At 68.8% G+C, this 57,671-nt stretch carries 53 protein-coding genes (1 of these 53 running past the window's edge); 25 read left to right on the top strand and 28 right to left on the bottom strand.

The features are described from left to right. The 4 genes from WC971_07640 to WC971_07625 all read right to left on the bottom strand — a co-directional run. A protein-coding gene (locus tag WC971_07640) for a TrkA family potassium uptake protein (GenBank protein ID MFA5844686.1) crosses the window boundary here: on the bottom strand, positions 1-480 show its 5' portion. Its footprint begins 162 nt before the window's first position; 480 of the gene's 642 nt are visible here — the first part of the coding sequence; the start codon lies at positions 478-480; its stop codon lies beyond the left edge, outside the window. A gap of 190 nt (positions 481-670) precedes the next feature. Next, the gene (locus WC971_07635) at positions 671-817 is read right to left on the bottom strand and encodes a DUF5679 domain-containing protein (protein ID MFA5844685.1); all 147 of its coding nucleotides are present in this window, start codon (positions 815-817) and stop codon (positions 671-673) included. A gap of 116 nt (positions 818-933) precedes the next feature. After that, positions 934-1,599 (bottom strand): DUF1461 domain-containing protein, encoded by a 666-nt coding sequence (locus tag WC971_07630; protein ID MFA5844684.1) that lies wholly within the window; start codon positions 1,597-1,599, stop codon positions 934-936. Continuing rightward, on the bottom strand, positions 1,586-2,821 hold the full coding sequence (locus WC971_07625) for a GGDEF domain-containing protein (GenBank protein ID MFA5844683.1): 1,236 nt from the start codon (positions 2,819-2,821) through the stop codon (positions 1,586-1,588). The genes WC971_07630 and WC971_07625 overlap by 14 nt, the downstream gene beginning before the upstream one ends. Positions 2,822-2,886: 65 nt before the next feature. Between WC971_07625 and ccsA the strand changes: the two genes are divergently transcribed. Then, positions 2,887-3,858: a cytochrome c biogenesis protein CcsA gene (gene ccsA, locus WC971_07620; protein ID MFA5844682.1), complete on the top strand. Its 972-nt coding sequence runs from the start codon at positions 2,887-2,889 to the stop codon at positions 3,856-3,858. Between the two features lie 16 nt (positions 3,859-3,874). Continuing rightward, positions 3,875-4,501: a hypothetical protein gene (locus WC971_07615; protein ID MFA5844681.1), complete on the top strand. Its 627-nt coding sequence runs from the start codon at positions 3,875-3,877 to the stop codon at positions 4,499-4,501. On the opposite strand, the gene WC971_07610 is transcribed toward WC971_07615, so the two are convergent. The 4 genes from WC971_07610 to WC971_07595 form a co-directional block, all read right to left on the bottom strand. Further along, positions 4,485-6,125 (bottom strand): hypothetical protein, encoded by a 1,641-nt coding sequence (locus WC971_07610; protein MFA5844680.1) that lies wholly within the window; start codon positions 6,123-6,125, stop codon positions 4,485-4,487. The two genes, WC971_07615 and WC971_07610, sit on opposite strands and share 17 nt — an antisense overlap. Before the next feature lie 89 nt (positions 6,126-6,214). Next, positions 6,215-6,517, bottom strand: coding sequence for a hypothetical protein (locus WC971_07605; protein MFA5844679.1), 303 nt, complete (start codon positions 6,515-6,517; stop codon positions 6,215-6,217). Next, a complete protein-coding gene (locus WC971_07600) occupies positions 6,510-6,899 on the bottom strand; it encodes a 4Fe-4S binding protein (GenBank protein MFA5844678.1) in 390 nt (129 codons plus the stop codon). Before WC971_07600 ends, WC971_07605 begins: the two co-directional genes overlap by 8 nt. Beyond that, the gene (locus tag WC971_07595) at positions 6,896-7,333 is read right to left on the bottom strand and encodes a nitrous oxide-stimulated promoter family protein (GenBank protein ID MFA5844677.1); all 438 of its coding nucleotides are present in this window, start codon (positions 7,331-7,333) and stop codon (positions 6,896-6,898) included. Before WC971_07595 ends, WC971_07600 begins: the two co-directional genes overlap by 4 nt. 138 nt (positions 7,334-7,471) lie before the next feature. On the opposite strand from WC971_07595, the gene WC971_07590 reads away from it, so the two are divergent. Next, a complete protein-coding gene (locus WC971_07590; protein ID MFA5844676.1) occupies positions 7,472-8,185 on the top strand; it encodes a Crp/Fnr family transcriptional regulator in 714 nt (237 codons plus the stop codon). On the opposite strand, the gene WC971_07585 is transcribed toward WC971_07590, so the two are convergent. Genes WC971_07585 through WC971_07575 form a run of 3 tightly spaced genes read right to left on the bottom strand, consistent with a single transcriptional unit; the run spans position 8,170 to position 11,494 of the window. Continuing rightward, on the bottom strand, positions 8,170-8,910 hold the full coding sequence (locus WC971_07585; GenBank protein ID MFA5844675.1) for a hypothetical protein: 741 nt from the start codon (positions 8,908-8,910) through the stop codon (positions 8,170-8,172). The genes WC971_07590 and WC971_07585 overlap by 16 nt on opposite strands. Continuing rightward, on the bottom strand, positions 8,907-9,941 hold the full coding sequence (locus WC971_07580; protein ID MFA5844674.1) for a hypothetical protein: 1,035 nt from the start codon (positions 9,939-9,941) through the stop codon (positions 8,907-8,909). Before WC971_07580 ends, WC971_07585 begins: the two co-directional genes overlap by 4 nt. A 32-nt stretch (positions 9,942-9,973) precedes the next feature. Further along, positions 9,974-11,494 carry an ATP-binding protein gene (locus WC971_07575; protein ID MFA5844673.1) on the bottom strand — a complete coding sequence of 507 codons (1,521 nt, stop codon included), beginning with the start codon at positions 11,492-11,494 and terminating at the stop codon, positions 9,974-9,976. A 269-nt stretch (positions 11,495-11,763) separates the two neighbouring features. On the opposite strand from WC971_07575, the gene WC971_07570 reads away from it, so the two are divergent. Together WC971_07570 and WC971_07565 are read left to right on the top strand one after the other, a co-directional pair. Further along, positions 11,764-12,738: a WYL domain-containing protein gene (locus WC971_07570; protein MFA5844672.1), complete on the top strand. Its 975-nt coding sequence runs from the start codon at positions 11,764-11,766 to the stop codon at positions 12,736-12,738. Beyond that, positions 12,731-13,669, top strand: a complete 939-nt coding sequence (locus tag WC971_07565; GenBank protein ID MFA5844671.1) for a WYL domain-containing protein — start codon at positions 12,731-12,733, stop codon at positions 13,667-13,669. The genes WC971_07570 and WC971_07565 overlap by 8 nt, the downstream gene beginning before the upstream one ends. Positions 13,670-13,672: 3 nt before the next feature. Here the strand turns inward: WC971_07565 and WC971_07560 are convergent, their stop codons facing one another. The 4 genes from WC971_07560 to WC971_07545 form a co-directional block, all read right to left on the bottom strand. Continuing rightward, positions 13,673-16,570 (bottom strand): helicase C-terminal domain-containing protein, encoded by a 2,898-nt coding sequence (locus WC971_07560; protein MFA5844670.1) that lies wholly within the window; start codon positions 16,568-16,570, stop codon positions 13,673-13,675. A gap of 70 nt (positions 16,571-16,640) precedes the next feature. Beyond that, on the bottom strand, positions 16,641-17,183 hold the full coding sequence (locus tag WC971_07555; protein ID MFA5844669.1) for a hypothetical protein: 543 nt from the start codon (positions 17,181-17,183) through the stop codon (positions 16,641-16,643). A gap of 237 nt (positions 17,184-17,420) precedes the next feature. Beyond that, positions 17,421-19,271 (bottom strand): ferrous iron transport protein B, encoded by a 1,851-nt coding sequence (gene feoB / locus WC971_07550; GenBank protein ID MFA5844668.1) that lies wholly within the window; start codon positions 19,269-19,271, stop codon positions 17,421-17,423. A 1-nt stretch (position 19,272) separates the two neighbouring features. Then, positions 19,273-19,551, bottom strand: a complete 279-nt coding sequence (locus tag WC971_07545; GenBank protein MFA5844667.1) for a ferrous iron transport protein A — start codon at positions 19,549-19,551, stop codon at positions 19,273-19,275. A gap of 331 nt (positions 19,552-19,882) precedes the next feature. Between WC971_07545 and WC971_07540 the strand changes: the two genes are divergently transcribed. Next, a complete protein-coding gene (locus WC971_07540) occupies positions 19,883-22,636 on the top strand; it encodes a cation-translocating P-type ATPase (GenBank protein ID MFA5844666.1) in 2,754 nt (917 codons plus the stop codon). Positions 22,637-22,645: 9 nt separating this feature from the next. Beyond that, a complete protein-coding gene (locus WC971_07535; protein MFA5844665.1) occupies positions 22,646-24,145 on the top strand; it encodes a PAS domain-containing sensor histidine kinase in 1,500 nt (499 codons plus the stop codon). Between the two features lie 7 nt (positions 24,146-24,152). Here WC971_07535 and WC971_07530 read toward each other — a convergent pair whose 3' ends face one another. Together WC971_07530 and WC971_07525 are read right to left on the bottom strand one after the other, a co-directional pair. After that, positions 24,153-25,076: a D-alanine--D-alanine ligase gene (locus WC971_07530; GenBank protein MFA5844664.1), complete on the bottom strand. Its 924-nt coding sequence runs from the start codon at positions 25,074-25,076 to the stop codon at positions 24,153-24,155. Continuing rightward, the gene (locus WC971_07525; GenBank protein MFA5844663.1) at positions 25,073-25,642 is read right to left on the bottom strand and encodes a hypothetical protein; all 570 of its coding nucleotides are present in this window, start codon (positions 25,640-25,642) and stop codon (positions 25,073-25,075) included. Before WC971_07525 ends, WC971_07530 begins: the two co-directional genes overlap by 4 nt. A gap of 305 nt (positions 25,643-25,947) precedes the next feature. On the opposite strand from WC971_07525, the gene WC971_07520 reads away from it, so the two are divergent. The 3 genes from WC971_07520 (at position 25,948) to rlmN (ending at position 28,716) form a co-directional block, all read left to right on the top strand. Next, positions 25,948-27,054 (top strand): trypsin-like peptidase domain-containing protein, encoded by a 1,107-nt coding sequence (locus tag WC971_07520; protein ID MFA5844662.1) that lies wholly within the window; start codon positions 25,948-25,950, stop codon positions 27,052-27,054. Between the two features lie 101 nt (positions 27,055-27,155). After that, the gene (locus WC971_07515) at positions 27,156-27,662 is read left to right on the top strand and encodes a ferritin family protein (GenBank protein ID MFA5844661.1); all 507 of its coding nucleotides are present in this window, start codon (positions 27,156-27,158) and stop codon (positions 27,660-27,662) included. A 1-nt stretch (position 27,663) separates the two neighbouring features. Next, on the top strand, positions 27,664-28,716 hold the full coding sequence (gene rlmN / locus WC971_07510; protein ID MFA5844660.1) for a 23S rRNA (adenine(2503)-C(2))-methyltransferase RlmN: 1,053 nt from the start codon (positions 27,664-27,666) through the stop codon (positions 28,714-28,716). Here the strand turns inward: rlmN and WC971_07505 are convergent. The 11 genes from WC971_07505 to rpmH form a co-directional block, all read right to left on the bottom strand. Next, the gene (locus WC971_07505) at positions 28,682-32,059 is read right to left on the bottom strand and encodes a UvrD-helicase domain-containing protein (protein ID MFA5844659.1); all 3,378 of its coding nucleotides are present in this window, start codon (positions 32,057-32,059) and stop codon (positions 28,682-28,684) included. The two genes, rlmN and WC971_07505, sit on opposite strands and share 35 nt — an antisense overlap. After that, a complete protein-coding gene (locus WC971_07500; protein ID MFA5844658.1) occupies positions 32,056-34,878 on the bottom strand; it encodes a PD-(D/E)XK nuclease family protein in 2,823 nt (940 codons plus the stop codon). Before WC971_07500 ends, WC971_07505 begins: the two co-directional genes overlap by 4 nt. 69 nt (positions 34,879-34,947) lie before the next feature. Continuing rightward, a complete protein-coding gene (locus WC971_07495; protein MFA5844657.1) occupies positions 34,948-35,247 on the bottom strand; it encodes a YtxH domain-containing protein in 300 nt (99 codons plus the stop codon). After that, the gene (locus WC971_07490; protein ID MFA5844656.1) at positions 35,244-36,113 is read right to left on the bottom strand and encodes a ParB/RepB/Spo0J family partition protein; all 870 of its coding nucleotides are present in this window, start codon (positions 36,111-36,113) and stop codon (positions 35,244-35,246) included. Before WC971_07490 ends, WC971_07495 begins: the two co-directional genes overlap by 4 nt. Continuing rightward, the gene (locus WC971_07485; GenBank protein ID MFA5844655.1) at positions 36,106-36,918 is read right to left on the bottom strand and encodes an AAA family ATPase; all 813 of its coding nucleotides are present in this window, start codon (positions 36,916-36,918) and stop codon (positions 36,106-36,108) included. The genes WC971_07490 and WC971_07485 overlap by 8 nt, the downstream gene beginning before the upstream one ends. A 77-nt stretch (positions 36,919-36,995) precedes the next feature. Beyond that, positions 36,996-37,709 carry a 16S rRNA (guanine(527)-N(7))-methyltransferase RsmG gene (rsmG, locus tag WC971_07480; GenBank protein MFA5844654.1) on the bottom strand — a complete coding sequence of 238 codons (714 nt, stop codon included), beginning with the start codon at positions 37,707-37,709 and terminating at the stop codon, positions 36,996-36,998. A 284-nt stretch (positions 37,710-37,993) separates the two neighbouring features. Beyond that, on the bottom strand, positions 37,994-38,752 hold the full coding sequence (jag, locus tag WC971_07475) for an RNA-binding cell elongation regulator Jag/EloR (GenBank protein ID MFA5844653.1): 759 nt from the start codon (positions 38,750-38,752) through the stop codon (positions 37,994-37,996). Further along, positions 38,745-39,407 (bottom strand): YidC/Oxa1 family membrane protein insertase, encoded by a 663-nt coding sequence (locus WC971_07470; GenBank protein ID MFA5844652.1) that lies wholly within the window; start codon positions 39,405-39,407, stop codon positions 38,745-38,747. Before WC971_07470 ends, jag begins: the two co-directional genes overlap by 8 nt. 35 nt (positions 39,408-39,442) lie before the next feature. Beyond that, positions 39,443-39,685: a membrane protein insertion efficiency factor YidD gene (yidD, locus tag WC971_07465; GenBank protein ID MFA5844651.1), complete on the bottom strand. Its 243-nt coding sequence runs from the start codon at positions 39,683-39,685 to the stop codon at positions 39,443-39,445. Further along, positions 39,682-40,014: a ribonuclease P protein component gene (locus WC971_07460; GenBank protein MFA5844650.1), complete on the bottom strand. Its 333-nt coding sequence runs from the start codon at positions 40,012-40,014 to the stop codon at positions 39,682-39,684. The genes yidD and WC971_07460 overlap by 4 nt, the downstream gene beginning before the upstream one ends. A 34-nt stretch (positions 40,015-40,048) precedes the next feature. After that, on the bottom strand, positions 40,049-40,195 hold the full coding sequence (rpmH, locus tag WC971_07455) for a 50S ribosomal protein L34 (GenBank protein ID MFA5844649.1): 147 nt from the start codon (positions 40,193-40,195) through the stop codon (positions 40,049-40,051). A gap of 896 nt (positions 40,196-41,091) precedes the next feature. Between rpmH and WC971_07450 the strand changes: the two genes are divergently transcribed. The 15 genes from WC971_07450 to WC971_07380 form a co-directional block, all read left to right on the top strand. Continuing rightward, entirely contained in the window at positions 41,092-41,775 is a 684-nt protein-coding gene (locus WC971_07450) for an ATP-binding protein (GenBank protein MFA5844648.1), read from the top strand. After that, positions 41,772-43,169 (top strand): chromosomal replication initiator protein DnaA, encoded by a 1,398-nt coding sequence (dnaA, locus tag WC971_07445; protein ID MFA5844647.1) that lies wholly within the window; start codon positions 41,772-41,774, stop codon positions 43,167-43,169. The genes WC971_07450 and dnaA overlap by 4 nt, the downstream gene beginning before the upstream one ends. Before the next feature lie 238 nt (positions 43,170-43,407). After that, positions 43,408-44,511 carry a DNA polymerase III subunit beta gene (gene dnaN / locus WC971_07440; protein ID MFA5844646.1) on the top strand — a complete coding sequence of 368 codons (1,104 nt, stop codon included), beginning with the start codon at positions 43,408-43,410 and terminating at the stop codon, positions 44,509-44,511. 5 nt (positions 44,512-44,516) lie between these two features. Beyond that, positions 44,517-45,617 carry a DNA replication/repair protein RecF gene (locus tag WC971_07435; GenBank protein MFA5844645.1) on the top strand — a complete coding sequence of 367 codons (1,101 nt, stop codon included), beginning with the start codon at positions 44,517-44,519 and terminating at the stop codon, positions 45,615-45,617. Between the two features lie 11 nt (positions 45,618-45,628). Next, a complete protein-coding gene (locus WC971_07430; protein MFA5844644.1) occupies positions 45,629-46,144 on the top strand; it encodes a DUF721 domain-containing protein in 516 nt (171 codons plus the stop codon). Positions 46,145-46,266: 122 nt separating this feature from the next. After that, the gene (gyrB, locus tag WC971_07425) at positions 46,267-48,174 is read left to right on the top strand and encodes a DNA topoisomerase (ATP-hydrolyzing) subunit B (protein ID MFA5844643.1); all 1,908 of its coding nucleotides are present in this window, start codon (positions 46,267-46,269) and stop codon (positions 48,172-48,174) included. Between the two features lie 36 nt (positions 48,175-48,210). Then, positions 48,211-48,660 (top strand): hypothetical protein, encoded by a 450-nt coding sequence (locus WC971_07420; GenBank protein MFA5844642.1) that lies wholly within the window; start codon positions 48,211-48,213, stop codon positions 48,658-48,660. A gap of 28 nt (positions 48,661-48,688) precedes the next feature. Beyond that, the gene (gene gyrA, locus WC971_07415) at positions 48,689-51,286 is read left to right on the top strand and encodes a DNA gyrase subunit A (GenBank protein ID MFA5844641.1); all 2,598 of its coding nucleotides are present in this window, start codon (positions 48,689-48,691) and stop codon (positions 51,284-51,286) included. A 72-nt stretch (positions 51,287-51,358) separates the two neighbouring features. Continuing rightward, on the top strand, positions 51,359-51,586 hold the full coding sequence (locus WC971_07410; protein ID MFA5844640.1) for an AbrB/MazE/SpoVT family DNA-binding domain-containing protein: 228 nt from the start codon (positions 51,359-51,361) through the stop codon (positions 51,584-51,586). Positions 51,587-51,589: 3 nt separating this feature from the next. Then, entirely contained in the window at positions 51,590-51,967 is a 378-nt protein-coding gene (locus tag WC971_07405; GenBank protein ID MFA5844639.1) for a type II toxin-antitoxin system death-on-curing family toxin, read from the top strand. A 62-nt stretch (positions 51,968-52,029) separates the two neighbouring features. Continuing rightward, positions 52,030-52,386 carry a hypothetical protein gene (locus WC971_07400; protein ID MFA5844638.1) on the top strand — a complete coding sequence of 119 codons (357 nt, stop codon included), beginning with the start codon at positions 52,030-52,032 and terminating at the stop codon, positions 52,384-52,386. A gap of 123 nt (positions 52,387-52,509) precedes the next feature. Beyond that, positions 52,510-53,817, top strand: coding sequence for a sulfite exporter TauE/SafE family protein (locus tag WC971_07395; protein MFA5844637.1), 1,308 nt, complete (start codon positions 52,510-52,512; stop codon positions 53,815-53,817). A gap of 44 nt (positions 53,818-53,861) precedes the next feature. Beyond that, complete coding sequence (locus tag WC971_07390) at positions 53,862-54,425, top strand: cupredoxin domain-containing protein (protein ID MFA5844636.1); 564 nt, start codon at positions 53,862-53,864, stop codon at positions 54,423-54,425. A gap of 14 nt (positions 54,426-54,439) precedes the next feature. After that, complete coding sequence (locus tag WC971_07385) at positions 54,440-55,033, top strand: cupredoxin domain-containing protein (GenBank protein ID MFA5844635.1); 594 nt, start codon at positions 54,440-54,442, stop codon at positions 55,031-55,033. 14 nt (positions 55,034-55,047) lie between these two features. Beyond that, a partial coding sequence (locus WC971_07380) for a heavy metal translocating P-type ATPase (protein ID MFA5844634.1) occupies positions 55,048-57,671 on the top strand: 2,624 nt, incomplete at its 3' end.

The following is a 57,671-nucleotide window of genomic DNA, read 5'->3' as shown; positions in this document are numbered from 1 at the left end:
CACGCGCTTGCCCTCGGTCGCGGGACCGGCGCGGAACTCGATCATCTCGATGTCGCCCATCTGCGTCAGGTGGTGACCGTGGCCCGAGAGGATCTTGTCGAGGAGCGTGCTCGCGACCAGCGTCGTGCCGCAGACGTAGTCGAGGTCGAGCTGCTGGTACGTGCGCTCGCGTACGGGATTGTAGAGCCTGGCTACGACCTGGCGGACGCCGAATATCTTCCGGGCGACCTCCGCGGCCATGAGGTTCGTGTTGTCGAGGTCCGTGACGGCGGCGAAACAGTCTGCTTCGCGCACGCCCGCTTCCTCCAGCACGTCCTCGTCGAATCCGAGACCCCTGACCGTCACGCCGTTGAAGGTGGAGCCCAGACGCCGGAACGCGTCGGCCTCCTTGTCGATCACGGTGACGTTATGGCCCTCGACGGAGAGCATCGTGGCGAGCTGCGAGCCGACCCTGCCGCACCCGACTACGATCACGTTCATACGCGAAGAGCCCTCCTCATGCCGCGTCGCACCGGCGCGCTGCCCGCGGGAGACCGCGGCGGGCCGTCGGCAAACATTTCAGCAACCTACGCCTGCCCCGTTGGGGTGTCAAGGACGAGACGCGGGCGCCGGGCCGTGAAGGCCGCGACGCCCGCGGTGCTCGTTCCATGGGAACGAAGCGCTCTCGACGCTACTTGCCGATCTTGAACATCTTCGTCCCGCACGTCGGGCACAGGCCCTGGGTCGCAGGACGACCGTTCTTCATCGTGATCTCCTTCGCGTCCTTGATCTCGCGCTTCGCCTTGCACTTCACGCAGTAGCCTTCCTTGGCTGCCATAGGTGTTTCACCTCCCGCCGTGAGACCCCTCTTGCAGCGGGCACTCCGCCCGCAGCGTTCCTCGCATAGTATGTGACCAAGTTCCTGCCCTCTGGCAAGCGTGGAACGGACGTTCGTCATCCGCGGTCGCCGGGCACGAGCCGAGCGACGGCCCAGAGGAGCGCCGCCCCGGTCAGCGCGAGCGCCCCCCACGCGGCCCCCAAGACGACCCAGAACCGCTCGGGGAAGACCTCGATGAGCAGCGAATCCGCGGGGAAAGTCCAGGTACCGGCGGCGAAGAACAGCCCGTGGAGCGCCGCGAAGAGACGTTCGAAGTCGGCCGCTCCCGCCAATGCGGCGACGGCGACCGTCCCAGCCGTGAGCGCGGCGGCGGCGCGCAGTGCGCGCCGGGCCCGGCCCCGCCGCCTCCGCGCGAAGGCGGCGGCGAGCCACACCGCGACGACGGCCGCGGCCGTCCCGGCCGCCGTACGGGCGCCGACCAGCACGGCGCGCACGTCGCGCAGATGCGAGGTCGCGGCGGCGTCGAAGGCGGATCGGTCCCCGACCGTCAGGGGCAGGGCGGGGGCCGCCGGATCGGTGACGAAGAGGCGCACCTTCTCGGCGACGGCCAGCGTCTGCTCCTCGCCCAGACCGGTGAGGGCCGCACTCCCGACGCGAGGAACGAGCAGCGCGGTGAAAACGGGCGCCGTGAGAGCGGCTAGGGAGAGCCCGATGACCGCGACGAGGCAGGCGATCGCGACGAGGCAGGTCTCCACCGTCAGCGGCCCCTCACTCCGGCGCATCCGCGTCCTCGGGCTCGGCGATATCGCGCGCGAAGACGACGCTGTTGCCTTCTCCCGCACTCGCCACGGCGAGAGCGGCATCGGCGGCGCCGAGTAGGGCGTCGGCGGTCTCGCCGTCCTCGGGATAGGCGGCAACGCCGAGGCTGACGGTCACGCAGCTGTCATCGACGCGCAGGACCGACACGGCCTCCCGGGCGCGTTCCGCCAGATGACCCACACCCGGCGCCGAACCTGCGACGATCGGCTCCGGCACGATGACCACGTACTCCTCGCCGCCGAACCTGCAGACCGCACTCGGTTCGTACGTGCCCTCCGGGCTCGTGCGGAACACCTCACGCAGGAGTCCGCCGATCTCGCGGAGCATCCGGTTCCCGCGCTCGTGGCCGAAGAGGCGGTTGTAGTCGCCGAACCCGTCGACGTCCACGAGCACCACCGACAGGTGCCGGCCTTCCCGAGCGGCTCGGGCGACCTCCGAACGGAGAAGCCGGTAGCAGAAGACCCGGTTGTAGAGCCCCGTCGTCTCGTCGGTGACGGACGTCTCCACCAGGGTCCGCTCGCGCTCGTGGAGCGCGAGCGTCATCAGCGAGCTGACCGTCGCCGTGCCGCCGAGCATCGCGACCTCCCACAGGTACCGGACGAGTACGAACGTCCCGTTGTCGTGGAGACCGTTCTCGACGAAGGGCATCCCCACGTGGGGCAGCCAGCCCAGGAACTCGGCGCCCAGCACCGAACCGTAGACGCCGGCGCACGCTGCGGCGATCACCCACACGCTGCGCTTCCGCGGCATTATCAGCGCGGCCTCGAGGATGAACAGGAGGAACATCGCGTCGAACCACGAGTAGACGCCGCCGCTGTAGTAGACGAGCACGCCCACCACGAGGACGTCGAAGAGCAACTGCGCGTGGTTGAGGACCGCGATGTTGCCGAGCTGCTTGTAGGTCAGCTGGTAGTACGTGTTGTAGAAAAGGACGAAGACCAGCGCCGCGGCGGGTATCCGCATGTTCATCCACAGCGCGGAGTAGGGGATGGACGACTCCGCGTAGACGAGAGCGGCCACGACCGAGAACAGGACGAGGGCGCCGACGAGCGCCCACCTCACCCTGATGACGAGGCCGACCCGGCGAGTGTTGGCGTCGAGCTCCTCGATATCGTGCTGTGTCGGCCGCTCGCGCCACGAGACCTTCCAGATGCGCGCGAGCCGCTTGGCGATGCGTCCCCTCATGCGGTCGAGTCTAGCCGTTCGTCTATACTCGTGGCAAAGCCGCGTCACCCACGCCCCGGAGCGAAATGGTCCCCGTCAGCCCCATCTTCGGCGCCCTCGACGCGTCGCTCGCCCGCCTGGCGGCGGCGGGCGGCCCCCTCGGCTGGGTCGTTCTCGCCGCGGCTGCCGCCGTCGTCGCGACCGCCGCGATCCCCGCCTGGAGGCCCACCGCCCTGCGGCGCTCGCTCGCCGTGCTCGCCCTCGCCCTCACCGCCGGCGAGGGTCTTCTCGCGTGGTTCCACCGGAGGCTCTGGGAGATCGCCGTCGTCACCGATCCCGTGAGCGGCTCCGTCACCGGTCACGTGGCGGTGCCTCTGTGGGTAGAGTCGGAGAAGCTGTACGTCTGGGCGCTCATCCTCGCCGTGATGGCACTGCTCGCACGGCGACATCGTGATGACATCGTCACGATCGTCGCACCGGTCGTCGCCGTGCTCGCCGTCGGCGCCGTCGTCTGGGGAAGGCCCTTCACCGACCCTCTCCCGCAGTTCCTGGCGCAATACCGAGGCTACCTCGCGGCGGCCGGATTAGGAGACCTCGCCGTCGCGTCGGCGACCTTCCAGGGTATGGAGGGCGCGCGGCGCTTCTACTACGGGACCTGGTACATGTGGGTCCATCCGCCGCTGCTCTTCCTGAGTTACGGAGCGTTCGTCATGTCGTTCGCGGCCACGGCCCGCATGATCGCCGAGAGGCGCTCGACCTACGAGACCACGGCCTACGACTGGATGAAGCTCGGGTATCTCCCTCTGACCGCCGGGATGCTCCTCGGGTTCCCGTGGGCGGTGCTCGCATGGCCAGGCGAGTCGTGGTGGTGGTCGGGCAAGGTCAACATGTCGATCATGCTGTGGCTGCTCTACACCGCGTGCCTGCACGCGAGGCTGTACCTGCGCCGGCGCGGCATGTGGCGAGTCGTCGCCGCGCTCGCGGTCCTGTCGTTCGTGGTGCTCGTGCTCACGTATCTCACGACCTACGTCGTGCCGGGCGCGCACTCGATAGCGTGAGCGAAGGGGGACGGTCATGACCGACACCGGGACGTCGCCCTCGCGCGGGGGCTGGGACTACACGCTCATGCTCGGCACCTTCGCCCTGCTCGGCGCCCTCGGGGTGCAGTCGTTCGCTGGCACGCTTTGGGCGTGGTGGGCGCAGCGCTCGGCCCCGGACTGGCCCACGACCGGATACCCCGGATTCGTCGTGATGATGAATGCCGTCGCGGCGCCGCTCGTGGTCGCCCTCGTCGTGGTGATGGGGCTGTGCGTGCCGAAGCGGCTGCTCGCGAGACGGGCGCTCGTCGTCGCCTCGGCGATGATGCTCCTGGTCGGCTTCGGGGTGTGGGGAGCGACGGGACGTCTCGCGTACGGCCTCGGCGCCTACCTGGCGGCGGCCGCGGTCCTCCAGGCGGCGGTGGTCGTGCTGACGCTCGCCGGAGCGCCCTCGCTGCGCTACCTCACCGAAGGCCGGCTGACGAAGGCGGGCTCGGGACTGCTCCACCTCGGGTTCGTCCTCTTCGCGCTCGACATCGTGGCGCTGCAGAGCTCCCGCGCGCTGCTCCCGGTCTTCTGGGTGTCCGCGGGCGCGACGATGTGCGGCACGGTGATGTCCTTCTACGCGGAAGGGATCGGGCGCACGCTCAGAGCTCGCGGATGATCGCCGTCACGAGATCGGATGCGGCGTCGATCGTCTCCGTGGCGACGGAGTCGCCGTCGTCGGGGCCCCAGTGACGTGCGGGCACACGTCCGTTGATGTCGAAGGCCGTGATGGTCATCGCCCGGAAGCCCCGTGCTAGCGCCGCGGCGGCGTCCGTTGGCCACGTCCGGTGCTCTCGACCTTGGTACGGGAGCTTGCCGTCGCGGACGACGCGCTTCGCTGCGCCCGACAGACGGCGGTCGCATCCGCGCCTTCGGCCGACCCCTTCGTCCGTCACCCATGCGAGCGTCCCGGCGCCCACGCACTCCAGGTCGACGATGAGCGCGTCGCGCAGGTCCTCGCCGTATTCCGCCAGTAGCGCGCGCATCCCCCACTGACCGGCCCCCGCAGCGCCCGTCGCGACGAACCAGACCTCTTTCTCGCTCAGAGCGTGATCGACGCCGCTCGTCACGCGTCGGCGGATCCGCGCCGCCTCGGACGCGGCGAACTCCGGATCGTCCAGGCCCTCGGAGCCGGCCGAACCGCCCTTCCAGCCCGACCCGTCGTCCGGCTCCTCGCCGAACTGGTCCCAGGAGCCGATCTTGCGTCCCTCGTCCCGGGCGTCGAACCCGCCTTCGACGCCGAGCCAGTCCGAGACCGACTCGCGCGGGCGCGACTTGTGCCACGTGGGTTCCGTCACCGGCGAGGGCTCGGAGGATCGCGGCGCCTCTTCGAAGCCCATCTCTTCCTGCCCATGGCCGGGAAGCCGGGCCGGCTCGGTCCACTCGACGTCACCGAGAAGGTCCACCGGTTCGCGCGGGGTCGAGACCGGCGTGTACGACAGGATGCTGTCCTCGGGGACGACCTGGGCCGCCCAGGCCTCCTCCTCCGTGTGCCGAACGGGCTCCGCGACCGGCTCGTAGGGCGCGGACTCGGGCTCGGGGACGAGGCGCTCGAGCACGCCGAACATCGCGGCCACGCCGGAAGCGTTGTCGTTGCCTCCGGCGCTTGCGCGAGTGAACAGCTCGCGATGGATACCCGTCGCCACCAGCAGGAGCATGGGCGCCGCGAGCACGAGCGTCGCGTACCACGTCCATGGGCGCAGGTCCTTCAGCCACGGCAGACGGGCCGCCGCGATGGCGAGGGGCACCAGGAAGACGGACGCCTTGAGGGCCGCCCACGCGAGGGGGACGTGCCGCGCCAGGCTGGGAGTGAACGCGAGCACCGGACGCGCGGAGTCGTAGTGGGCCACCACGACGACCCTTACCGAGCGCTCGCCCCGACGCACTTTCGGGACCCATCGGGCGATGACGTTCTGGCTCGGGCCCTTCGGCATGAGAGACGTCAGGCCCCAACGGGTGTCGAGGTCCGAGAGCATCACGAGGGCGGCGACCAGAGCCACGGCGACGGCCGGCCACGGCTGCCAGCGAGACGCGACCGCCGAGCCGATCGACAGGAGGCCGTAGAGCACGAAGGCCCACGAGTAGGTCCTGGGGCAGTCGAAGTCCTGCCGCTCGACCGGGATACCGCGGCCCTCGAACACATGCTGCACGTAGTCGGCGGCCCGCGCTTCCGCGTCGGTCGTCGCGGGCCGCGGCCCGATGGTCGCGGCGAGTCTGGTCAGGTGCTCGTTGTCGGCGCCCATGGCTCCCCCCGATGGCTGGAGCGCACGCCGGGCGGCGCGCGCCGGGCGTGTCTAGACTAGCACGGAGAAGCGCCGGAGCGGAGCGCGGGTCACGGAGTGCGGGCGCCCGTCGGCACTCCGTCTTTGTGACATCCGGCGCACTGGTTCATGCGATAGGAGGCGTGCTCGGCGACGACCTTCTCGTCATCGCTGTGGCAGACGCACCCGGGGATGCGTATCGCGAGCGGACTCGACGGATCCGGCGCCGGCACGTCCACCGCCGCGCTCGTCGCTCTCGGCGCCTGCGGCGCGCCGAAGGCGTAGACGAAGGCGCCCGCGGCCACGAGCAGGGCGAGGACGGCGAGCGCGAGCGCGAGCCGGCGCCGCGCGACGCGGGTCATCCGTCTAGCCATGGATGAGCGAAGGCAGGCACCGCGTGCAGACCCACGTGCTCGTACCCTCTGTGCGCACCGGGAGCAGCGGCACCCTGTCCTCGTCGACACCGCAACGGAAGCAGTTCTGCGGTATGTAGGTCCTCGGATGCGCCGACGCCTCGGCCTCCACGGCCTCATGATCGAACGGGACGGACTCGCGTGCCTCGATGGTCAACGCGCCCGTCGGGCAGACACCCAGGCAGAACCCCGCACCATCACAGAGCTCCTCCCGCAGGACGCGGGCCTTACCGTCGACGAGCACGATGGCTCCTTCGGCGCACGGGCTCACGCACAGCCCGCAACCGGTGCACAGGTCCTCGTCGATCCGCACGATCTGACGCGTCACGGTCGCTTCTCTCATCGGGACCTCTCCTCACTGTCGGGGACCGCCGCCTTCGCTTTCGCAGCGGCCCTGCGTCCTTCGATCAGATGTCTCAGGCCGTCGATGGCGTGCCCACGGAACATCGAACGAGGTCCCGCGTAGCGCATGACCTCGCGCATGCTCTCTCGCATGTCGGCCCTGTAGCAGTGGGTGTCGCAATAGCTGCAGAACGGCTTCGGGTCCTTCGGACAGTAGGCGCGCCGCTTCTCCGCATACCGCAGGAGTTCGGCGCACTCGTCGCAGACCTTGGGAACGCGCGAGTAGACACCCGCGGCGACACCGTCGCTCGCAAGCGCTCGGCGGTCCCTGCCAGCATGGCGGCCGCGGCAGTAGATGGCGCAGAAGTCTCCGAGGAGCCGCGTGTCCGAGACCGCCTCCTCCCGCGTGATGCGCTGCGCGAAGCGTTCCTCCATACCCGAGGCCTCCCGTCGGTCGTCCCCGCGCCACGCGCGGCGACATCGTCCGCAGTGATGCTACCCCGCTTCGCCCCGACAGTTCCTTGACGGACGTCAAGCCGGGGGAGAATCTTGGCGGCGAGGGAGGGGATGACGATGGCCGAGTCCGAAGTACGTCCGGACGTCCTCGCCGCCCTGCGAGCATGTCGCCTGTGGCACTCGGCATCCGAGGGATCGCTGATCTCGCTCGCCGCGACCGCACGTGTGCTCCAGGTCGCGCGCGGCACGTTCCTCGCCCGCGAGGGCGACGTCGCGGAAGGGTTCGGCGTCGTGGTCCAGGGGACGGTGCGCATCGCGCACGTCGCGCCCGACGGCCGCACGATGACCTTCGAGGTCGCCGGAGCGGGGGACGCCGTAGGCGTCATGGCCGCGCTCGCCGGGGGAAGGCACCCAGCGACCATCGAGGCGACGACACCCGCGGTGGTGGCGTGGATGGCGCGCGGCGCGCTCCTCGACCTCGCCGGCACGGACCCCGGCGCCGCGCGCACGATGCTGGTCTCGCTGGCGAGGAAGCTCGTCGACCTGACCACGGTCGTGCAGACGCTCTCGCTCGACGTCCCCTCGCGCGTCGCGCACTACCTCTTCCAGCGTTCGCTGGCCGCGGGCCGCGCCACGAGCGAGGGTCTCGAGATCGACCTCGGGATGCGCAAGGCCGACCTCGCCGCATCGCTCGGAACCGTCCCCGAGACGGTCTCGCGCGCGCTCGCGAGACTCAAGTCCGACGGCATATTGGACGTGCGGGGCCGCACCATCGTCGTCTTCGACGTCGGTGCGCTGGCGCGTCTCGGCTCCGGTTACGAGGAGGGCTGACCCTTCGCGACGCGCTGCTTCACGGCCTTCGCGCCCTTCTCCAGGGTCCCCGCGACCAGGAATCCCCACAGCAGGATCGCCGAGGCGACCATCTCCGCGGGATAGAGCCCGACCGTGCTCCCCGCGCGAGCCATCGAGCCCGCCCCGGCGATGATGAGCGTACCCACGGCGATGAGGACGTTCCCCCACATGCGGTACTTGTACTCGTTCTTGGCTGAGAACCGCCACGCCGAGACGATGGCGCCGCCGAGCAGCAGGAGCGTGCCCGGGATGTTGAACGTGAACGACATGACCCGCGGGAATCCCATCGTGGCGCCCATCGCCTTTCCGCCGACCGTGATGCCCGGCTTGAGCATCTCGACGTCGACGGGGTGCGTGAACGTCCCCCAGAGGAAGACCGCGATGAGCACGATGTTGATGGCAAGGTAGACGTCGCCCCAACGCCGGTTCTTCGCCATGAGGTAGAGGGTGCCCAGTCCGAGGAATCCGACCATGCTGGCGGCGAGGACGAGGTAGAGGCGGTAGACGGTCGGGTCCCAGTGCTGGGAGAACTCCGACCAGAACTCCATCGCCGCGGCGACCGCATAGATGAGCAGCCCGACGCTCCATGCCAGCTGGTGCGGCTTGCGTCTTGCCAGCCACTGCCTGAAGACGAGCGCTGTGTAGACGAGCCCGAGAAGTGCCGTGGCGAGCGGCCAACCCCATCCCGACCAGAACCCTGTCACTCCGAACTCCCCCCTTGCGCTGCCTTCAGCGCAGTGTCCGCGGCCGTCGCGGCTTCGCGCGCGGCCTTGTACGCCTCGGTCGCGTCCTTCGTCAGACCGTCGAACGCCGCGGCGACCACATCGGTCGGACCGTCGGGCAGCGCCTTGTACAGCGCCTCGACCTGCTTCTCCTGCACGTTGTACTTGTCGATGAGCCTGTTCGCCGCGGTCTTGTTCCCCGCCAGCCACAGCGTGTCGATCTGCTTCGACGTCACGAGCACGGCGATCTTGCGGTCGCAGTACGTGATGAAGGCGCCGAAGCCCGCCTCGGGGAATGCGGCCGTGGCCATCTGGAACCGCTTCTTCGCGATGGCGAGCTTCTCGCGCGCCTGCACGGTCAGGATCGAAGACGCGGCGACACCCGTGTTGGTGTGCAGGTTGTACTTGTCGTCCGCCTTGCTGACGAGCTTCTCCGCCGCCAGCACGTAATCCCAGCCCTGGCGGGCAGGGCCTAGCGCCAGAGCGGCCTTCTCGTTCGCGGACACGAGGACCTTGCCGGCGGTCAGCATGTCGACCCGCGCGGAGACGACGCCGAGGACCGCGGCGGCGGTCTTCGCCTCATCGTCCGAGAGGTCGGGCTTCGCCTCCTCGACGAGCCCCTTCGCCTCCTTCAGGTCCTCGAGGGCGGGCTCGATACGAGCCCCCGCGGCCTTGGCGCGCTGCGCGAGCTCGGGTGTGACCTCCGCTTGCACGATCGCGTCGACCTCGGTGACGACCGGTTCGGAACTCGTCATCAGGTCGATCGCCTGTTCGACCTTCTTCTCCGCTGCGGCCTGCTTGCCGAACACCGGCGCCAAGAAGGCGACGCCGACGCCCGCGCACGCGCACAGGAGCAACAGCACGGCGATGACGACGATCAGTACCACCTTGCCTCCGCGGCGCGGCGCCGTGGCGGGCGTGTAGCCCCCCGGCGGAGCGTACGTCGGCGGCAGGGGCGGCGGTGCGGCCGCTTGCGGCGACGGGGCGGCGGGCATGTCGTTAGTGGGGTCCATCGCGTCCTCCCTCTCGCTCAAGACCTGCGGACCTAGCGATCGTCACCGAGAGGCAACCGGATGGAGAACGTGCTCCCCTTCCCGGAGTTGCGGCGCGCCTCGACTCGACCTCCATGAGCGTCGGCGATTGCCCGCACGATGTAAAGGCCGAGCCCGGTCCCGGTCGCATGGCGCACATCGTCCGGCTCACCCCGAGCGAATCGCTCGAAGAGTTCCGGCAGGAGGGCCTCGTCGATCCCGACGCCGCCGTCCGAGACGGAGAGTACCCCCTCCAGCCCATCGGCGAACGCTGAGACGAGGACGTCCTCCCCGGCAGGAGAGTATTTCACCGCGTTCGACAGGAGGTTCGCAAGCGCCTGCTCGAGCCGGCGCCGGTCGGCGCGCAGGCAGGGCATCGACGCGTCTACATCAAGGACGAACCGGTGCCCGCCTCGCATCGACTCGAAGCGCGCGACGACCTCCGTCGCGAGCGCGGGGAGTTCGGCGGGCTCCTCGTCGAGTGCGAGCCCCTCGGTCTCGATCTCGGTCACGAGCAGGAGGTCGTCCACGATCTCCGACATCTCCCTTGCGCGGGCCTCCAGCGCCGTAGCCACGCGCGCCCGGCTCGCGGGATCTTCGATCACCTCGGGGCGGAGCATGAGCTGTGCGTAGCCGAGCACGGCGGTGAGCGGATTGCGGAGCTGCTGGGAGGCGAGAGCGGTGAACCGCCCCTGGACCGCCTCGAGACGGCTGTCGTGCGCGAGATCGCGCATGACATGGACGACGCCCGTCGCGTGCCCGTCGCCGTCGCGGCATGGGAGTGAGGTGACGAGCACGTGGATGCGCGATCCGTCCTTCCGGACGTGGATGTCGTTCCCGTCCGCGACGACCCCTCGCGATGCGACGCGCCGTATCTCTTCGACGGCTCGACCACGTGAGCGCGAGGCGAACATCGGCAGCATCGAGCCGATAGCCTCTTCCGCCGTCCATCCGTAGAGCCGTTCGGCGGCCGGATTCCATCTGCGCATGATGCCGTCGAGGTCCGCGAAGAAGATCGCATCGGAGCAGGCATCGAACATCCTCATCGCCACCCGGGCCCACTCTTCGAACTCACGGATGCGACGCTGCAGATCGTCGCCCTCGCCCAGTGAGACGATCGTGGCGACGATGGCGTCTCGGACCGCGTCGAGCGGGGTCTCGGAACACGCCTCGGCGACCGGCCCCGCCACCACGACGACGCCGGAAGCGTGACGGAAACCGGCGAGCGGGAGTACGGCGTAGGTGCCCGGGTCCGCATCCGACGCGAGCGGGTCCTCCACGAAGGATGTCCTCTCGAGCGCGATGGCCCGCGCCAGTGCCGGGTAATCCGAGACAGGCCTCGGAGAAGGCGTCTCCCCGTCGGGGATACCGCCGCGGACCCTGAGGGTCCCGTCCTTGTCCACGGTCAGCATGTAGATCCTCGGGGCGCCGAGCGTCCGGCGCAGGTCCTCGGCGAGGCGCACCATGACGGCTCGCTCGGCTTCCTGAGCGGCACCGACACCCGGCTCGTCCCCGCCGAGAGCGCCTGTCAGCATATCCCCCCACCCCGCCTCGACCCGATGACCGGCCCTTGCGACCGTTCCTTTGTAGCCCCCGACGCCCTGCGAGGCAAGGCGCTCGCGAGAGCAATCCTGGCATGCGTGTTGCTTGCCTCGGACGCGAGCAGTGGTGCCCGGCCCATTCCTCCCCCCTCGTGGCCGGGGTACGCCCGCTCGAATAACGAGGCGCGTACCCCCCACGCGCCTCGTTTCCTATTCCTTCAGGTACGATACGCCCGACGGCGGAACCGACCTTGGGGGCGCACGTGACCGACCCCGCCGAACGGCTCGTCAACCTCGCGCTTCTCATCGCCTCGTCCAGGGGAGGCGTCAGCGCGTCCGGCGTGCGCGAGGCCGGGATCGGGTATCCCGAGGGTCAGGACGAACAGGCCTTCCTCCGGATGTTCGAGCGGGACAAGGACGATCTGCGCGCGGCCGGACTCGCCATCGTGGTTGACGGCGGCGACGACGCCGAGCGCTACCGCCTCGACTCCGCATCGACGCCGACCGCCCGGGTGGCCCTCGCGCCTGACGAGGCGGCTCTCGTGCGCGCCGTCGGCGCGGCGTTCGCGGACGACCCCGCTTTCCCGTTGGGCGACGACCTCCTCTTCGCACTCGCGAAGATCGCGCCGCGATCGGCCGAAGGGCCTCCCGCGACGAGTCGCCTCGCGGACGAATCGCCCGAAGGCCAGGGCGCCGACGCCGCCACGCTCGCGGCCGCGGTCGGGGGCCGCAAGCGGGTGCGGTTCGAGTACACCGGCGCCGGCGGCGCGTCCCGCGCCCGCGACGTCGAGCCTTTCGGGCTCTTCTTCCGCGAAGGACGCTGGTACCTCGTCGGACGCGACCGCGACCTCGACGAGGTCCGCGTCTTCGCGGTCTCCAGGATGGGGGCGCTCGCGCCGAACACCGGCTCGCGCAAGACCCCCGACTTCGACGTCGAGCCCGGGTTCGACGTGGCGGACTTCGCCCGTCTTCCTTTCCAGTACGGCCCGACGCCGTTCGAGGCGGTCCTTCGCTTCTCGCCCGACCACGCATGGCGCGCCCCGCGGCTGATCGAGGGCCGGGGCTCGCTCGAGCCGGATCCCGACGGGTCGCTCACCTGGCGTGTCCAGGCCCGCAGCGTCGACCGCCTGCTCAGGTGGGTCGTCGAGAACGGACCGGGGGTCGTCCTCCTCGAGCCGGAGAGAGCGCGCGCGCGGCTCTGTGCCGGCTGCTCGGAGGTGGCCGCGCGACATGGGTAAGCCGACTTCCGCCATGCGCGCCCGCAGGCTCCTGGCGCTGCTCCCCGCCCTGCGAGCGGGAGAGACGCTTCTCGTCGCCGACCTCGCCGCCCGGGTCGGGGCGACCGTGGCGGAGACTGCCGCCGACCTGACCACCCTCGGCTACTGCGGCATCCCCCCGTTCACGCCCGACGACCTTATCGAACTCGACATCTCCGACGGCGAGGTGCGTGTCTTCCTCGGACCCCCCGCGCTCGAGAAGCCGCTGCGGCTCTCGCCGCGCGAGGCCCGCGCCGTCGCCGCCGCGCTGCAGTCGGCCGGAGCGGGACCGGACGATCCCCTCGTCGCACGCCTCATCGCCGCGAGCGGCGCGACCGGACCCGACGAACTGGCGCGCACGGTCAGGGCCGCCGTCGACCCCGGGGGTGTCACCCACGTGTACCGAGTCGTCGCGGGAGCGCTCGAGCGACGAGAGAAGGTCCTCCTCACGCACCTCGGAGGAGGTCGCGACGCGTGCACGAGACGTCTCGTCCATCCGCATCGGCTCTTCAACGAGCGCGGGACGTGGTACCTCGCCGGCTTCTGCGAGCAGGCAGGGGAGGAGCGCACCTTCCGGCTCGACCGGGTCGGTGAGGCACAGACCACAGGCGAGCCGGCGACCGTGGCGGAGAACACGGCCGGCCTCGGCGCTTCGCCCGACTTCATCGGCCTGCCCGTCGCCGAGGTCATGTTCGCTCCCGGCGCCGACCTCGATCCGCGAGACTGGCCGGGCACGACCTTCGACCGCCAGAACGACGGCTCGGTCCTCGCCCACGTCCCGACGGCGTCCGCGGAGTGGCTGGCCAGGCGCGTCGTCGCACGGCTGGGGGAAGCCGAGGTCCTGTCTCCGCCCGACATCCGCGCTGCCGTCGCGGACCTCGCGCGGATGGTCGCCTCCGGCCTGGCCGTCTAGGGACTAGGGCAGCGGTCGCCCGAAGCGCCTGGCGATCTCCTCGCCGACGCGCTGAGCGGGAAGAAGCTCGACATCGCTCACGGGCAGAGCGTCGAGGAACCGCCGTCCGTACCCCCTCGTCACGAGCCGGCCGTCGGCCAGGACGAGACACCCCGTGTCGGTCGAGGAGCGGATGAGCCGGCCCGCGGCCTGCTTCAGCTCGAGTACCGCCGCGGGCAGATAGTAGCGGTCCCACCAGTCGGGGTCGCGCGCTTTGCGTTCCTCGAGGAGCGGCTCGCGCACCTGCCCGAAAGGCAGTTTCGGCACGACGACGCAGCGCAGCGTGTCGCCCTTCGCGTCGAAGCCCTCCCAGAACGAGCGCGTCGCGAACAACGACAGCCGCTCGTCCGCGAGGAACTCGTCGCGAAGACGTTTCCGGGAGACGCCGCGGCCCTGCACCAAGAGCTGGAGCCCTCGCGCGGCGAGCGGCGAAGCGAGTCTCCGGTAGAGCTCGAGCATGTCTCGGCGATTGGTGAAGAGTGTGAGCACCGAACCGCCCATCGCTTCGTGGACATCGAGCAGCAGCCGCTCGAGCCGCTCGAGGCTTCCCGCGGAGCCCGGCTCCTCGATGTCGGTCGGGACGAAGACCGCCATCTGGCGTTCGAAGTCGTAGCTCGAGGCGAGCCTGAGCGTCGCGTGCGACCCTTCGGGCAGCCGGTCGAGACCGACGGAACGCTCGAAATGCGAGAAATCGTCGCCGGCCGCGATCGTCGCCGACGTGTAGACGACGGACGTCAGCTTGGGGTAGAGCTCCTCCGCCAGCATCGCCCCCACGTCCACGGGCTCGGCGCCGATGCGTTCTCCCGGGACGTCCCTGCGCAGGACGATGTGCGCCCGGTAGACGTACTCGTCACTCTCGCCGTCGAGGACCGCGCCCAGGCCCGCCATCTGGTCGGCGAGGCCGATGATCTGTCCCACGAGGTCGAGTCGCTGCTCGGCGAAGGACTCGCCGAGCTCCTCGAGCGCGCCGACGAGCGTCTTGCCCTCGCGCACCACGGAGTCGAGGCGCTTCAGCAGCGAGCGACCGACGCCGGCCGCCGTCCCCCAAGTCCCCGTCTCGCGCAGTCGCGGCGAGATCCGGATGTCGAGGGCCCCGTATCCCCCCGGATCCCCGATACCTTCGCCGATGTCTTTGAGGAAGTCGAAGAACGAAGCGGTCAGGGTGCTCGCCGTGCCGACCTCCGCGACGAGCGTGTCCAGCCGCGCGAGCGCGTCCGCCCCCTCGCTCTTGCGCGAGGAGGCGAGCCTCGTCCTCAACGCATCGAGATACCCGCCCCTCCCGGACTGGTGCAGCCCCCTGAGCAGGCCGCTCAGCTCGGAGCAGGACGCGTCGAGCGAGAGTTGCTTGCGCGCCTCGGCCTCGGCGGAGTGCGCTTCGTCGACCACCCAGTAGCGCAGGGGCGGGAGGATGCCGCCGTTGGCGGTCAGGTCGCGGAAGAGCAGCGCGTGGTTCGTGACGACCACGTGCGCGGTGCACGCCCGCTTGCGTGCGCCATGGAGGAGACAAAGCCCCGGGTAGAAGCGACAACGCTTCTTGACGCACTCGCCGGTCGTCGCGACGACCGCGCGGCGGACCGCCTCCGGCAGATGGATGTTGACCGCCTCTAGATCTCCCCAGGTGGTCTGCGCGGTCCAGGCGAGGAGCGCCGCCGTCGCCGCACGGAGTTCCTCGTCGCCGGCTGCGGGCGTGACCGCCAGCCGAGCGAGTTTGCGCAGGCAGACGTAGTGATCGTATCCCTTGAGCGCCACGTACCGCAGCCCGCCGCCGAGCGCTGCCGCCAGACGAGGGAGCTCGCCGTGGACGAGCTGGTCCATGAGCGTGTTGGTCTTGGTCGCGACCCCGACACCGATGCGGTTGTCCAGCGCGAGGAGCGCGGCGGGCACGAGGTACGCGACCGACTTCCCCACGCCCGTTCCCGCCTCGACCGCGAGGTGACGGCCCTCGGCGAACGCCTCCGCGACTCCGACGGCCATCTGCGACTGCTCCTCGCGCGTCTCGAACCCGTCGTACATCGCGCCGACGAGACCGCCCGCCGCGAACGCCTCCCTCACCCGGTCGGGGTCCGGAGGCTGCACGTCCATCTCGGCGGCGTCGTGCAGAGGCTCCGCGCGGTCGCGGTCGACTCGGGAGCGGCGCGTCCTCACGAGGTCGAGCGAGCGCGCCGGGCGCGCCGCCGCATGATGTGAGAGCAGCGACCGCAGGTCCCATCGCGCCCCGTCGTCAAGCGCAGCCACCGCGCCGAGCACGTCCTCGGGCAGGTCCTGGAGACCCGCGAGCAGCACGCGCCAGACACGGAAGAGCGCCTCGACATCGTCGCCCGCGCGATGGTGATGCGGCAGGGCGACTCCGAACGCCGCGGCGAGGTCCTTCAGACGATGGCTCCGCAGCCGCGGGAGCGCGATGCGGGAGAGTTCGAGCGTGTCGACCCATCCTCCCGCGAGACCTGCTCCGCCGCCGAGCCTGGAAAGGAATCCCCGATCGAAGGACGCGTTGTGAGCGACCATGACCCGACCCCCTACGGCCTCACCGAGTCGCGTCACCGCCGCCTCGATCCGCGGCGCGCCGGCGACGTCGGAGTCGCCGATGCCGGTGAGACGAGTCGTCTCGGCGGGGATCGCGACGCCGGGGTCGACCAGCGTGGCGTATCGGCCCAGCACCTCCGGACCCCGGGCGACGAGCGCGGCGACCTCGATGATGTGATCGCGGTCGGGATCGAACCCGGTCGTCTCCACGTCGACGACCGCGATCTCGTCCTCGAACCCCCAGACCGCGTCCGCCGCGCGCTCGGCGAGCCCCGCGTAAGCGGCGGTCACATCGTCGGGCGTGCCCGGCGCTAGGAAGGCGGCGAGGAGGTCGGTCATGGCCCCCAGACTAGCACGGCGCCCCCACATGGGAGGCGCCGTGCGGACCTTGCTATGCGCGCTCGCGGCGCTACTTCATCTGGACGGTCTTGTCCTTGACGACCCATGCACCCTGGTACTTCACGAAGATCCACTGGGCGCCCCACGTGCCGTTGGCGCCGAGGTTCTGCTCGGCCTCGACCGTCATCTGGTCGCCGGACGTCTTCGACGAGAGGACCTTGAAGGACGCCATCCCGTAGCTGACCTGCGTGTCCTGGAAGCCCTGGACGGTGTTCCCCGTCTGGCTGTCGGTGGGCTGCATCTTGAAGGCCTTGTCCCACTTCTTGTCGAGTATAGCCTGGTAGTACTGGGCGACGTAGTCCTTGGGGAGAACACCGCTCGGGACCTTGGTGGCCTTCGTCGCGTCGAACGGCGCCGTGTCGGCGGCCGCGGGGGCGGCGGCAGCGGCAGCAGCGGCGGCGTCAGCGGTCGTGGCTGCGACGGGCGGGACCGTGGACTGGTTCCCGCGCAACACGAGCACGACGACGATGGCGAGGAGAAGGACGGCGACGCCAGCCAGCAGGTAGACGATCGTCTGCTGCTGGTTCTGGCCGCCGGTCGGCGTATCGGACATCGGGATTCCTTTCATCCAACGGAGGGCCGCGGCGGCGCCGCGCGCCCGAACACTATACGACGCTTCGGACCTTCGGCGCCACCGGGCAGCCCGTGCAGCCCGCGCAACCGCCCGCGCAAGCCGGGAGGACGAACGCCCCGCAACGGACGCATCGTGGCCCCTCGGTGACGAGCCCGCACCCCGGACACCGCAAGCCGCGTGCCGGGGCGTCGGCGGGCATCTTCTTCGCGTGCCGCATCACGCCACCCCGACGATCCGGGCGATGATGCCCCCCAGCAGGAACGCGAGGCCGAGTGAGGCGCCGAGCAGGCCCGCGAGGTAGCCCGCGCCCCGCTCCTTCATGATGACCATCACCGACGCGATGCAGGGTACGAAGAGCGTGATCGTCACCATCGCGACGAGGAGCTGCGGGTCGGACAGGTGCATGGAGAAGAACCCTGCGGCGCCGAAATCGCGCCGTACGAAGCCCATGACGAACGCCGTCGCGGCCTGCGGAGGCAGCCCCAGCCACCCGACGGTGAGCGGGGTAGCGATGCGCTGGATCCACCCGAGTGCCCCCGTCACGTCGAGCGTCGAGATGAACGCGGCGCCCAGGAGGAAGAAGACCGCGACCTCTCCCATGAAGTGCTTGACCTTCACCGCGGTCTTGCGCGCGATGTTGTCGAGCCGCGGCACTCGCAGCGATGGCAGGTCGATCAGAAGGTCGGTGGACTCGCCGGGAGTCAGGCGCGCGAGCACTGTCCCGACGATCACGAAGACGCCGAGCAACGCCGAGAAGTACGCGGCGGCGTATCCCGGCCCGACGCGCGTCATCAGCGCGGCGATCACCGCGATCTGAGCCGAACACGGCACGGCGATCGCCATGAGCGCGGTGGCGATGAACCGCTCGCGCTTGCTGCCGAGGATGCGCGTCGTCAGCGTCCCCATGGTCACGCACCCGAGGCCGAGGATCAGCGGGATGACGGCCCGCCCGTTCAGACCGACGGAAGCCAACGCGCGGTCCGCGAGCGTGGCGATGCGCGGCAGGTATCCGGTGTCCTCAAGGAGAGCGAGCAGGAGGTAGAACCCCGTGACGAGCGGGAGGATCACCCCGAGCAGATACGTCGGGGTCATCGTCAGAACGCCGAACTCCCCGGCCAGGAACGTGTAGACGGCCGAGCCGCGCGGCGCGACGGTCCCGACAAGACCACGGGCGAACGGCTCCCAGTAGCCCTTCATGACGGTGCCCTCGGTGACGCCGACGAGACCGCCCGCTATCCACTGCCCCAGGACGACGTACATCCCCCACAGCAGTAGCGCGAGCAGGGGCAGCCCGGTGATCGGGCGCAGCATCCAGTAGCCCAGCCTCGCCGCCAGTCCCGCGCCCTCGGTCGTCGAGCGCACGACGCGCTTCGCGAGGGCGTCCACACGGGCGCGCCTGCGCGAGTACAGCTCCTCGCGCATCGTCCCCGGCGACACCCCGTTGCGCGACGAGACGGCCTCGTCGCCTTCGAGCACGAGCAGCGCCTCGGCCCGCGAGCCGATCGCCGCCTCGAGCGGAAGGACCAGGTCCTCGATCTCCGCGTCGGGTCGCGCCGGGCGGGCCCGGTCCAGCGCCGAACGCAACTCGTCGATCCCGGCCCCGCTCACCGCGACCGTCTCGACCACCGGGACGCCGAGGACCTCCTCGAGGAGCTCGCGATCGACGGCGACCCCTTCGCGGCGGGCCTCGTCGGCCATGTTCAGCGCCACGACCATCGGCAGCCCCATGTCCGCGAGCTGCAACGTCAGGAACAGGTCACGCTCGAGGTGCACGGCGTCGACCACGTTGACGACGGTGCCGGCTCCGAGGATGACGTCGCGCGCGACCGTCTCCTCGTCGTTGAAGGAGGAGACCCCGTACACGCCGGGGGTGTCGATCACGTCACGCCCGTCGAGACGGCCGCGCGTCAGCTCCACGGTCGTCCCCGGATAGTTACTCACATCGACATAGACGCCCGTGAGCAAGTGGAAGACCACGGATTTCCCGACGTTGGGATTGCCCACGAGCACGAGCGTGGTCGCGTCGCGGCGCGCCTCGGTCCCGGACGGAGCGTGGCAGGTGGCCATGTCAGGCCGCCTCCGGTGCGGGGGCGACACGGATGCGCTTGGCGAGCTCGCGTCCGACGGCTATCTCCTGACGGCCCGATCTCAGGACGACGGGTCCGGCGGGCAGGACGGTCACGCACGATACGCACGCGCCTTCGCCCATGCCGAACCTGACCGCGTGCATGCGAGCGCGTTCGTCGTCCACTCCGAGGACGACGAGCCGGTCGCCGCGCCGGGCGAGATCGAGGGTGCACGCTGCCGACTGCTCGCATCCGTCGCAGCGGTCGCGTCCTCTCCTCATCCTGATGCGCATCGCGGGCTCCGTTCGCCTCTAGGTATTAGCTGATACTAATCTCTTGTACTGGTGCATGCTAATACCGTGCCATAGCCCGTGTCAACCCTGCCATCTCCCACCCGGAGGCCGCTTGCGCACCGCCCCTCGCTGCACTACCGTAGCCGTGCGAAGGGGAGTAGCGTCCCGCCGGCTCTTCGGCGGGCGGCAGGCCGACAGACCCGGGCGAACGCTGCCCCGGCCCTGCCACCACGGGAGACCGTGACCGCGAGACCTTCGACGGGGCACGACCCGTCGAGGGTCTGCCACACCGATGGAGACGCGGACCCCGGAGGACCCCATGGTCGACGCACCCGCCAGCGAGACGCGCGCCCCGCTCCCCGCATTCCTCGAACCCGCCTCGGAGACGCTCGCGAGACTGTGCGTCGACGCGGATACCGGCCTGGGACCCGAACTGGCTGCCGCTCTTCTCGCCGAGGTGGGACCCAACGAACTCGCTCCGGAGACGCGTACACCCCCGTGGCGTATGCTCCTCGGCCAGTTCAACGACTTCATGATCTGGGTGCTGCTCGCCGCGGTCGCCGTCTCGGCGCTCGAGGGCGAGGTCACCGACGCGGTGGCGATCACCGCGATACTCGTGCTCAACGGCATCCTGGGCTTCGCTCAGGAGTATCGCGCCGAGCGGGCGATGGACGCGCTGAAGGAGCTCTCGGCCCCCACGGCTACGGTGGTGCGCGGCGGCTCGGAGCTGGAGGTCGACTCGCGCGAACTCGTCCCGGGGGACATCGTCCTCCTGGAGGCGGGAGACCGCGTTCCCGCCGACGGGCGCCTCGTCGAGGTCGCGGCATTGCGCACCGAGGAGGCCTCTCTCACCGGCGAGAGCCGCCCCGCCTCCAAGACCGCCGCCGCGGTCACGGACCCGGAGGCGTCGCTCGGGGACCGGATCGACATGGTCTTCGCCGGCACGTCCGTCGCCGTCGGCCGAGGAAGGGTAGTCGTGACCGCCACCGGCCCATCCACCGAGATGGGCAGGATCGCAGGTCTCCTCGCCGAGCAGGAAGAGGAGCGGACTCCGCTCCAGCGCGAACTCAAGGACGTCGGCAAGCGGATCGCGCTCCTCGTCCTCGCCATCGCCGCGATCGTGTTCGCCGTCGGCGTGTGGCGCGCCGCGGCCGGCACCGGGGAGGGCCTGCTCCCAGCGCTCGCGCATGCCGGCTTCCGCGAGCGCGTGACCGTCGCGCTGCTGGTCGCGATATCGCTCGCCGTCGCCGCCATCCCCGAGGGGCTCCCCGCCATCGTCACGGTCGCGCTCTCCCTCGGCGTCCGCCGCATGGCGGAGCGCAACGCGATCGTGAAGAAGCTCCACGCCGTCGAGACCCTCGGGTCGACGACGTTCATCTGCTCCGACAAGACCGGCACCTTGACGCGCAACGAGATGACCGTGCGACGGCTCGTCGTCGGCGAGGATGCCGCTTCGATCGGCAGCGACTGGAGCATCGAGCCCTCCGGGCGCACCTTCGACGGTCCCGACCTGCAACTCCTTCTCGAGGTGGCGGCGTCGTGCAACGACGCCCGGATCGCGGCTGACGGCACGGCCCTCGGAGACCCGACGGAGACCGCGCTGCTCGTCGCCGCGGACCGTCTCGAGGAGCGGCGGCTGCGCCGGAGGCGTGTCGGCGAGGTCCCGTTCGACTCCGAACGCAAACGCATGACGACCGTCCACGCGACCGACGAGGGGCGGGTCGCCTACATGAAGGGCGGCGCCGACGTCGTGCTCGGGCTGTGCGAGAGCGCGAGGCTGCACGGCGAGACGGTGCCGATGACCGACGCGCTGCGCGCGCGCCTTCACGCGGCGAACGAGGGTCTCGCCTCCACCGGCTACCGCACACTCGCCTTCGCGGTGCGCGAACTGGGGCAGGGCGGGCCGGAGCCGGACGAGACGCTCGAGAGCGGCATGACGTACCTCGGCATCATGGGCCTCGTCGATCCAGCCCGCGACGGCGTGAAAGAGGCTGTCGAGCTCTGCCATCGCGCCGGCATCCACGTCGCGATGGTCACCGGGGACCACGCGCTCACCGCCCGGGCTGTCGGGGACGAGATCGGGCTGCTCGAGGGGAAGGAGGTCGTGACGGGGGCGCGCCTCGAGCGCATGGACGACGACGAACTCGCCTCCCTCGTGGAGGACATCCGCATCTACGCCAGGGTCGACCCGGTGCACAAGCTCCGCATCGTCGACGCGCTCAAGCGCCGGGGGCATACGGTCGCGATGACGGGCGACGGCGTCAACGACGCCCCCGCCCTCAAGAAGGCCGACATCGGCGTCGCCATGGGCCGCGTCGGTACCGACGTGAGCCGCGAGGCCGCGGACATGGTGCTCGCCGACGACGATTTCTCCACTATCGTCGTCGCGGTCCGTGAAGGCCGTGTCGTCTACGACAACCTGCGGAAATTCATCCTGTTCCTGCTCTCGTGCAACGTCTCCGAGGTGCTCATCGTCTTCACGACGAGCTTCTTCACCACCAGCCCCGCGCTCCTCCCGCTCCAACTGCTGTGGATCAACCTCGTGACCGACGGTCTGCCCGCGCTCGCCCTCGGGGTCGACCCGCCTTCCCCCCGCGTCATGGAGCGCGCTCCGCGCGCGGCGGACGAGTCGATCCTCACGCGGCGGCGCCAGCTCCAGGTCCTGTGGCAGGGCGCCGCGATCACACTGGGGGGTCTGTCAGCGTGGGTATGGACGGACTTCTTGGCTCCCGGACATGGGCCGGCGAGGGCCCAGACCGTCCTCTTCACCACGATGGTCCTCGCGCAGTTGCTGCACGCCTTCGACTTCCGGAGCGAGACGCGCACCGTGTGGTCGGCCTATTCGCTGCGGAACCGTTGGCTCGTCGCGGCTTTCGCGGGCTCCGCGACACTGCAGTGTCTCGTCGTCTACGTGCCCGCCCTGCAGCGCGTCTTCGGGACGACGGGGCTCGGACCTCAGGACTGGCTCGCCGTGCTCGTGGCGGCGACACTGCCCGTCGCGATCATCGACGCCGTGAAGCTCGCGACAGCCGCTCGTCGGGATGCAGGCGACTCGGTGGGGTCCGACGGGTAGTATCAGGGCATGGGGAGGAGCGACTCACAGGTCCGATCGATGACACGGTCCCGGCCGTCGAGCACGCTGCGCGTCCGGTTCGCGGCCACCGCGGCGGTATCGGCGTTCGGCGGGTTGCTGACGCTCTTCGCCGCGCTCGCCCTGGCCGACAGCGCAGGGTTCGACTTCAGCGCCTTGCCCACATCCACCTTCGCCCTCCTCGCGTTCATCCTCGCGATCGGCGCCGGGGTCGTCGGTATGGCGAGCGGGCTCGCCGCTTCCGACCGCGTCGCGAGATCAGCGCGCGCCTTCCTCGATCATATCCGCTCGCGAGGCAACGCCGCCCTGGAAGGCGAGCCGTACGAGACGCCCCTCGATGTCGACCCACACCTGCCGTTCGAGATGCGCGAACTCGGCACGGTCATCGACGACCTGCTGCGTCAGCTGTCGGCGCACACCGCCGAGTTACGGCGCGCGACCGATCTCGCGTGGCAAGCCGAGGAGTCCCTCGCGGTGGCGGTCGAGAACCTGCCCGATGGCATCGCCCTCCTTCGCGACGGCATCGTGGTGCTCGCGAATCCGGCCGTCTGCTACCTGATCGGCCGCCCCGCGGACGACATCGTCGGCCGCTCGCTGGAGGCCGTCCTCGCCGACGCCGATTTCTTCGGCGAAGACGGAGAAGCCCTCTCGCCAAGCGAGTTGCTGGAGCGCGCCCTGCGCCGCCCGATCGACGTCCGCATCACGCTTCCGGGCCTCGCCGACCGCTGGGTCTCGCTCGCAGCCAGGCGTCCGGGCGGGCACCCTCGTCACGTCGTGCTCACAGCACGCGACGTCGCCGAAGAGCGACGCCGCTCCGATCTTCGCGGAGAGATCCTCTCGCTCGTGTCGCACGACCTTCGCACACCGCTCACGGTCATCACCGGATACATCGACCTGCTCGAGCGCCCGCTCGACCCCGACGCGCGCACACATGCGGCCGAAGGCGCCCGGCGCAGTTCGGTGAGGATGCTCGAACTGCTCGAGGACCTGCTGCGAGCGACGCGCGCGGACGAGGTCTTCGCCCCGCGCACGTTGAGCCCGGTGGACCTCACCGCGCTCGCCGACGAGATGACCGCATCGCTCGCCACCACGGGCACCCAACGGCTCGCGGTGCGCGCCGCCGGGTCGGTCGTCGTGCTCGGAGACCCCCATCGCTTGCGGCAGGCCCTCTCGAACCTCATCACGAACGCCTTCAAGTACACCCCGCCCGCGAGCGTCATCACCATCGCGGTCGGCCGGAAGGACGGACGCGCGACCATCGCGGTCGAGGACGAGGGACCAGGCATCCCCGAGAACGCTCGGACGACCGTCTTCGATCGGTTGAAGCGCCTGGAGGGTGGCGACGTCCCCGGGACGGGTCTCGGGCTCTACATCGTCCAGTCCATCGCGGAGGGACACGGCGGGAGCGCCCGCGTCGAGGACGCGCCGTCGGGCGGAGCGAGGGTCGTGATCGACCTGCCCTTGGCGACCGACGCGGTATCGGACGCCTGACTCCGCGCTACTCCAACGCGAGCCCGACGAGACGATCGCACAGTGCGGGAAACTCGATCCCCGCCGCACGCGCCGCGTCCGGAAGAAGGCTGGTGGACGTCATGCCGGGGATGGTGTTCACCTCGAGGAGCCAGGCCGCGCCGTCCGCGTCGATGATGATGTCCGCACGCGACATCCCGCGGCAGCCGAGAGCACGGTGGGCCTCCAGCGACAGCCGCGCGCATTCCTCGCGGATCGCCTCGCTCACGCGCGCCGGGATGATGTGCTTGCTCATGCCGGGAACGTACTTGGATTCGTAGTCGTAGAACTCGTGCTCGGGCACGATCTCGAGGGTGGGCAGCGCCACGGGCTCATCGTTGCCGAGCACGCCCACGGTGATCTCGACGCCGGAGACGAAGCGCTCGATCAGGATGTCCCGGTCCCAGCGGAACGCCTCTTCGATGGCGCTCGGCAACTCCGAGGCCGCATGCACGATGGAGACCCCGATGGCGGAGCCCTCGTTCGCCGGCTTGACGACGACCTTCTCCCCGAGCTGGGCAAGGATGCGCCCCGGGTCCGCGGACTCGCCGCGACGCAAGACGAGATATTCGGGCGTCGGCAGTCCTGCTTGCGCGAAGACATGCTTCGACATGACCTTGTCCATCGCAAGCGCGCTCGCGAGCACTCCTGAGCCGACGTAGGGGATCTCCAGCAGCTCGAGGAGCCCCTGGACGGTGCCGTCCTCGCCGAATCGCCCGTGGAGACAGATGAAGACGGCGTCCGGCGCGTCCTCGCGCAAGGAATCGATGAAACCGGGATCTCCCGAGTCGATGGTCGTGACCCGATGTCCCGTCTCCCGGAGCGCCGCGGCCACCTGCTCCCCGGTGTGGAGCGAGACTTCCCGTTCGGCGGAACGGCCGCCCATCAACACGGCGACCCTGGGTCGGCTCACCGCAGCGTCCCGAGCCGGAAGTAGTCGAGCAGGAGGAGCGCGGCCCACCACAGGATCACGCCCAAGAGCGTCGCAGAGGCGCCCCTGACGGAGACAGACGCGAGCAGCCCCTTGCGCGATCGCTCGTCTATCCTTCTCGCGACGAGCCAGACCACCAGGACGAGGACCGGCCCCACCGCGGCTAGAGCCGCTCCGACGAACACGACGGCCGGATAGTAATCCGACCCCACGATCGTCCCCTGGAGCGCCGAGGGCCGCAGGGCGAACACCGCGGCGACCGCGAAGACGAACCAGATCGCGGCATATGCGACGAACGGCCATGTGCGTACGGCGCGCGACCGGGCAGCGCCGAGCGGAACGGATGGCTCTGCGGACTCTATCTCCTGTTCGACCGCAGCCAGCGCGATGTCGAGGTCCTCGGTGTCGGAGGTCTCGGCCAGCTCCTCGGGGGCGTCCTCGGGTTCCTCGGCCGGTTCCTCGGCGGCGTCCTCCGGGGTGTCCTCCAGCTGCAACTGGACCGGTTCTTCCGGCTCAGCTTCGTGCCCCGTATCCAGCGTCTCCGACATGCTCCCCCTTCGGACGTGTCCCTACGGGCCAGTCTAGGCCAGGGCGCGGCGGACAGACAACCGCTTCCATCGACGTCGGCGGTTGTGGAGCTTCCGTGTATTATCGTCGCGCGCGGCCCGTGAGCGGCGGCGGCGGCGTACAATACGCCGTGGCTGCGCCGAGCGCAGCGATAGCGTCATGGAAGGTGGACAAGATGGACATCGATGAGAAGACCGCCGTGGAGGCGCCCTCACCTACCTCCCCTCCGGTTCCTATAGCGTCTCGCCCCGGTCATCCGGTACTCGCTTCCGCCACGATAGCGCTGGTGTTCTCCCTTTTCGTCGGCGGTGCCGCAGGGTTCGCCGGCGGTCTCGCCGGAGCTTGGCTCGCCTCGCGCGAAGGAGCTTCCCCGCGAACGGGCACGGTGCGAGTGGTCGGCGGCTCGACGGCCGAGCCCGTCGCCGCCGCCGCGGCGGCGGCGCTGCCGAGCGTCGTGAACATCGACGTCTCGAGCGACGCCACGGTCAAGGGCGGCGAGGGCGGTCTGCCGCAGTCCCATCCCGGCGTGCCGATATCCGGCAGCGGTTCGGGCGTCGCGTTCCGCCGCGCCCCCGAAGGCGGCACGTTCATCCTCACGAACGACCACGTCGTGGAGAACGCCGACAAGATCGTCGTGACCGACACCTCCGGTGAGAAGCACGTCGGCAGGCTCGTGGGCCGCGATGCCGACACCGACATCGCTGTCGTCCGCATCGACTCCTCGCTCCCGCTCGTGAGGCTCGGCGGCTCGGAACCGCCGCCCGTCGGAAGCCTCGTGATCGCGATCGGCTCCCCGTTCGGTCTCGAGCGATCGGTGACCTCGGGTGTCATCTCGGCACTGCACCGCTCGCTACCGGAATCGGCGGGCGGCGGGCAGGGCGTCTACCCCCTCGTCGACGTCATCCAGACGGACGCGGCCATCAATCCCGGCAACTCCGGCGGCGCTCTCGTCGACAGGCGCGGCAGACTCGTCGGCATCAATACCGCCATCTACTCGAGCAGCGGCGCCAACGACGGGATCGGTTTCGCCATACCCGTCCGCACGGCCGCACGCGTCGCCGACGAACTCATCACGACGGGAAAGGTGAGTCACCCGTTCCTCGGCATCGTCGGCCAGTCGGTCGACGAGAAGCTGGCCAAGGAGAAGAAACTCCCCGTCACGGAGGGTGCGCTCATCGTCGAGATCACGAAGGGAACGAACGCCGAGAAGGCGGGGCTCAAGCCCGGGGACGTCGTCGTCGAGCTCGACACCACGCCCATCAGGTCGATGAGCGACCTTATCCTGGCGGTGCGCCGACGCAGTGTCGGCGACCGCGTGACCCTGACTCTCTGGCGCGGCGGCAAGCGCACGACTCTCGAGATGGTCGTGGGGACGAAGCCCGCGACGCTGTAGTCGTCCCTTACGCGCGGCGGCCGCGGCCCCGGGTACATAGGGGATGTGATACCCACGGGTCGGGCGCGTCGCCGCGTTCGCGCGCAGGAAGGGGCACCATCATGGTCGAGAGGTATCGCTGCAAGGGCTGTGGGTACTACCACGTCGGACCGGCGCCCGAGCGCTGCCCGGTATGCGGCGCGCCGAAAGCGTTCTTCGTCGCCTACGAAGGCCCCGGCGACCTGAAGGGCACGAAGACCCTCGAGAACCTGCAGGCGGCGTTCGCCGGCGAGTCGCAGGCCAACCGTCGCTACACGCTCTTCTCGCGGGTCGCGGAGCTCGAGGACCGCGCCGTCGCGAAAGCCGCGTTCGATCGCGCCGCCACGGAGGAGACCGCACACGCTTTCGGCCATCTCGCGTACCTCGGCGCGATCGGCTCGACGGCCGAGAACCTCACGGTCGCGGCCGCGGGCGAAGACTACGAGTGCACCGACATGTACCCCGGTTTCGCCGAGATCGCCGAGGCTGAAGGGTTCCCCGAGATCGCCTACTACTTCCGCGCCCTCGCCGGGTTCGAGAAGTCGCATCGCGAAGAGTACCGCGCCGCGCTCGAGAGCGACGAGGGATAGCGTGACCGGGAGGGAGCGGACCGACGTCAAGTCCCTCGATCGCGACGGGCTCGCTGAGGCGATGAAGACCCTCGGTGAGCCCGCATATCGGGCTCGGCAGCTCGAGCGCTGGCTCTACGGACGCCGCGCCGCATCCTTCTCGGAGATGTCCGACCTTCCTTCGGCCTTGCGAGACCGGCTCGATACATCGTACTCGGTCGGCGTCCCGGCGCTCGTCGACCGGCGCGTCTCGCGCCTCGACGACACGCGGCGCTACCTGTGGCGTCTCGATGACGGCGTCGTCGTCGAATCCGTGGGCATGCCGGGAGAGGGCCGTCTCACGGTGTGTTTCTCGTCGCAGGCCGGCTGTGCGATGGGATGCCGGTTCTGCGCCACCGGCGCCGGCGGCTTCGTGCGCGACCTCACTCCCGGTGAGATGGTCGATCAGGTCACTGGCGTCGCGGCGGACTTCGAGTGCCGGGTCTCCAACGCCGTGGCCATGGGCCAGGGGGAGCCGTTCGCGAACTACGACGCTACTATCTGCGCGCTGAGATACCTCAACTCCCCGGAGGGACCGGGCATAGGAGCGAGGCATCTCACCGTGTCGACGTGCGGCGTGCTCTCGGGGATCCGCCGGTTCGCCGCCGAGCCCGAACAGTTCACTCTCGCCGTCTCCCTGCATGCGGCGAGACAGGCGACGCGCGACCGGCTCATGCCCGCGCTACGCGGCCAGCCTCTGGTCAGACTGCGTTCCACGCTCGTCGGCTACGTCACGGCGACCGGCCGTCGCCCGACGCTGGAGTACGCCCTCATCGAGGGCGTCAACGACGGCGAGGGGGACCTTCGCGCCCTCGTCCGCTTCTGCGAGGGCCTGCTGTGCCACGTCAACATCATCCCGGTGAATCCCATCGAAGGGACGGCGCTCGCGCGTCCTCCCCGTGAGGTCCCCAAGCGATTCGTCGAGACACTCGCCGCGTCCGGCGTCGAGGCCACGGTGCGCGTGGAGCGCGGAGCGGACATCGACGCGGCGTGCGGACAGCTCAGCCAGCTCCACGCCGCCGACGCGCGGGAGTGAGCGAGCACGACACGCCTTGCGCGGCGCAAGCCTCGCACGGGTCCGGCGTCCATGCGGCGAGCGGCCGGAAGTCCCGTGCCCTCATCCGCTCGACCCTTTCCGCGAAGGCGCCGGCAAGCGTCTCCGTGTCCCTCGTCGTGTACGCGAACGTCTCGTGCACCGGGGCGCCGTCCACGATGTTCTCGACCTCGACGAAGACCACCTCGACCTCCTCCGCGCCCGAGCGCAGCAGCGCAAGGGCGTAGCAGTCGGCCTGCAGCCGGTATGCCGTTGTAGGGTCCGCTGCGCCGGCGCCGGTCTTGTAGTCCACGGCGAGAAAGCTCGTCCCCTCTTCGGCCAGCAGGTCGATGCTGCCTGCCAGACGCACGTCCGCGAGCGGGACGTCGAACGAGGCCTCGCACGTGACGCGGCCCGTCTCCCGCGCCCGCCCGGCTATGCTCGAGCGGGAGAACGCGCCGGCCGCCTTCCCAAGCCGCCGTCTCCCTTCCGAGTCGAGTCTCCAGTAGCGACCGATCACGTCCAGGCGGTCCTCGCCGACGGCACGGTCTGCACCGGCGATGCGTAGCGCGGCGTGGACGGCATCCCCGAACCGGCGCGGGCCCTCACCCTCTCCCGTGGGAGCCACTCCGAGCCTCAAGACACGCTCCGCGAAGAATCGCATGCTGCAACGCTCGAACAGGTGCAGGTCGCTGTAGGAGACCTTGTCGGTATCCGCGAATGCTTCGGCCGGGGTCTCGAGCGACTCGGCGAAGGCGACTCCACGTGAAGCGCCATCGTCCACCCCCGCATCGTCCCGCGCGGGGGCCCGGCGACCTTCGCGCGGTCCCGGCCCTTCGACCACCTCCACTCGCAGCTTGTCCCCCGAGTACGCACTCGGATCGGTGAGACCTAGCGCCGCCCGCAACCAGTCCGCGGGGACGTCGTCCTTCGTCGGTTTCGCCGGGTCCATGCTCGCGAAGAGAAGAAGCCCCTCTTCCGCTCGCGTGCACGCGACGTAGAGGACACGCTTCTCCTCCTCGAGCCGCGCCAGCGATGCGCGCTCGGCCGCGTCCGCATACGCGGGACTCGAACGCTGCCCGGGATCGCCGCCCTCGTCGGAGGGGAGCCTCAGCGAGAGGACGGGGCCTTCTCCCGGCCTCACGTCGAGAAGCATGCGCGACGGATCGTGCGAGATCGATCTTCCCAGGTCGGGGATCGCGACCACTGGGAACTCGAGCCCCTTCGCCCCATGGACGCTCATGATCCTGACGGCGCCTGCCGGCGCCCCGACGACGGTGGCCGCGGGCTCCTCGTCGTCGAACCGCTTCTTGAGTCTCACGTGTTCGAGGAAGGAGGCGATCCCCGAACCGCCGGCGCGTTCGTGCTCGTCCGCCAGACGCGAGAGCTTCAGCACGTTCGCGTAGGCCCTCCGCCCTTCATCTCCGTCCGCGAGAAGGGCAAGGTCCATGTCGAGCGCCTCGCACGCTTCGTTCAGCGCCGCAGCGACCCCTCGCCTTCCTGCGGCCGCGCGCGCGACCCTCACCGCCTCGGCCGCCCGACGGGCGCCCGCCGCGTCCGCCTCCGGCAGCTCGGCGACGAGCGCTCCCCCGAGGAGCGAACCGCTGTCCGCTTCGCGGGCGAGCCACAGCGCATCGTCCGAAAGGCCCGCGAACGGCGAGGCGAGGAGCGCCGCCGCGGCCTCCTCATCACCGAGGTTCACGGCCAGGCGCAGGGTCGCGAGAAGGGCCCTCGTCTCGGGCCGCTCCAGGAGCGAACCGCGCGCGGCGACGATACATTCGATCCCGCGCTCGCGCAACGCGTCGGCATACGCTCCGGCATGCGTGAGCGCTCTCAGAAGGATCACCATGCCGGAAGGGTCGATGCCGTCGGCGACGAGCGAGGCGAACCTGCCGGCGACGGCTCCCGCCTCCCTGCGGTACCGCTCCCGCGCATCGCCCCCGCCCGTCACGACGGTCAGGCGCACCCGTGGGGTCCCGGCGGGCCAGTCACGCTCCTCGTCCGAGGACCGGGCCGCACGCAACGGCACGAACCCCTCTCCGAACAGCGCGTCCGCTCCGAAGACCTCGTTGACGAAGGCGAGAACGCCGGGGTGCGAGCGGAAGTTGCTCGAGACGCGAAGGACGGGGCCGCCGGCGGTCTCCACGGCGCGCCTTCGTCCGCCGAAGACCTCGGGATCCGCATAGCGCCAGCCGTAGATCGCCTGTCGCTCGTCGCCAACCACGCACAGGTGCCCGCCGCCCAGCGCGTCCGCGATCCGGTCCTGTACGCCGCTCGTGTCCTGGTATTCGTCGACCATCACCAGGCGGAACCTCTCCCTGTATCGAGCGGCCACGTCCTCCGTCGATTCGAGCAGCGCCAGAGTCCGCTCCTGCAGGTCGTCGAAGTCGAGCACGCCCGCGACGGCCTTCAGGTCGGTGTAAGAGAGCGAGAACGACTCGGCCAGCCGCAGCAACGCGGCGACATGACCGTCCAAGAGCACCGCGGCCGTCTTTGAGAGCAGCGTGTCGCGCCGCTCCCGGTACTCCGCGATCACCTCCTTGTGCGCGCCGGCCCCCTTGTCGCCGGCGAAGTCGAGAAGGGCTCGCCGGAGCCCGCGAACGGTCTCCCCGGCGCCGACGTCGATCCTGGGCACCGCATCTATCGCTTCGATCGCCGCCTCGCATCCCGCGACGTTCTTGTGCGCGGTCTTGTTGCCGCAGCCACATGCCGCCAGATGGCTCGCCGTCTCGGCCAGAAGGTGCTCCGCGTCGCCCACCAGCCGCGCGACGGGCTCGGACCTCCTGCTCCCGACCGCCGAGAGCGGCTCGCCCATCGCTCGAGTCCTCGCGACGAGATCGAAGGTCATCTTGCGCGCCCCGGGAAGCCCATACGCCTCCACGAGGGCGATCACCCCGACATCGCCGGCCGAGAGCGCCGCGCGCGCGGCGGCGTCGAACGCCTCCTCTGCGATCTCGCCGGCCTCGACGTTCGAGGCTACCCCGAAGCGTGGGTCGACGCCTGCCTCGAGCGCCTCCCGGCGCAACAGCCGGGAGCACAGACCGTGGATGGTCGATATCCAGGCCTCATCCATACGTCGGGATTCATCGCGCATGCCGGCCTGGAGCAGCACGCGCCGGACCCGCTCGGCCAACTCCCCGGCCGCCTTGTCCGTGAACGTCACGGCGAGTTGCCCGTCGATGGGCGCGGGCCCGTTCGCGAGGCCGTCGCCCCGGACCGCGCGCGCGAACCGCTCGGCGAGCACTCGGGTCTTGCCCGACCCGGCTCCGGCGGCTATGCACACCGGGCCTTCGAGCGATCGGATGGCGGCGGCCTGCTCCTCGGTGGGCTCGAAAGGCTTCATCATAGCCGGGACCGTTCGCAGACCGGCGCGGCGGCACATCGCTCGCAGACCGAGTGCGAGGCGGGCTCGGGATCGATGCGCCCGACGCGTATCCCGGCCACTGCCCTGGACGCGACACGAACGGCCATCGCGACCGGTCCTTCCTCGTCGTCGATAGAAGCGGCCACGGGTCCGCGCACGGATCCCGGGGACAGCACATCCCCAAGCCGGAACCCGACACCGACGCCACCAGCGAGGCTGCGATACATCCCTCCGACGACGCGACCGAGATCGAGACCGTCCACCGCAAGAGCGTACAGCGCCACCTGCAACGACGTCCCCGCTCCGATCGCTTTCTGCGTGGGAAGCGAGCTCCACTTGTAGTCGATGACCACCAGGGAGTCGCCGCACCGGTCGACCCGGTCCACGCGCCCGCTAAGGAAAAAGTCCCCGATGCGCACGCCCGCTCCTTCCCCTCCGATCCCATGCTCCAAGAGCACGGGCTCGAAGCCGGGCAGGAAGTCGGCGTCCGCGGTGACGAGCGTCCGGACACGTCGGCGCGCGGAGTCCAAGTCGAACTCGTCCTCCAGCGTCGAAGCCCGCGGACGGCCCTGCGCGTCGAAGACCTCGTCCGCGAGTTCGAGGGCGGCCGGGAGGAGGGACGGCGTGACCCTTCGTGCTCCGAGACGCGCCGGCAGGACGCGATAGAAGTCGCTCAGCGCCCTGTGCGCCACCGTGCTGATGGCGCGGACGTCGATCTCGCGGTCCAACTCGCTCGGTTTGACCGCGCGCTCGTAGAACCATCGGTATGGACACTCGACGTACATCTGTATCTCGGTCGCCGAGAACCGTTCCTGGCCGGCTAGAGCCCTGAGGACGCGTGTGTCCCGGAGCTCGCCTCGGATCGTGGGCCGGACCTGCGTTCCGCCCCGACCGGCGGCGGCGCGAAGAGCCCGACGGCGCGGGCCACTCGCCGGTGCGCAAAGGACCAGGTCCGCAAGTGCCAGACGTTCGGTCTCGAGGCCCCCGTCTTCATCAGTGGCATCGGGTGTCGGATCTCGGAACAGATCCAGGGTCTCCTCCCAGAGCAGCGACGGCCTCACCGGCGTGTCCTCGCTGTCGGTCTCGGTGCGCATGAGCACGAGGCGCCGTCGCGCTCGCGTCACGACGGAGTAGTAGAGCAGACGCTCGCTCGCGGCCTCATCGCGACCCGTGCCTAGACCGAGCCGGTCGAGGATAGCGGTCTCGGGACGCTCCCGTGCGACAGGCGAGAACTCACCCGCCGTGAGACCTCCGAGGATGACCGCCCCGAAGCGCCTCCCGCGCAGACGATGAGCCTCCGTGACCTGGACATGCCCCGGATGCTCGACCGACGACGGCGTCACGGTCGTGCCGTCGATGGCCGTGAGAACATCCTCGAGGCCGCCAGCCCCCGAAGGACCGATCTCACAGAGAGAGCGGGTGACCTCTAGGACCGCCCTATGCGCCGCCGCGTCCATCTCCGCGTCCGGGCCGGAAGGCACGGCGCCAGAAGGCCAGGCGCAGGCGAACAACGCATCCACAAGCCGCTTCCAGGCGGGCAAAGACCGCGGCCCCAGTGGCTCGCGCACTACCTTGCGAGCTGCCCGGAGTGCTTCTCCTGTGAGACCCCCGAGCCTGGCGGCCTCGGACGTCATGCGTCTGGGATCGTCGATGCGCTCTTCGCGCCAGCGTGCGTCGAGATCATCGACCCGTCCTTGGTCCGCGTCGCAGAACGGCCCCCGGAGGTACGCGAGCATGAGCCGCCGGTCTCCGGCGCCCGCCGCGCATCGCAGGACCGCGACGAGCGCCCGTCCCAGCGGCGTGCGCGAGACGGACCACGCCACGTCGTGGTCGGCGGGGATCCCCGCGGCATCGAACGCGGAACGCACGGCCCCCCGGCGTCGATCCGCGTCGCGGAAGACCACCGCGATGTCTTGCGGCTCGAACCCTTCGTCGATCAGGGCCCGCGCGGCCGCCGCCGCGAGCGCCGCCTCTGCTTCCTCGCCCGCAGCGACGCAGAAGCGGACGGCGGCGTCCCTCGGCAGAAGCCGCGCCTCTCCGAACAGCCCGTCTTCGAGCATCGCGAGCCCGGGGTCCGTATGAGCGGCGCCTGAGGGCGGCAGCTCCTCCACGTCATCGGCTTCGACCGCCAACCGGTCGCGGAGCCCGTCGAGAGCGCGCGTGGCAGGGAATCCAGCCTCCCACGGAAGCGACACCCAGACGTCCGCGCCCCTCCGGGAGACACCTGTCAGGAACGCCTCCTGCGAGGACGAGAGGTCCGAGAACCGGTGCACGACGAGCATGTCGAAAGGCAGGGCCCCGTCCGCCGCCAAGCGGAGTGTCGCCTCTCCTGGTTCGACGAGATGCTTGGCCGCGAGATCTCGACCGTAGCGCGAGGCGACGCGCAGTAGGTCCCCGAGAGCCGCCGAACGGGCGGCGCCTTCCGTCCCGCTCTCCGCCCGTGCGCGAACTACCGCTTCGATCGCGGAGATGAGGCCCGGCCTCTCGCCGGCCCTCGGTAAGGCGGAAGGGCGCTCTTCCCGCAGTGCACTCGAGACCAGGGCGGTCCGTTGCGCCGACGTCACGAGCCGCCTGCCGTCGCCCGCCAGAGCCCAGGCCGTCTCGACGAGCCGTTCGAAACGGACGACTCGCACGTTCCTCGGTGACGACAGCGACAACTCCGCCGAGGCGCGCTCCGCGTCAGGCTGTGTCGGCACGACCAGGACGACGGCTCGTCCGGCAGCGGCAGCATCGCGGACGGCGCCGTGCATCCGGCCCGTCTTCCCCGCGTTCGCCCGCCCCGTCACCAGGTGCAGTGGCACCTCGACCCTCCCGTCCTCGACGGAAGGAGGATACGCCGCTGGTCTGACATCTCAGCGGTGCGCTCAGGTTCAGAGCTGCGCCTGGGTCTGCGTGTAGCGCCTGACCCCTTCACGCAGTTCTCGCACCTTGCGCCAGGCGAGTTCCTCGTCCCGCCCCAAGTAATGGTCGACGCGCTCGCCGACGGTCTCCGCGACCCTCTCGGCGCGCTCCGCCACACCCCGGGCTATCTCCGCCACATGGAGCGCTTCGTTGGCGATCCTGCGCCGGGTCCGCGCACCACTCGACGGCGCGAAGAGCAGACCGAACAACACGCCTGCCGCGAGGCCGCACAACAGGCCAGTGGCAAAATATGGGAATCCTCTTCTCATACCACACCTCCCGCCTCGTGCGTCTCGCCGCTCAGCAGCTTGAAGATACGCTCGAGTTCGTCCTCGCCATGGAAGTCGATCTCTATGCGCCCCTTCTTCTCCGTGAGCCGGACTCGCACGTTCGTGTCGAGCATGCGCCGCAGCTTCCGCGCCACGAGCTTGAACGCCTTCGGTGCCGAAGGGCGGGGCGATCGTTCTCCCTGGCCGGCCGCGATGAGACGCGCGAGGTTCTCGGTCTCGCGCACCGAAAGACCCTCCTCCACGATCTTCTTCGCCAGGCGGATCCTTCCCGCCTCATCCGTGAGCGCCAGGACCGCACGCGCATGCCCGGCGGTCAGCGCCCCGGCGTAGAGAAGATCCTGCACCTCGTCCGGCAAGTCGAGCAGGCGCAGCGCGTTCGTGACGGCCGAACGGGATTTCGAGACTTTGTCAGCGAGCTCGGCCTGCGTCATCTGGAATTCGGTGAGCAGACGCCTGTAGCCGCGAGCCTCTTCCACGGGATTCAGGTCCTCGCGCTGCAGGTTCTCGATGAGCGCGAGCTCGAGGGCCTCGATCTCGGTCGTCGCCATCACCCGGACCGGAACGTGCTCGAGACCCGCCACCTTGGCCGCGCGCCACCGCCTTTCTCCGGCGATTATCTGGTATCCCTCGGCATGGGGCCGCACGATGATCGGCTGGAGGATGCCCACCTTTCCGATCGAGTCCGCAAGCTCGGCTATCCGCTCGTCATCCATGTCCGTACGCGGCTGCATCGGGTTCGGAGACACCGCGTCGATCGGAAGTTCGTGCATGGAATCGTCCGCTTGCTGCCCAGGCGCATTCGGGATGAGCGCCGACAGCCCTCTTCCGAGCCCGTGCTTAGACACGTTCGATCACTTCCTTAGCTAGGCTGCGATACGCTTGCGCGCCCTTTCCCGATGGGTCGTACAGCGTCACCGGCTGTCCGAAACTCGGAGCCTCGGACAGACGCACGGTGCGCGGGATCATCGTTTGGAAGACCTTGTCCGTGAAGAAGTCGCGAACCTCGTCCACTACCTGCTGCGATAGCTTCGTGCGGACATCGAACATCGTCATCACGACGCCCAGGACCTCAAGACTCGGATTCAGATGCGTCTTCACGAGGCGGACGCTGTCGAGGAGTTTGGAGAGGCCCTCTAGCGCGTAGTACTCGCACTGGATGGGGACGATAAGCCCTTCTGCCGCCGTGAGCGCGTTGACCGTCAGCAGCCCGAGGGACGGCGGGCAATCGATGATGATGTGATCGAAATCGTCGAGGACCGGGGCAAGGATGCTTTTCAGCTTCGTCTCACGGCTGAACGCGGAGACGAGTTCGATCTCGGCGCCGGCGAGCTGGATCGTCGCCGGCACTACGAACACGTGTTCGATTTCGCTCGGCTCGATCACCTCTTCAAGGGGAACGCCCCCCAGAAGAGCATCGTATATGCAGCGCTGCCGCTGGTTCTTGTTCATTCCGAACCCCGACGTCGCGTTCCCTTGCGGGTCCAGATCGATGAGGAGGATCCGTCTGCCCAGGTCGCCCATCGCGGCCGCCAGGTTGACGGACGTCGTGCTCTTGCCCACGCCGCCCTTCTGGTTGACGATCGCGAGCACTCGGACGGCGCTCGAGACATCGCCTCCCGCCGCCGCGCTTCCGGTACCGCTCCGCGCCATCGCTCCCCCTCCCGTGCGTCAGGCTCTTCCCGCGAGCCGGTGGTAGTATACGGCATCTCCGATGACCGGGGAACCGCTCAGGCCAGCGGATGCCTTTGGGCGGCTCCGGGCCGGCGCGGAAGCCGCTCTCTCGATAGGCCTCGGCGCTCGTACACCAGGATCATATGCTCCCGATCGCTTCCTGGCACATCGACGCGCACGCACTCCACTCGAACCATCCCGCACAGCCGCCCTGCGGCATCGCCGGCCGCGACTTCATCCGCCACGGACGCCCCTTTCAGCGCGATAAGACGCCCTCCGCCGACCAGCAACGGGGACGCGAGTTCCACAAGGGAGGCCAGGGGCGCCACCGCGCGCGCCACCACGACCGCGAAGGAGCTCGCGCGCTCTATCGCGACCTCCTCCGCCCTCGATGCTGAGACCTCGGCATCTATCTCAAGATCCGCGACGACTGTGCTAAGGAACGAGGCCTTCCGCCTCTCGGACTCCACCAACACCACGTGTCGGGCTCCCAGGACGGAGATGACGACGCCGGGATATCCCGCACCGGACCCAAGATCCGCGACGGCCCCACGCGGCGCGGCCTCGACGAAGGGTAGTGCGGTGGCGCTATCGAGGATGTGCCGCACCAGGACATCGTTCGGCGAGGTGAGCCGCGTCAGGTTCTGGCGTTCGTTCTCCTCGAGCATCAGTCTCGCGTGCCGCAGCAGCATGCGAACCGATCGAGCGTCCGCCGCAACGCCCATGCCCACCAGACCTGCCTGGATATCCGCCTCGTCCGGCAGGACCACAGATGCAGGAGACCGACCGGATGTTTCACGTGAAACATCCTCCGGGGGCGATGTGCCGTGCGTGTGCTTCGTCATATCCGCATTCTCGGGTTCCGCGCGGGCTTTCGCAACCCCCGCCTGGCAAACGATGCAGCCCGCGAGACGGGCTCGGCGCCGCGACCGCTCTGTCCGTGGATCTCAGACGCACGTCCCGTTCACCGAATGGTATTCCGCAACCGCGTCGGGGAAATGCGGAAGCCGGCCCGCGCGGCCGGCTTCCGGTGTGACTGCTTGGAGTGTGGGCTTTAGCGAGGCGAGACGACCACTTGCCGATTCGGCTCGTCGCCTTCGCTCCCGGTCTTGACTCTCTTGTCGTCTCGAAGAACCATGTGGACGACTTTCCGTTCGTACGCGCTCATCGGGCGGAGTTCGACGGGCCGGCCCTGTCGCTTCACGCGCTCCGCGGCTCGACGGGCGATCTCCTCGATCTTCGCCTTGCGCCGGTAACGGTACCCGGAGATGTCGATCAGGACCGGGTGGCGTTTCTCCACCCGCCGGTTCGTGATCGCCGACACGAGAACCTGGAGGGCATCGAGGGTCCGGCCGTGCCGGCCGATCAGTATGCCGAGGTCTTCACCGTCGATATCCAGGATGATCTCACCGTAGTCCCCTTCGTACTCCTCGACTTTCGGTTCGATCCCGAAACCGGAGAGGATGTTCTTCACCGCGGACGAGGCCTCATCCGCCACCTTGTCGAGTTCCTCGTCGGTCAAGGGTTCCGCTGCCGCTCCGAGTACGACCGTCTGATCGTCCGCTAGGACCTGTTCCGGATCGTCATCCTCGGACTTCGGGCGTTCGAGTTCCGCAACGAACGCGTCCGTGAGCCACACACGCACGCGTGCCTGTTTGTCGGACGCGCGACCGAAGAGCCGCTTCGACGCCTCTTCCATGATCTCGTACTCCACAGCGTCCGGCTGGACTCCGAGCTCCTCGAGCGCCGCGTCGATAGCCTCTTCGACAGTAGCCGCCTCGGAAACGGTCTCGCGCTTCATCGTCTCATGCACCCTCTCTCTTCGCGTAGAGCCGCAACGTCAGCATCTGTTGGCCGATCTGCCAGGTGCTCGACGTGACCCAGTACACAAGGACCCCGGCGGGGCTGATCCATCCGAACCAGAGCATGACGGCACTCATGTAGAGGCCCATCTGCTTCTGCTGCTTGTCGCCGGGCATCATCTGCTGCGGAAGCCAGGTGCTCAAGCCGAAGAGGACCACGAAGAGGAGGTACGGGATAGCGTGAACGAGACCCTGGGACTGGAAGACCGCCTGAGGTGTCTGGTTGAGGTCTGGCAGAATTATCCAGAAGCGCCCGAGCTCCTTCATGGTCCTCAGGACCTGGAACAGAGCGATGAAGATGGGCATCTGCAGCAGGAGCGGCAGGCATCCCCCGAATGGGTTCACCTTGTTCTCCTGGTAGAACTTGAGCATCTCTTCCTGCTGCTTCTCCTTGTTGTTCTTGTACTTCGCCTGCAGCTCCTTGAGCTTCGGCTGCACGCGCTGCATCTCGTACATCGAGTGCGTCTGCTTGACGGTGAGCGGCACGAGCACGAGCCGCATCGCGACGGTCAGCAGGATGATCGCGAACCCATAGTCGTGAGTCCACCCGTAGAAGAACTGCAGGCTCGCGACGATAAGGTCCTTGAGCTGCTCCCAGATTCCCAACGGACACTACCTCCTCACGGCGATGTGACTCCGTCTCAGGGGACGGGATCCCAGCCGCCGGGGTTCCACGGGTGACAGCGAGCGACGCGACGCACCGCGAGCCACCCTCCTTTGAAGACACCATACCGCTCGACACACCCCGCCGCATAGGCGGAACACGACGGGGTGAAGCGGCACACGGCGGGGAAGAGCGGGGAGACGATCGCGCGGTACCCTTGGATGACCGCGATCGCGGCGACGTCGAGCGGCCGGCGCACCGTGCTGGACAGACGGCTCATCTCGCGACATCCACCCGCGAAAGCGCCGAGCTCAGCGCCTTGTCGATCGCGGCCGGAGCCGCGCTCTCCAGCCCTCGCCGCGCGACCAGCGCTACGTCGACGCCCGCCCACGGTCCTCCGGCGCGACGCGCGGCTTCCCGCAGAACGCGTTTACATCGGTTGCGCACGACAGCCGGACCCACCTTGCCGCCCGCCACGAAGAGGAGACGGCCCTCGGGCTCCCGCCCGGCCGGCGTCGGCGCGACGATGACGACCAGAAGACGATCCGCCGCGCTGCGTCCTGCTCGGAACAGCGCGTCGATCTCCCTCGGCGACGTGAGTGTGGTCATAGGGGGCCCCGCCTTCGGAGACCCAGGCGCGACGCTAGGACGCCGCGGAAGGACAGAGCACTCGACGGCCCTTGCGGCGGCGGGCGGCCAGTACGGCGCGGCCCCCGCGGGTCGCCATGCGAGCACGGAAACCGTGCGTCTTCGCACGCTTGCGGTTGTTCGGCTGGTACGTTCTCTTCACGGGGGTTCCTCCGTCGCGGACACGCGCCCGGCGAGACCGGCGGGCGACAAGCCCGGTAAGTATAGCGGCGGCCCTTCCGGGGTGTCAAACCGCTGCTCGCGCGCCCTGCGCCGTGCGCGGCGAGGATGATCCCGGCTCGCAGCGCGGCGATCGTCGTCTGGTGGAAACACCCCTCTCACGGGCTGTCCGAAAATATCCCGAAAATTGTGGATACTGTGGATAACCCAGATGCGGAGATTGTGCGGCCTGTGGATAACCCGCCCGGCCGCGTTGTTGCCCCTCGGGGCCTCTGCTAGAATCGGCATCGCCCTCAAAGACCTGCGATCTCGGGGGCAAACGTGGAGAAATCCCTGGCCAGAAGGTTATCCTGGCCATTCGTGCCTCGGTAGTGCCGCCGTCACCCGGAAGGGTCCGGCCGCCGCCCCGGCCGACCAGACGGGCACCCGTGCTGATATCCACAGCCGGGACCTCGGGACAGGGCTTCTCTCCACATCGGGAAACCGTTCTCGGGGCTCGTCCGCCGCCGACCTGCGGCGTTCGCGGCGAAGACCGACGGATCCCGGCAAGGATGTCCACAGTTGTGGAAACTACTGTGGAAAACGTGGAAACCGCCAGGTGAGCGAGGCGCATTTGTCGAGAGGGGCAATCCGGCGGGGGCGTGGCTACGGTCCCTGCCAGCACGGTCAGGGCAAGACGGGTGTGGCGAGCCTGTGGACGGCGCCGCCAGCCGTACCGGAGAAGGGGGGTCGGGTGTGAAAGCGTTCTTCCAGCAGACGGCCGCTGTCGAGGCTCCGCCCCATCCCCCCGGCGCATCCTTTCCCGCACTCATCGAACCGGCCCCGCGACCCGCGTCCCCCGCGAGCGAAGGTCACGCTCTCATCGCTCTATATGATGGTATGACCGCCGCGCCGCGAGTCGAAGAGGTCCTGGGCAAGGACGCCGCCGACCTGATCGACTCCCTGTCCTCCGCGGTCTACCGCCTGGCCCACGAAGCCGGCGGCAGCGTGCCCTATACCGTCGTCCGGGAGATCACCGAGAACCTCCTGCACGCGCGGTTCGCGGAGGTGGTCGTGACGATCATGGGGGACGGCCACACCGTCCGCTTCTCCGACCAGGGCCCCGGGATAGCCGACAAGGATCGCTGCTTCCTGCCGGGCTTCTCGACGGCCTCGGCCGAGATGAAGCGCGTCATCCGCGGTGTCGGGTCGGGCCTCCCGATCGTGCGCGAGTGCCTCGGCTTCTCCGGGGGCACCGTCTCGATCGAAGACAACCTCGGACACGGCACCGTCGTGACGGTCCGCACCGAGCGACCGGCTCCCGCGGCGACGGCCCTCGAGAGGCCGGCGGCCACCCCGGCGCCGCGTCTTTCCGTCAGACAGAAGCAGGTGCTCTCGCTGATCATGGAACTCGGGGCCTCGGGGCCGAGCGTGGTCTCTCGCGAGCTCGGGGTCGGTCTCTCGACCGCGTACCGGGACCTCGCGTCCCTCGAATCGCTCGACCTCATCTCGTCGGACGAGACCGGCAAGCGTGTCTTGACCGACGTCGGCGCTTCCGTGCTCGAAGAACTGTTCCGCTCGTGACCCACGCCACCGGCCTCGACGCGCGCGACGTCTGGGAAGCGACGCTCACGGCCCTGCGAGCGGACACGTCGATGACCACCCCGGCGTACAAGACCTGGTTCGAGCAGACGACCCCCGTCGAGGTCCGGGACGAGACGATCGTCGTGGTCGTCCCCAACGGATTCGCCCGCGACTGGCTGGAGTCTCGCTTCGCCGGCCTCTTGTCGGGCGCGCTGGAACAGGTCGTCGGTCGGCCCATGCGCGTGGACTTCGTGGTCGACTCCTCCACCGCGACCCCGCCCGCCGAGGAGGCTCCGGCGCGAGAGGAACCGGTCATCCCCGACCTCGCGGCGGCCGAAGAGCGCCGCGTCCAGGAGGCGCAAAAGGGCGACTTCAACCCGAAGTACACGTTCGACTCGTTCGTCATGGGCTCGTCGAACCGCTTCGCGTACCATTCGGCTCTCGCCGTGGCCGAAGCTCCCGGGCGCGCATACAACCCCCTCTTCATCTACGGCGGCGTCGGTCTCGGGAAGACGCACCTTCTCCAGGGGATCGGTCATTACGTCCAGAACACATACACGCACCTGCGCGTGAAGTACGTCTCGTCCGAGCAGTTCACGAACGACTTCATCAACTCCATCGGCGACAAAGCCCGCATCGAGGGCTTCCGCCGCCAGTACCGGACGAACGACGTCCTGCTCGTCGACGACATCCAGTTCATCGCCGGCAAGACGGGCACGGAGGAGGAGTTCTTCCACACGTTCAACACGCTGCAGCAAGCAGGGAAGCAGATCGTGCTCTCGTCGGACAGCCCGCCGAAGGACATCACCCAGCTGGCGGAGCGTCTTCGCAGCCGTTTCGAGATGGGCCTGATCACCGACATCCAGCCGCCCGAGCTGGAGACGCGCGTCGCGATCCTGCGGCGGAAGGTCGAGATCGAGGGCCTGCTCGTCCCCGACGAGGTCCTCACGTTCATCGCCAGCCGGATCGCCTCGAACATCCGCGAGCTCGAAGGAGCCCTGATCCGTGTCGTCGCGTTCGGTTCGCTCACCCGCCACGAGATAGACACGGAGATAGCCCAGAGCGTGCTGAAGGACATCTTCCCCGAGCGGTCCGCCAGGCCCATCTCCGTCTCGACCATCCAGCAGGAGGCGTGTCGCTTCTACGGTCTCAGTCGCGCGGACCTGATAGGCAACAAGCGCTCTCAGGCGATCGTCTATCCGCGCCAGGTCGCCATGCACCTGGCGAGAGAGCTGACGGACCTCTCCCTTCCCCGCATCGGGGCCGAGTTCGGCGGTCGCGACCATACGACCGTCATGCACGCCACCGCCAAGATCACGAAGATGCTCACCGAACAGCGCGAGGTCTACAACCAGATCCAACAACTCACGAATCTCATCAAACAGAAGAGCTGAGCCGCTTTCGCGGCTGTTGACAACTCGGTGGGGAGGATGTGGATATCCTGTGTACGGAAGAGCTTGTCTGTGGATGGATATCCCCTCCTGTGGAGATGTGGACGGATCGTCACGGATCCCCCACAGGTGTTCCACATAGGACACGCCCGCCCTCAACAGTGAGGATGTGACTTCTCCACACTACCCACAGTCCTTATTAGTACTACTACTGGCTGATATGAAGATGAGAGGAACAGTGATGAAGTTCTCCATGGCGCGCGGTGAGTTGTTCGAAGCCTTGTCGGTGGTCGGCCGGGGTCTTTCGGCGCGTTCCACGTTACCCATCCTTGCCGGCATCCTCGTCTCCGTATCGGGAGACGATGTGATCTTCCAGTCGACCGATCTCGAGATATCGATCCGTCATGCGGCGAAGGGAAAGGTCGACGCGGAAGGTCAGACGGTGATCCCCGGCCGCCTGATGAGTGACATCATCCGCAGCCTTCCCGAGTCGATGGTGACGGTCGACGCCACCACTCCGGACAGAGCGACGGTGGTGTGCGAACAAAGTTCGTTCACGATCAAGACGCTCTCCCCGGACGACTATCCGAAGTTCCCCGAGATCGGGGAGGGGCAGAGCATCGATATCCCCACCGATCGCCTGGTGACCGCTATCCGCCAGGTGAGCAAGGCCGTCAGCCGGGACGAGACGAGGGCCGTTCTCACGGGCGTTCTCTTCGTGGTCGAAGGGGCAGCCGTGCGCCTTGTGGCGACGGACAGCTACCGTCTGGCGGTCACCGAACAGCCGCTGGAAGCCGCGCCTGATTCTCCCATCGAGGTCGTCGTCCCGGGCAGGGCGATCGAGGAGATCCCTCGGCTCGCCGGGGTTTCGGAAGCCGTGTCCGTCGGTGTCTCCGAGAACCAGGTCGTCTTCCGGTTCGGCCAGACCGTCTTCGTCTCCCGCCGCATCGAAGGGACCTTCCCCAACTACCGGCAGCTGTTGCCGAAGGAGAAGGAGACGACGTTCACCGTTCCCCGCGAGGATTTCTCCGACGCGGTCAAGCGCGTCTCGATCCTCGCGCAGCACAACGCGCCGTTGAGGATGAAGGTCGCTGTAGAGGAGCAGACCCTGACGTTGTCGGCGACGACACAGGACGTCGGGGACGCGACCGAGGACATCCACGTCGAGACGACCGGTTCGGACGTGGAGATCGCCTTCAACCACAGCTATCTGACCGACGGTATCGCGTCGTCCAGCAGCGAGACGGTGGTCTTCGACATCGTGAGCCCGCTGAAGCCGGGGGTCATGCGCTCCACTGGGGACGAGGACTTCACGTACCTCATCATGCCCGTCCGCCTCGGCTGAGGGTCATGGGCCTGCGTGTCGTCAGCCTGAGGCTCGCCGGATTCCGCAGCTATACGGAGACGGTGTTCGAGCTGGGGTCCGAGCTCACCGTCCTCGTCGGCCCCAACGCCGCCGGGAAGACGAACGCCGTCGAGGCGATGCAGCTCGTGACGGCCGCGGCCTCCTTCCGCGGCCCGCGCTGGGAGGAGCTCGTGCGCTGGGGGGAGAGCCGGGCCCGCGTCGAGATGCGGGCGGAGGGCGATCGCGACCTGCTCGAGACCTCGCTCGACGTGTCCTCCGCCGGCGGGCACTCCTTCTCCGTGAACGGGAAGACCGCAAGACGGAGGGCGGACATCTCGGGGCGGCTCCCATCTGTCGTCTTCACGCCGGAGGACCTCCAGCTCGTGAAGGGTCCCGCACTGCGGCGCCGCGCGGCCGTCGACGACCTTGGGGAACAGCTCTCGGCCACGTATGGAGCGCTGAGACGGGACTACGTCCGCGTGGTGCGTCAGCGGAACCGCCTGCTGCAGGACGCGCGCTCGGGCGACGCGGAGCTCTCCCCGTGGGACGAGCAGCTCGCGACCCTGGGCGGCAGGTTGCTCGCCGCCCGGGTCCGCCTTCTGCGCCGGCTCGCCGATCGTGCCGTTCCCGCCTACGCCGACCTTGCGGGCGGCGAGAGGCTCGAGATCTCGTACGATGACCGGACCGGGTCCGTCGAGGGCCCGACCGAGGAGAGTGCGACCGAGGCGTTGAGGGAGGGGATAGGAAGACGCGCAGCGGAAGAGCGCGCGCGGAGAGTGACCCTCGTGGGGCCGCACCGCGACGACATCCGGTTCGAGGTCGAGGGGCGGGACTCGCGCGCGTTCGCGAGCCAGGGTCAGCAGCGGACGATAGCCTTGGCGCTCAAGCTCGCCGAGGTGAACGTCGTCGAGGAGGTCGCGGGCCGCTCGCCGGTGCTCCTGCTCGACGACGTCATGTCGGAACTCGACGAGGAACGCCGGCGAGCGCTCACCGACCTCGTCCAGCGTGACGTGCAGACGATCGTGACGACGACGAACCTCGGGTACTTCGACCCGGCGCTGCTCGGCCGCGCGACGGTGATCCGGCTGGGGGGCGAAGACGCTTGAGGCGCCGCGGGGTGTCGAAGCCCATCGGCGCGATCGCCGAAGGTGTTCTCGCGAAGGCGGACCGGGAGGGTCGCCGCGACCGCGCGCGCGTTGTGGAGGCCTGGCTGCGCGTCGCGGGGCCCGAGGTGGCGCGGCACTCGATGGGGGCCGTCCTGCGGGAAGGCGAGTTCCTCGTCTACGTCGACGGCCATGCCTGGGCGAACGAGCTGTCGGCGATGGCCGAGTCCTTCCGCGTCGCCCTGGAGGAAGAAGTCGGCAAGGGTCTGGTGAGGTCGCTGCGTTTCACTGTCTCCAAGCGCGTCGCCGAGCGAGACCGTATCGAGACCGAGGAGAAGACCCGCCGCGAGACGTATCGCGTCGATCGGGTCGAGCCGGTCCCGCTCACGGCCCGGGAACTCGCGGCCATCGAGGAGTCGGCGCGGGCCATCGCCGACCCGGCGCTGCGCGAGGCGGCCGTCAGGGTCGCCGTCATGGGACTCGAGAGGGAAAAGGGTCTAGCGGCACGCCGAGGGCGGCAGACGGGCTGACGCGGCCCCACAGCCGCATTCGCGAGGCTTTGACACCAGTGGTTGTGGTACACTGGCAGGGCGTACCACAACATCTCGTGGTCGCGGCGTTCGCCCAGATCACCCGGACCGAAGGGACCGTCGTGCCGCAGACTTCGTACTCGGGCAAGGACATCCAGGTCCTCGAGGGACTCGAGGCCGTCCGCAAGCGCCCGAGCATGTATATCGGCTCGACAGGGCCGAAGGGTCTTCACCACCTCGTCTACGAGGTCGTGGACAACTCGGTCGACGAGGCCCTCGCCGGCTACTGCACGTCCGTGGAGGTCGTCCTCGGCGCCGACGGCTCCTGCGCCGTCACGGACAACGGGCGCGGCATCCCTGTCGACAACGTGCCGAAGTACCGCAAGACCGCCGTCGAGGTCGTCATGACCGTCCTGCACGCGGGGGGCAAGTTCGGCGGCGAGGGCTACAAGATCTCGGGAGGCCTGCACGGCGTCGGCGTCTCCGTCGTGAACGCTCTCTCCAAGCGCCTCGAGGTCGAGGTGAAGCGCGAGGGGAAGGTCTGGCGGCAGGACTACGACAGAGGCAAGCCCTCCGCGCCGCTCAAGGCGTCGGGAAGTGCGAAAGCGACGGGGACGAAGGTCATCTTCTGGCCCGACCCGGACATCTTCGAGTCGACGGACTTCGACTACGACACGCTTGCTTCGCGTATGCGCGAGACCGCCTTCTTGAACCGGAACCTCAAGATCACGCTCGTCGACGAGCGTGAGCTCGATCCCCGCCGCGAGGAGTTCCGTTACTCCGGCGGCATCCTCGACTTCGTCCGGTTCCTCTCCGAGAAGAAGGAGACCCTGCACAGCAAGGTCATCTACTTCGAGTCGACGAGCACGGAGGGGACCGTCGAGATCGCCCTCCAGTGGAACACGGGATACTCCGAAGCGGTGCTGGCCTTCGCGAACAACATCAACACGCACGAGGGCGGCACGCATCTCGAGGGCTTCAAGAACGCGCTCACGCGCACCATCAACGACTACTCCCGCCGCCAGGGGGTGCTAAAGGAGAAGGACGACAACCTCTCCGGCGAGGACATCCGCGAGGGCCTCACCGCGGTGATCTCCGTGAAGTTGCGCGACCCGCAGTTCGAGGGGCAGACGAAGACGAAGCTCGGGAACACCGAGATGCGCTCGTTCGTGCAGACGGTCGTCACCCAAGGACTTGCCGAGTACCTCGAGGAGCACCCGAAACCGGCCAGGGCCATCATCCTGAAGTCGGCGCAGGCGGCCAAGGCGCGCGCGGCCGCCCGGAAGGCGCGCGAGCTCACCCGGAGGAAGGGCCTCCTCGAGTCGTCCACGCTCCCCGGGAAGCTCGCCGACTGCTCGATCAAGGACGCGGCGCTGTGCGAGATCTACCTCGTAGAGGGCGACTCCGCCGGCGGCTCCGCCAAGCAGGCGCGCGACCGCTCCTTCCAGGCGATCCTGCCCCTGCGCGGCAAGATCCTCAACGTCGAGAAGGCCGGGCTCAACCGGGCGCTCGCGTCGGAGGAGATCCAGGCGATGATCACCGCGCTGGGCACGTCGGTCGCCGAGGAGTTCGACCTCACCCAGGCGCGCTATCACAAGACCATCATCATGACCGACGCCGACGTGGACGGGGCGCACATCCGCTGCCTCATCCTTACCTTCTTCTACCGCTACATGAAGGAGATGATCGAGGCCGGCTACATCTACATCGCCCAGCCCCCGCTGTACAAGGTCTCTTGGGGCAAGAACCACGAATACGCCTACAGCGACCGGCAGATGCAGCAGGTCCTCGCCGGGCTGCCAGAGAACACGAAGTCGTCGATCCAGCGCTACAAGGGCCTTGGCGAGATGAATCCCGAGCAGTTGTGGGAGACGACGATGGATCCCGGCAGACGCACGTTGCTGCAGGTAACCCTCGACGACGGCCTTGCTGCCGAGATGGCCTTCGCGGACCTCATGGGCGATCAGGTCGAACCGCGCCGCGAGTTCATCCAGCGGCACGCGAAAGACGTCCGGTTCCTCGACATCTAGGAACGTGGCGGTGAGGAAGCGGCCAGGGGAGCACGGGTGACGAACGGGTGGGACAAGCGCGAGCGGCGGGGTTTCGAGCCTCCGCCTTGGGAGCGCGACAAGTTCGAGGAGATCGCACGGCAACGCGAGGCGGCGGAGGCCGAAGAGGCGCAGCGGCGGGCCGAGGCGCAAGCGGCCAGGGCTGCGAAAGAGGCGGGCGAGGCAGCGGGTCCGAGCGAGTCGGAGATGGCCGCGATGGTCATCCAGCTGCGCGGGGAGGAGCCCCGTTCGCCGAAGGGCGCGAAGGCCCTCACGCTGGCCGTCGCGGCGTTCATGCTCTCGCTCGGCGCGGGGCTGGCGGGTTGGTCGGCGGCCGCGTACGCGGGTGCGCGAGATGCGGGGCTGCCGGCGCTGGTCGGCAGCGTGATAGTGATGTTGATGGGGTTGTTCTTCCTGGGAGTGAGCGTCTTCCTATGGGCGCGGGCCACACGACAGCAAGGGGAGTAGGCGCGTGAGCGACGACGTGACCGAAGGCATGGACGAAGGCATGGACGACGACCTTCAGGAGCGGCCGGGGGCCGACCTGGACGGCACGACCGTGCTCCCGATCGACATCGAACGCGAGCTGCGTGACTCGTTCCTCGAATACTCGATGAGCGTCATCGTCGCGCGCGCGCTGCCCGATGTGCGCGACGGTCTGAAGCCCGTCCACCGGCGCATCCTCTACGCCATGCACGAGTCGGGCCTCACGCCGACCAAGGCGTACAAGAAGTCGGCGTGGACGGTCGGCGAAGTCATCGGCAAGTACCATCCCCACGGCGACCAGGCCGTCTACGACACGATGGTGCGCATGGCGCAGGACTTCTCGATGCGCGAGCCGCTCGTCGACGGCCACGGCAACTTCGGTTCCGTCGACGGCGACTCGGCCGCGGCGATGCGCTACACGGAGTCCCGTCTCCACCGCAACGCGATGGAGCTTCTGCGCGACCTCGACAAGGAGACGGTCGACTTCGGACCGAACTACGACGAGTCGCTGAAAGAGCCCCTCGTGCTGCCGGGCCGGTTCCCGAACCTGCTCGTCAACGGCTCGGCCGGCATCGCGGTCGGCATGGCGACGAACATCCCGCCGCACAACCTCGGCGAGACGATCGACGCGGTGACGATGTTGATCGACAACCCGGACGCGGAGATCTCGGACCTCATGACGGTGTTGCCGGGACCCGACTTCCCGACCGGCGCCACCATCATGGGCCGTGAGGGCATCCGCGACGCGTACGAGACCGGCCGAGGCTCGCTCAAGCTCCGGGGCAAGGCCCACGTCGAGCAGACGTCGACCGGGCGCCAGCGGATCATCGTCACCGAGATCCCCTATCAGGTGAACAAGAGCAAGCTCGTCCAGAAGATCGCCGAGCTCGTGCGCGAGAAGAAGCTGACCGAGATCTCCGACCTGCGCGACGAGTCCGACCGCAAGGGCATGCGCATCGTCATCGAGCTCAAGCAGAACACCATCGCCCAGATCGTCCTCAACAAGCTGTTCAAGCACACGTCGCTCGAGACCGGGTTCGGCGTGATCATGCTCTCGCTCGTCGACGGCGTCCCTCACACACTCAACCTCAAGCAGATGCTCCATTACTACATCGAGCACCAGAAGGAAGTGGTGACCCGGCGCACCCGCTACGACCTGCGCAAGGCCGAGGAGCGCGCCCACCTCCTCGAGGGGTACATCATCGCCCTCGAGAACATCGACGAGGTCATCGCGATCATCAAGTCGAGCGAGGACGACGCGGAGGCGAGGGTGCGCCTCATCGAGCGCTTCGCGCTGACGGACGCGCAGACCGAGGCGATCCTCGAGATGCGCCTGCGCCGCCTCACCGGGCTGGAGCGGCACAAGATCGAGGAGGAACTCGCCGAGCTCAAGACGAAGATCGCCTGGTATCTGCAGGTGCTCGGCGATATCGGTCTCGTGCTGAAGATCGTGAAGGACGAACTGGCCGAGGTCCGCGCGAAGTACGCGGACAAGCGGCGTACCGATATCGGCTCCGCGGGCAGAGACCTCGACGTCGAGGACCTCATCGCCGAGGAGGACATGGTCGTCACCGTAACCCAGGCGGGATACGTGAAGCGCCTGCCGGTCGCGACCTACCGCCAGCAGAAGCGAGGCGGGAAGGGTCTCTCGGGGGTCAACCTCAAGGAGAACGACTTCGTCGAGCAGCTCTTCATCGCCTCCACCCACGACCACGTGCTCTTCTTCTCGAGCAAGGGCCGCGTCTACCGGATGAAGGTGCACGAGCTCCCGGTCGGTTCGCGCCACGCGCGCGGCACCGCGGTCGTGAACCTGCTCCCGTTCGAGCAGCACGAGCGCATCGCCGCCGTCATCACGACCCGCGAGTTCGGAGCCGAGGACTATCTGCTCTTCGCGACGACCCACGGCATGGTCAAGAAGACGCCGATGCAGGCGTACTCGCGCGTGCTGTCGAGCGGCATCATCGCGATCAACCTGCGCGACAACGACGAGCTGGTCGCCGTGCGCCGCATCCATCCGGGCGACAGCATCATCATGGTCTCGTCCGCGGGCAAGGCGATCACGTGGGACGAGGCTGAGGCCCGGCCGATGGGCCGCGACACCATGGGCGTGAAGGGCATGAACATCAAGCCCGGCGAGCGCGCGCTCGGCATGGAGGTCGCGCCCGAGGGCAGCGAGCTGTTCGTCGTGACCGAACGCGGCTACGGCAAGCGGACGTCGGTCTCGGAGTACCCGCGTCACCACCGCGGCGGGCAGGGCGTGAAGACGATACAGGTCACGGCGAAGAAGGGTGAGCTCGCCGGGATGAAGATCGTCATGCCCGGCCACGAGCTGATGCTCATCTCCGAGGAGGGTGTCGTCATCCGCGTGAAAGCGGAGGACGTCAGCCGGCTCGGCCGCTCGACGCAGGGCGTCAAGGTCATGAACGTGGCCGATTCCGATCGCGTCAGCGGCATCGCGCGGGTCACCGGCACGAAGAAGCGCAAGCCGCCGGTCGCGGAAGGGCAGACCACGCTGCTGCAGGGAGCGCCCGAGAACGTGCCGCCGGACGACGCCCGCGAGGCCGAGGCCGAGGAACTCGTCAGCGAGGAGTTCGAGGAAGAGGAGTAGCGGCGCGCGGGATGTGGTAGCACTTCCGTGCTACAATCCTGAGCGACAAGACCCTCGCTCCCCGGAGGACAAATGACCCGTGTATCCAGACTGCGCCAGGCCGAAGGCTCGATAAGCGCCACATTGCCCAAGGACATGGCGGACAGGCTCCACCTTGCGGCCGGCGATACGGTGATGGCGATCGAGACCGACCGCGGCATCCTGCTCACGCCGTACGACCCACAGGCCGAGGAGGCTCTCGCGATCGCTGCGAAGGTCGCCGGGAAGTATCGGAACGCACTGCGCGAACTGGCGAAGTGACCGGTGCGCTGGGTCGACCGGATCGTGGTCGAAGCGGTCCATCTCGACCTGGTCCGCGCGCACGGTGGGCTTCCGGGGCTCCGGGACGAGCACGCGCTGGAGTCCGCCATCGCCAGGCCGCGCCAGCACTTCGCCTACAAACCGGGATGCGATGAAGCCGATCTGGCCGCCGCGTACGGTTTCGCCCTGGCGCGGAGCCATCCGTTCAACGACGGGAACAAGAGGATCGCCTTCGTGGTCATGGGCGTCTTCCTGGGGCTCAACGGGTTCGAGATCGAGGCGCCCGAAGCCGAGGTCGTGACCGTCATGTTGGACCTGGCCGCGGGGGAGATATCGGAGGAGCAGCTCGCCGGATGGCTCCGCACCCGGCTGGTGCGCTGACGGCGGTTCCGCGCACATTCTTAGTGCGCTATTTGGCACGTGTCTTGCGATACGCTCACGGCATGAGCCGAACCCACGTGCGCATAGCGATAGTGACGCTGGCCCTCTTCGTGGGGTTCGTCGGCGTGACCGCTCCCGCGTGCGCGACTCCCCGGTGCGCGAAGGCCATGGCTCCGGTCATGAGTCCCGAGACGTGCGGCGTCGACGGCGGGTACTCTCTGAGCGCCGCATGCAACGACATGCGCCCGGTCTCGACCGGCGTGGCTGCCGTGACCCACTCCACCACACACTCCCACGCGACCGCTGTAGCCGTCTTCCATCCGGAGGACACGCTCGCGTTCGCGGCGCAGGCGACGTCCCGGCAAGTCGTGGGACCGCCACCACAGCCGCTTCTCGACACCTCCCGTCTGCGGATCTGATCCGCGCCATCGGCCGTCGCCCGATCCGCCCCTGAAAACGGCGGCTCTCGGTCGTACGGTCCTCTCCCGCGCGCAAGAAAGCGCGTGGTGTCCCGATGGCGATGACGAGAGGCGAAGGATACCGTGAACCTGTTCCTCCCCATGTTCGGCGTGGGTCTTGTGACGAGCATCCACTGTGTCGCGATGTGCGGCAGCATGGTGCTCACGTACGCGGTCAAGGGCGACCAGAGCGGTCCGCTGCTCGGCCGCATGACTCCGCACTTCGCATACCACGCCGCCAAACTGACGAGCTACATGCTCGTAGGGCTTCTGCTCGGCCTGATCGGCTCGGCGTTCGATCTCGGCGGCGTACGCGGATGGGTGACGATCGGCGCCGGCGTGTTCATGGTGGCGCTCGGCCTGAACATGACCGGGAAGTTTCCCGCGCTGCGAGCGCTCTCGTTCCGCCCGCCGAGATTCCTGATGACGTTGCTCTCCCGCACTCGCAAGCGGGCGGTCTCCGATGCGAACGCCGGGCGTTCCAGCATCGCGACGCCGATCACCTTCGGATTGATCACCGGTCTCATGCCGTGCGGGCCGCTCCAGTCCGCCCAGCTCGCCGCCGCGGCCACCGGCACCCCGGTGGCGGGTGCCATAGCGATGTTGGGATTCGGTCTCGGCACGATGCCGCTGATGCTCGGCTTCGGCGCGGTCTCGGGCGCTCTCGGCGCGAAGTTCAAGCAGCGCATGCTCGTCGTCGCTGCTGTTCTGGTGATGGTCCTCGGCCTCGTGATGGTGAATCGCGGGGCCATGCTCGTCGGCTCCCCGGTCACCGCGAATACGATCAAGCAGGCTTTCGTCGGCGCTCCCGCCCCCGTCCAGTCGGCCGAGGCCTATACGACCGGCGCCGACGGCGTCGTGGAAGTCCCGCTGGTCATCGAGAACGTGCGTTTCCAGCCGCAGGCCCTCAGCATCCCGGCCGACAAGCCCGTGCGCCTACTCGTCGACCGCCGCGAGGAGAACGCCTGCTCGGCTCAGATAGCAGTCCCGCAGCTCGGCGTGCTCGTGAACCTGGCGCCGAACGCGATCACGGCGGTCGACATCCCCGCGAGTCCCGCGGGCTCGTACACGCTCACGTGCGGCATGGGCATGATGGCCGGCACGCTCCAAGTGGGGGCAGGCGCTGCGGCGCGCGCTGCCACCGTCCCGCCCCTCGCGGTCCCGGCGCTGTTGGGACTGGCGGCTCTCGCCGGATGGCAGATCATCAGGCGGCGCAAGGCCGTTCCCGAGCCCGCGGCGCCTGCCGCCAAGAAGCGCGGTTCTCATCCGGCGCCGGTACCGGTCCGCAGTGGGGCTTTCCTTGGCCTCGAGCCGGTAGAGGTGATCCTCGCCGGGGCGGTCGTCCTCGCGGCGGCCATTCTCGGACTCGGCTTCGGCGGCTACTTCGGATAAAGACACGTGCGCGGAAAAGGCGCACCGACGGAAGGACGAACGACATGAGCACCACGACCAACAAGAAGACGACGAAGAAGACAGCGGCCAAGGCGCCCGAACCGAAAGTCCAGCGCGGTCGCTGGACGGTGGTCGCCATACTCGCCGCCGCCGCGTTCTTCGGCACCTATTCGTACGCTAGTGCCAAGACCGGCGCCGCGACCGCGTCCGCTCTGCCCGAGGCGGTCGCGGCCCTCCCGGCCGCTACGGCCGACGGTTCCGGCGCGGCTGCCGGTGGTTGCGGTGGCGGTTGCTGCGGCGGCGGAGCGCCCGCGGGCGCGGCCACCACGAAGACCGCCACGATCGAGGGCGACGTCCAGCGCATCACGGTCGACCTCTCGAAGGGTTACTACGATCCGACGACGATCGAGCTGAAGGCGGGCGTCCCCGCCGAGATCACGTTCGGCCAGGGCGGCGGTTGCCTCGCCCAGGTCCAGTCGCAGGACCTCGGCTTCTTCGAGGACCTTTCCGGCGGAGCGAAGACGGTCAAGCTGGCCGCTCTCGCGCCTGGGACCTATGCGTTCTCGTGCGGCATGCAGATGGTCTTCGGCAGCATAGTGGTCAAGTAGGGAGTGAGACGAAGATGACACCCATCACGTACACGGACGTCTACAGCGTCGGCCTCGAAGGCATCACATGCCGTTCGGGAGAAGCGCTCGTGACGATGCACGTGCTCGACATCGACGGCGTCGAGACCGTCTCGATCGACAGGGGGCGGCGCCTCGTAGCCCTCTCGTCGGCCGATCACGACCTGCACGACGAGATCGTGCGGGCGGTCGTGACCGCCGGGCTCGCGCCGACGTCCGTCACCGCGACGCCGCTCGAGCGCATCGCGGGCGACGATCACTTGAGTGTCGAGGAGAAAGCCGTCCTCGGCATGACGCCGGAGCCGCCCGCCCCGCCCGCCCGCGCCGCCATCCAGACGGTGCAGCGCCTGACGGTGCGTGTGACCGACGGCTACGAGCCGGACAGGATCATCGTCGCTGCCGGCATACCCGTGGAGCTGACCTTCACCGAGGGGCACGGCTGCCTCGGGAGGGTCGTCTTCGAAGGCCTCGGCATCGAAGCCGACCTCGAGCAGGGCGGCGCTGTAGTCAGTCTGCCCGCGCTCGAGCCGGGCGAGTATCCATTCAGCTGCGGCATGCACATGGTGCACGGCACCCTGGTAGCGGAGTAGGGAGTGAGACGAAGATGACAACCACCACCAAGACGACGCGCGTCATGCGCGTAGGCATCGAGGGGATGAAGTGCCGTTCGTGCGAGCAGCTGCTCGTTACGCGGCTGCTCCGCGAGCCCGGAGTCCAAGCGGCTTCGGCCGACGCGGAGAAGGGCACCCTCATCCTCATGGCAGACACCGATCTTTGCACCGACACCGACGTAGCGCGTGTCGCGGTCTCGTGCGGCTTCGTGCCCGTGGTGGCACGGCCAGAGGCGGCCCCGGTGGCCACGCCCGCGTGCTACGTTCCCGCGCCGGTCGTTCCGGAGCCGGAGGTCGTCGCGCCCGCCCCTGCGGCGCCCGTCCCCGCGTCCGTCACCACCGCGCCCTTCGCCATCACCGGCATGACGTGCGCGTCGTGCTCCGCGGTCGTCGAGAAGACGCTGGCCAAGCTCCCCGGCGTCGTGAAGTCCAGCGTCAACCTCGCCACCGAGACGGCCTCGGTCGACTTCGACCCGGCCGTCGTATCCGTCGACGACATCATCACGGCCGTCAAGAAGGCCGGATACGGCGCCATCCCCAAGTTCGATCACGTAGCGGCCCCTAAGGCGGAGAAGAAGGCAGCCCCCGCGGGCGAGGACGCCCAGCGCCTCGCGCAGCAGGCGCACACCGCCCGCCAGCGCACGCTGTTCATCTTCTCGCTTCTGCTGGCTGTCCCCGCCTTCCTCGTCTCTATGGTCCCGCCGTTCATGACTGTCATCCCGATGAAGGTCGCGGAGCTGCTGGCGACCACCTTCGGCGGCGCCTGGGACCCGATGATGATCGGCAAGTACCTCGCGTTCGCTCTCGCCACCCCCGTGCAGTTCATAGCGGGCGCCCAGTTCTACCGTGGCTTCTGGCACGCGCTCAAGCGCCGTAGCGGCAACATGGACACGCTCATCGCCATCGGCACGTCCGCGGCCTACTTCTACTCGCTGGCCGCCACCTTCGTGCCCTCGCTCGAAGGCCAGCCGGTCTTCTACGAGACCGCCGCACTTCTCGTCACCTTCGTCATCCTCGGCAAGCTCCTCGAGGCGCGCGCGAAGGGCAAGACGAGCGACGCGATCAAGAAGCTGATGGGGCTGGCCGCCAAGACGGCCAGGGTCGTTAGAGGCGACGTCGAGATCGACGTCCCGGTGGAAGAGGTCATCGCGGGAGACATCGTCGTCGTGCGCCCCGGCGAGAAGATCCCGGTCGACGGCGTCCTCACCTACGGTTCCTCGGCCGTCGACGAGTCGATGCTGACCGGCGAGTCGATCCCGGTGGAGAAGAACGTGGGCGACACCGTCATCGGCGCGACGATGAACAAGCTCGGCTCCTTCCGCTTCCGCGCTACGAAGGTGGGCGCGGACACCGCACTCGCCCAGATCATCAAGCTCGTGGAGGACGCTCAAGGCTCCAAGGCCCCGGTGCAGCGCTTCGCGGACCGCATCTCGGCGGTCTTCGTCCCCGCCGTCGTGGGGGTGGCGATCCTCACCTTCCTCGTGTGGATGTTCCTCGTGCCCGGCTCCACGTTCGTGGCGGCGCTTCTCGCAGGCACGGCGGTCATCGTCATCGCCTGCCCGTGCGCGCTGGGGTTGGCCACCCCGACCGCCATCATGGTCGGCACCGGCAAGGGCGCCGAGAACGGCATCCTCATCAAGAGCGGAGAGGCCTTAGAGACCGCCTACAAGATCAAGGCGATCGTCTTCGACAAGACCGGCACGCTCACGCACGGCAAGCCCATCGTCACCGAGAGTGAGGCCTTCACCGGCTTCGAGGCGACAAGCGTCTTCCGTCTCGCGGCGGCGCTGGAGCGTAGCTCCGAGCATCCTCTGGCGGAGGCGATCGTGAACCACGCCAACGACCTGGGCGTCGTACTTCCCGAGGTCACCGGCTTCTCCGCGGTCCCCGGCCACGGGGTCGAGGGTATCGTCGAAGGACGGCGTGTCGCTCTCGGTAACCGCAAGCTCATGGCCAGGGAGGGCGTCGACATCTCGGCGTACGCCAGCCGTATCGAGAGCCTCGAGGCGCAGGGCAAGACCGTCATGCTCACCGCCATCGACGGCGCCGCGGCAGGGCTCATCGCCGTGGCGGACACCCTGAAGCCCGCGAGCGCGGAAGCGGTCGCGCGCCTGACCAAGATGGGTGTCGCCGTCTACATGATCACCGGCGACAACCGCCGCACGGCCGAGGCCATAGCCGCCCAGGCCGGCATAGCTCCGGACCACGTGCTCGCCGAGGTCCTTCCCGAGCACAAGGCCGAGGAGGTCGGCAAGCTCCAGGCGAAGGGCCTTATCACCGCCATGGTCGGCGACGGCATCAACGACACCCCGGCGCTGGCTGCCGCCGACGTCGGGATAGCGATGGGTGCCGGCGCCGACGTGGCGATGGAGACCGGCGGCATCGTGCTCATCAAGAACGACCTTAGAGACGTCGTCACCGCCATCGAGCTCTCGAAGCGCACGATGCGCAAGATCCACCAGAACTTCTTCTGGGCGCTCGGGTACAACACGCTGGGCATCCCCATCGCGGCCTTCGGGCTGCTGCGCCCCGAGATAGCCGGAGCGGCGATGGCGCTCTCGAGCGTCAGCGTCGTGAGCAGCTCGCTGCTGCTGCGCCGCTTCAAGCCGAGCATGGT

The organism is Coriobacteriia bacterium, assembly GCA_041658765.1.
Lineage (GTDB): Bacteria > Actinomycetota > Coriobacteriia > Anaerosomatales > JBAZZO01 > JBAZZO01.
Note: the sequence above shows the minus strand (reverse complement) of the source record. Positions and strands in the feature narration are given on the sequence as shown.

Bases quoted from the DNA above. Each gene is read 5' to 3' on its own strand.
- WC971_07590 (MFA5844676.1), top strand. From the start codon at position 7,472: ATGGCCGAGTCCGAAGTACGTCCGGACGTCCTCGCCGCCCTGCGAGCA.
- WC971_07535 (MFA5844665.1), top strand. From the start codon at position 22,646: ATGGGGAGGAGCGACTCACAGGTCCGATCGATGACACGGTCCCGGCCG.
- WC971_07390 (MFA5844636.1), top strand. From the start codon at position 53,862: ATGAGCACCACGACCAACAAGAAGACGACGAAGAAGACAGCGGCCAAG.
- WC971_07635 (MFA5844685.1), bottom strand. From the start codon at position 817: ATGGCAGCCAAGGAAGGCTACTGCGTGAAGTGCAAGGCGAAGCGCGAG.
- WC971_07505 (MFA5844659.1), bottom strand. From the start codon at position 32,059: ATGATGAAGCCTTTCGAGCCCACCGAGGAGCAGGCCGCCGCCATCCGA.
- WC971_07540 (MFA5844666.1), top strand. From the start codon at position 19,883: ATGGTCGACGCACCCGCCAGCGAGACGCGCGCCCCGCTCCCCGCATTC.
- WC971_07450 (MFA5844648.1), top strand. From the start codon at position 41,092: ATGACCGCCGCGCCGCGAGTCGAAGAGGTCCTGGGCAAGGACGCCGCC.
- WC971_07605 (MFA5844679.1), bottom strand. From the start codon at position 6,517: ATGGCTAGACGGATGACCCGCGTCGCGCGGCGCCGGCTCGCGCTCGCG.
- WC971_07555 (MFA5844669.1), bottom strand. From the start codon at position 17,183: ATGTCCGATACGCCGACCGGCGGCCAGAACCAGCAGCAGACGATCGTC.
- WC971_07515 (MFA5844661.1), top strand. From the start codon at position 27,156: ATGGTCGAGAGGTATCGCTGCAAGGGCTGTGGGTACTACCACGTCGGA.
- WC971_07565 (MFA5844671.1), top strand. From the start codon at position 12,731: ATGGGTAAGCCGACTTCCGCCATGCGCGCCCGCAGGCTCCTGGCGCTG.
- WC971_07460 (MFA5844650.1), bottom strand. From the start codon at position 40,014: ATGACCACACTCACGTCGCCGAGGGAGATCGACGCGCTGTTCCGAGCA.
- ccsA (MFA5844682.1), top strand. From the start codon at position 2,887: ATGGTCCCCGTCAGCCCCATCTTCGGCGCCCTCGACGCGTCGCTCGCC.
- yidD (MFA5844651.1), bottom strand. From the start codon at position 39,685: ATGAGCCGTCTGTCCAGCACGGTGCGCCGGCCGCTCGACGTCGCCGCG.
- WC971_07615 (MFA5844681.1), top strand. From the start codon at position 3,875: ATGACCGACACCGGGACGTCGCCCTCGCGCGGGGGCTGGGACTACACG.
- gyrA (MFA5844641.1), top strand. From the start codon at position 48,689: ATGGACGAAGGCATGGACGACGACCTTCAGGAGCGGCCGGGGGCCGAC.
- WC971_07610 (MFA5844680.1), bottom strand. From the start codon at position 6,125: ATGGGCGCCGACAACGAGCACCTGACCAGACTCGCCGCGACCATCGGG.
- WC971_07410 (MFA5844640.1), top strand. From the start codon at position 51,359: ATGACCCGTGTATCCAGACTGCGCCAGGCCGAAGGCTCGATAAGCGCC.
- WC971_07600 (MFA5844678.1), bottom strand. From the start codon at position 6,899: ATGAGAGAAGCGACCGTGACGCGTCAGATCGTGCGGATCGACGAGGAC.
- dnaN (MFA5844646.1), top strand. From the start codon at position 43,408: ATGAAGTTCTCCATGGCGCGCGGTGAGTTGTTCGAAGCCTTGTCGGTG.
- WC971_07525 (MFA5844663.1), bottom strand. From the start codon at position 25,642: ATGTCGGAGACGCTGGATACGGGGCACGAAGCTGAGCCGGAAGAACCG.
- WC971_07630 (MFA5844684.1), bottom strand. From the start codon at position 1,599: ATGCGCCGGAGTGAGGGGCCGCTGACGGTGGAGACCTGCCTCGTCGCG.
- WC971_07385 (MFA5844635.1), top strand. From the start codon at position 54,440: ATGACACCCATCACGTACACGGACGTCTACAGCGTCGGCCTCGAAGGC.
- WC971_07625 (MFA5844683.1), bottom strand. From the start codon at position 2,821: ATGAGGGGACGCATCGCCAAGCGGCTCGCGCGCATCTGGAAGGTCTCG.
- WC971_07580 (MFA5844674.1), bottom strand. From the start codon at position 9,941: ATGGACCCCACTAACGACATGCCCGCCGCCCCGTCGCCGCAAGCGGCC.
- WC971_07400 (MFA5844638.1), top strand. From the start codon at position 52,030: ATGAGCCGAACCCACGTGCGCATAGCGATAGTGACGCTGGCCCTCTTC.
- WC971_07495 (MFA5844657.1), bottom strand. From the start codon at position 35,247: ATGAGAAGAGGATTCCCATATTTTGCCACTGGCCTGTTGTGCGGCCTC.
- feoB (MFA5844668.1), bottom strand. From the start codon at position 19,271: ATGGCCACCTGCCACGCTCCGTCCGGGACCGAGGCGCGCCGCGACGCG.
- WC971_07485 (MFA5844655.1), bottom strand. From the start codon at position 36,918: ATGGCGCGGAGCGGTACCGGAAGCGCGGCGGCGGGAGGCGATGTCTCG.
- WC971_07560 (MFA5844670.1), bottom strand. From the start codon at position 16,570: ATGACCGACCTCCTCGCCGCCTTCCTAGCGCCGGGCACGCCCGACGAT.
- WC971_07545 (MFA5844667.1), bottom strand. From the start codon at position 19,551: ATGAGGAGAGGACGCGACCGCTGCGACGGATGCGAGCAGTCGGCAGCG.
- WC971_07575 (MFA5844673.1), bottom strand. From the start codon at position 11,494: ATGCTGACAGGCGCTCTCGGCGGGGACGAGCCGGGTGTCGGTGCCGCT.
- WC971_07595 (MFA5844677.1), bottom strand. From the start codon at position 7,333: ATGGAGGAACGCTTCGCGCAGCGCATCACGCGGGAGGAGGCGGTCTCG.
- WC971_07435 (MFA5844645.1), top strand. From the start codon at position 44,517: ATGGGCCTGCGTGTCGTCAGCCTGAGGCTCGCCGGATTCCGCAGCTAT.